Origin of the sequence: Enterobacillus tribolii (genome assembly GCF_003363015.1) — a bacterium.
In the GTDB taxonomy this organism is placed as follows: domain Bacteria; phylum Pseudomonadota; class Gammaproteobacteria; order Enterobacterales; family Enterobacteriaceae; genus Enterobacillus; species Enterobacillus tribolii.
This window is the reverse complement of record NZ_QRAP01000006.1, coordinates 230,687-286,381: the sequence shown is the minus strand read 5'-3', so window position 1 is coordinate 286,381 and position 55,695 is coordinate 230,687. Positions and strand designations below refer to the sequence as shown.

Sequence of the window (55,695 nt, the reverse complement as noted above, 5' to 3'; positions counted from 1 at the left end):
GGCAGACATAGCACCAGCAATCAGAGCAGCAACAATCAGATTCTTTTTCATACAAAAACTTCCTTAAATAAATGCGTAGCTACGCATAAACATTCCATTGGCGACCGAACTGTTCCTCAGTCGGCGATGCCATTCCATTTTGGGTTTGGTCTGGGTACAAAATGAGCGGGAAACCGTTCATAATGTCCCAATATGTCCGGTTTAGTGATTTACTCTACTAAAATGAGTTTTCCATTATGTAAATCTGGCAACTTGTTTTATCCATAAACAAAAATAGGTTGTTTTGACTACCGAACTTTCTGGTTATTGGTTATGAAAAAGAAAGTTGATTGTTATCAAAATGAAAGTTATTGGTAAATATAAAGGGGGTGTTAAAGAAAGGAGAGTTTTTACTACGTTGATTTTGTTAATAAAAAAGAATTTCTTTTTCTGAAAAAAAGGCGCTGTTGACAACGGAAATGGGGGCAAGTAACATCTCGAACAGTTTGGGACAATATGTCCGTAGAGTTACAAGTTTTTACACTCCCGCCAAAGCAGTTTTTCCGTTAATTACCAGGCTCTAAGGAATCGTTGCGGATTTGCAGCGGTATATAGCACCGTATGCTGAATATTGCGGTGCCCCAGGTAGTCCTGAATCAACCGCGTGTCCATTCCTCTGTCAGCCAGCGCAAAACCGCAGGCATGGCGAAGCATATGAGGATGTGCATCAACGGGAAGCCTGGCGCGCTGGCTGCAGTCCCGAAGTATTTCATAGATGCGCTGACGGGAAAGCCGGTTCCCTTTCTGCGATAAGAAAAGCCATTCGCTCGCCGCACACCGGTGTCGGGCACGGACATTCAGCCAGGCCTCCAATGCATTGCGTTCAAGCTCATAGAGAGGGTGAATGGTGGAGAGTCCATTCTTTAAACGCCGGATAAATATTCGGTTATTCAATAAATCAATATCAGAAAGACGCCAGCTGTTGATTTCACTCACCCGGCAACCATGAATGAAACACATCCAGATAAGACAAGTATCCCGCTCCGGAAACGTCCCCTCCCTGGCGGCATTCAGAAGTTGCTCAATTTCAGAGACGGTCAGATATTTTCGGTTGGACATAGGTACCTCTTATTAGTCATGTCATAGGGGGAATAACATCCCTATTTTTCCGTAATCTTTTGTGGTTCATCGAGGTTACGGCAACATTCCATTGATATTAATTATAAACACACATAGAAAAATTTAGAAAACAAATATTACCCTTCCATTGTGCATGGTTTTTATATGCCGAGTATTTTCCTAAGGAAAAATTAACGTCCATATATACCGTCCCATTATGTATATATGTAAACTTCATCCTATTGAATCATCACCTAACCCAATGTATTTAAAGCATAATATGTTTTTTCATAAAATGGTTCTCGTAATCTGAGACTATTCTCAACCAAGACTCTTCTGTACTCTCATTTCATCTTTTCGAGACTTATCTGTGATTATTAATTATGTCAGGGAGACATGCGTTACTACCCGTAACAGACAGCATGTTTTAGCTTTACATAATTATAATAACTTTCCGGAGAACACTGTTCAGTTGGTTGATACACATATGAATAACTTAAATCCCTTTAAATTTACATCGGAAAAACTTCCGGCCAGATTAAACGTTCTCGTTTATGAGCCAAATGTCATTGCGCATATGGGAATAAACCATATGCTGGCATCATTAGATAGCATTACTTTATATCAGCATTCGATAAATGACTTATCTTCTGTCGCCTCTGATAGTTGCCAGTTTTCTGCCGATGTCATCTTTATTTCAACGGGCATTCATAATCATGAAGCGATCGCCGTTTTGCAGTTTTTGACCAGAAAACGAGAAAGCGGCAACGGAACGCCTGTGGTGATATGTTTGGGACAGGAGAACCCTTCCCTGGCGAATATGCTGTTCGCCTTTGGCGCAAATAACGTGCTTTCACCGGATGTCTCTGAACAAAAGTTGCAGCACAGCCTGACCGATATATTCGCCGCAAAGAACACCGATATCCCTGTACCCCGACTGACATACCGGGAGTGCCAGGTAATTCAGCGACTGATGTCAGGTTATACCCTCACACAAATTGCTGCGCAAACACGCAGAAACGTACGTACCGTCAGCGCCCAAAAATGCAAGGCGCTGGCAAAATTAGATATGAACATGACCGGCGAACTGCAAATCCTGGCAGGAGAATTGAACAATGAACCGAGATGACAACATGACACAACCTTTGCAGTTACTGATCATACACCCACGGCCTGTTATGCAACTGGGCTTCCGCCATCTTTTATCATTGCTGCAGCTAAAAATGGAGGTTTATTGCCAGGCGGCATCACCGAAAAATATGCTGGAACATCCTGAGATTGATTATGCTGATGCCATTATTACGGAGCTTGATGGTCAGGACGAATGTATCAGCGCGAATATTAACTTATTGATGTTATTACAGCAGCGCTGGCCGCAACGTCCGCTGATCATATTAACAGATATCACCGATCGTTCTGTCTTACGGCAATTATTGAATGATAGTGCAACGTCCGTCATTTCCCTGCGGGAAACCCGGCAAAACTGCATTCATCTGGTGGCGACAGCATTACAGGGAACACGGGTGATAAGCCCTCTGATAGAGCAGCATCTACACCGGGAAACACGAAAAGTGGCTTCGTTAAACGCCATACTCAGTAAAGCAGAGTTGCATGTGCTGAAAAAACTCCAGGCAGGATACGGCGTTAGCCAGATCGCTGGGCAACTGTGCCGGAGCGTAAAAACAATCAGCACGCATAAGCGGCACATCATGGACAAACTCAGCGTCACATCTGAAGTAGATCTATTTGCTGCGATAAATCGCTGTCTATCTCTGGAACAAAGGAAATAAATTTTCCCGCAGCGCGCGCGTTATGAGCAAGGGAAGTCATATCAACGCTAAAAATGATCGGCATTCTCTGTCACAGCATTGACCAGAGAAAAGAATCTGGCCTTACTGATTAGGCCTGCGTTATAGATCATCGGTTATCTATATTGCGTTTCCCCCATAGTGATAAGTTTCTTTATGCGATGAAACCAATTGAATAAACGAATCAATAATTTTTTTCAGCATCGGATCATTTTTTTTGGAACGATGAACATGTGCACAGAGTTTATGCTCTCCTGAAACGGGAAAATCAGGCTCCAGTATTTGCAGGCCAAATCTGTCGCATATCCATGGCGCAATTGACGATGGCACAAAGGTAATGAGATTTTGCTGTGAGACTAACATAATCATAGTCAGCGCTGCTGAATAGCGATAGTTCCTGGCCAGCAGAAAGTCTTCATTATACGTGAAGGTGGGTATTTCAATACCCAAATTTTCATCGGGAGGAATTAATCCGGCAATTTTTTCTTTTTTATATTGCTCCAGACTGATTTTCCCCTGAAGGCGGGGATGTCCTTTGCGGCAGAGTACTTTTAAACCACAGCTATAAATTGGATAACTGAGATAAGCGCCACTCGTCGGAAGTGCAACGCCAAAGTCTATATCAACCTGTAGCCTTTTGACGCGTTCTATACGCTCTTCTAAATTATCCGGGTGCGTCAGCATATCCCAGTTAATATTGAGATCGTAGACATCTTGCGAAAAAAGGATATTGGATACAATGAGGTCAATAAGCGGTGCTGCAGAAACACGTAATTTTGGTAACTCCTGGGAAGAACCGGATAAAAGTTCGATGTTTTCTGCTTCTTCAAAAAGTTCCAGAGCAGGACGGAATTTTTTATATAGCTCCAGGGCTAACGCCGTCGGCAGCATTCCATTACCCTGCCGGAAAAACAAAGGATTGTTGTAGTGCTTACGCAATTTAGCCAGATTGGTACTGATCGTTGATGCATTGGTTTTAAGCCTGGAGGCGGCAAGGCTAACCGACCTGGTATCAATGACCTCACAGAGAGAACGGGCAAGGTTCAAGTCAATTTTATTATTCATATTAAAGCTATGCCTCATTTATTGCCGTTACTGCAATGCATTGATAATCATAAAATTCCATTTTTATCAAACGCTAACGTCGTAATTAATGCCTTATCAGAAACAAGAATGTCCGTATCATTCATTAACGTTTCTTACATTTAAGTCTTATTAGTGGAGCTTATTAAACTATGACTCAAAGAAAATATCTGACCGCACATGAAGTTGACGCCATGATTAGCGCCGTTCCACAAGGTACAAATTATTATCGCGATCGTTGTTTAATCATGATGTGCTACTACCACGGATTAAGAGCTACTGAATTATGTAGACTGAAAATGACAGATATTCAAGAAGACCACATTTATATAAACCGTATAAAAAGGGGGCTTTCTACAACGCATCCCCTGCAACGCCGTGAAATCGAAGCCATCCAATTATGGCTGGAGCACCGCAAAACCTGGCTTAACAGTGATATGCCCTGGCTTTTTCTTTCACAACATGGAAATCCCTTATCCAGAAAACAGCTTTATGACTTAATCAAAAAGCATGGAGCGGCTGCAAACCTGAGTATTAATGTTCATCCGCATATGCTTCGCCATGCCTGCGGTTTTGCGCTGGCCGATAAAGGAAAGGATACACGACTTATCCAGGATTATCTCGGACACCGCAATATTCAGCACACGGTGCTCTATACCGCAACGAACGTGGCCCGCTTTAAGAGTATTTCTTTCGAAGGTGATTAGTCTGAACCAGAAAAAACCGCACCAGATGCTAAATAAAATTACGCTTAAGCGGAAACACAGATGAATATATCAGAATCTACTGATTTAATATCAGAAAAAGATACCGCTGGTTTAAGGTTTATTTATTATACCAGCGCACGTTTGGGCCGTTCCGGTTTTTATACCACGCCGAATAGCCCCATAATCTTACCGGGCACGCCCGTAAAATTGATACCTTCTTTAAAGGCAACGACACAAAAACGACACAAGAAGAAAATCCGGCTGGGTTGAGAAGCGCATAACGCACAGACATAACACATTGATAATGTAATGGCACGCCCTGTAGGATTCGAACCTACGACCTACGGCTTAGAAGGCCGTTGCTCTATCCAACTGAGCTAAGGGCGCAAAGAGGAAAGTCTTTGGACAGTAAACTGCACAAACGCATGGGATTATACGGTCAGCGCCCACTGAGTCAATGCATTTTCACCCGTGCTGTTCCCTTTGGGCGTCTGTCCGGTCACTCTTTATCCACTCCTTCCTCCGGCGCGCTTTCCGGATGAAAAATCAGTGAAATACGTTGCCTCCGGCGTTGAAAAAACATCGCCGGATGCGGCGCTGGCATCCTCCCTTTCAGGCCCCCATTCCGCCTGATCAGCTGAAAACATCCTCACCAACGTACGAAAAAGACATATAAAGAAGAAGCCGAAAGCATAAAACCGACGGTTAACACATCACGGGGCGTTCCCGCGCCTCAACCGCGCACGCTCCCGCCGGCCCTGGAGGTAATCGTTTGCCTGCCGATATGCGGCGTAAAAATTCTTTGCCTGACAGCGCCGCTCTCATCTGACACAATAGGCACCCTCGCAGGCTAATTCGACGGACCTTCTCACCCATGGTAGCAAAGATTATTGATGGCAAAATGATTGCGCAGCAAGTCAGAAATGAAGTGGCTGCGCGGGTTCAGCAACGTTTGGCGGAAGGTAAGCGCGCCCCCGGCCTGGCGGTGGTGCTGGTGGGTGAAAACCCGGCTTCACAAATTTATGTCGGCAGCAAGCGTCGCGCCTGCGAAGAGGTCGGCTTTATTTCCGAATCCTATGATTTACCCGACTCCACCAGCGAAGCCCAGTTGCTTTCCCTGATTGACGATTTGAATAATAACCCCTCCATTGACGGCATCCTGGTGCAGTTGCCGCTGCCGGCCGGTATTGATAACGTCAAGGTGCTTGAACGCATCAGCCCCGACAAAGACGTTGACGGCTTCCACCCTTACAACGTCGGCCGCCTGTGCCAGCGCGCGCCGAAGCTGCGCCCCTGCACGCCGCGCGGCATCATGACGCTGCTGGAACGCTACGAAATCGAAACCTACGGGCAAAACGCCGTCGTGGTCGGTGCCTCTAACATCGTCGGCCGCCCGATGGCGATGGAATTTTTGCTGGCCGGATGCACCACCACCGTCACCCACCGCTTCACCCAGGATTTACGCCATCACGTGGAAGGTGCCGATCTGCTGGTCGTCGCGGTCGGCAAGCCGGGCTTTATTCCCGGTGAATGGATCAAACCCGGCGCGGTCGTCATTGATGTCGGCATCAACCGTCTGGAAAGCGGCAAAGTGGTCGGCGATGTCGAGTTCGACAGCGCATCACAACGCGCTTCCTGGATTACCCCGGTTCCCGGCGGCGTCGGTCCGATGACCGTTGCCACCCTGATCCAAAACACGCTGCAGGCGTGCGAAGAATATCACGACGCTTAAGGAGTCTTTGTTGGACATCTTTCATTTAGATAAACATCCCCATGTCGAACTGTGCGACCTGCTGAAACTGCAGGGGTGGAGCGAAAGCGGCGCGCAGGCGAAAAACGAAATCGCCGATGGGCACGTCAGCGTCGACGGCCAGGTTGAAACCCGCAAGCGCTGTAAAATCACCGACGGGCAGCGCGTGACGTTTGCCGGGCAAACGGTGCTCGTTAAGGCCTGATGCAGACCGCTTAAGCCAGCGCCAATAAAAAAGCCGGGCATGTAATATGCACCGGCTTTTTTCATCACGAAAGCGTCGTTATTTTCTGCGCCAAATGGTGCCCTGCGCTCCGTCTTCCAGCACGATCCCCATCTCGGTCAGCTTATTGCGCGCGGCATCCGCCTGCGGCCAGTCTTTGGCGGCGCGGGCGTCATTGCGTTGCTTAATCAGCGCCTCAATCGTCGCCACTTCATCCGCGTCCGTCTGCGCCCCGCTCTTCAGGAAGGCTTCCGGGTCCTGCTCCAACAGCCCCAGCACGCCGGCCAGCTTACGCAGCTCCGCCGCCATGGCGTTGGCGGCGCCCATATCTTCCGCCTTCAGCCGGTTCACCTCACGCGCCAGGTCAAACAGCACGGAATACGCCTCCGGCGTATTGAAGTCGTCGTCCATCGCCTCACGGAAACGCGCGTCAAACGCGTCACCGCCCGCCGGCTGAGCAGCCGGATCGGTGCCGCGTAGCGCGGTATATAAACGCTCCATCGCTGCCCTGGCCTGCTTCAGGTTCTCTTCGCTGTAGTTCAGCTGGCTGCGATAGTGACCGGACATCAGAAAATAACGCACGGTTTCTGCGTCGTAATGCGCCAGCACGTCGCGGATGGTGAAGAAGTTGCCCAGTGACTTGGACATCTTCTCTTTATCAATCATCACCATGCCGGAATGCATCCAGTAATTCACATACGGGCCGTCATGCGCGCAGCTGGACTGGGCAATCTCATTCTCATGATGCGGGAACATCAGATCGGAACCGCCGCCGTGAATATCAAAGTGCGTGCCGAGCTGCTTGCAGTTCATCGCGGAGCACTCAATGTGCCAGCCCGGACGCCCTGCGCCCCACGGCGAGGACCAGCTCGGCTCGCCCGGTTTGGACATTTTCCACAGCACGAAGTCCATCGGGTTACGCTTCACGTCGGCAATTTCCACGCGCGCGCCGGCCTGAAGCTGCTCCAGGTCCTGGCGCGACAGCAGGCCGTAATCCGAATCGGTATCAACGGCGAACATCACGTCGCCATTGTCGGCCACATAGGCATGATCGCGCGCCAGCAGTTGCTCCACGATCTCAATAATTTCGGCGATATGGTGCGTGGCGCGCGGTTCTACGTCGGGACGCGCGATGTTCAGCGCATCGAAATCTTTATGCATTTCGGCCAACATGCGCTCGGTCAGGCTGTCGCAGGTTTCGTTGTTTTCCGCCGCACGCTTGATGATTTTGTCATCCACATCGGTAACGTTGCGCACGTATTTCAGGTTATACCCCAGGTAGCGCAGGTAGCGTGACACCACGTCAAAGGCAACGAAGGTGCGTCCATGGCCGATGTGACACAGATCGTAAATGGTTACCCCGCACACGTACATACCGACTTCCCCGGCATGAATAGGTCTGAATTCTTCTTTTTGGCGACTGAGTGTGTTGAAAATCTTTAGCATCGGGCTTTCCGTAATAATGACAGGATCTGTGAGTGTGAAATTACGCGTGGTTATAATATATCGGGATCCGGTGGGAAATGAACCCCGATGCTTCCGGCTTTCTGAAAATACCCCCATTTTTTCCCGGTCAACCCCGTTGCCGCCATAAACAGATGTCAGCCGCCGCGGCTTCGGCTACAATCGCCATTCGTGTTTTTTACCGCAAACAGGATCACAAATATGGTTACTTTTCACACCAACCACGGCGATATCGTCATCAAAACCTTCGATGAAAAGGCTCCGGCCACCGTTGCCAATTTCCTGGACTACTGCCGCGAAGGCTTCTACGACAACACGATTTTTCACCGCGTGATTAACGGCTTTATGATTCAGGGCGGCGGCTTTGAACCGGGTATGAAACAGAAAGACACCAAGTCGCCGATCAAAAACGAAGCCAACAACGGCCTGAAAAACACCCGTGGCACGCTGTCGATGGCTCGCACTAACGATCCGCATTCCGCCACCGCGCAGTTCTTCATCAACGTCGTCGACAACGATTTTCTGAACTTCCGCTCCGAGCGCCCGGACGGCTGGGGCTATGCCGTATTCGCCGAAGTGGTCGAAGGTATGGACGTCGTCGACAAGATTAAAGGTGTCGCCACCGGCAATAAAGGCATGCATCAGGACGTGCCGCGCGAAGACGTGATCATCACAAGCGTAACCGTCAGCGAATAACGGCGCGCATGGCAACGCTGTTTATCGCAGATTTGCATCTCAGCGCTCAGGAACCGGCGATCACCGCCGGTTTTCTGCATTTTTTGCAGCAGGAAGAAACCCGCGGCGCCGATGCCCTGTACATTCTGGGCGACTTCTTCGAATACTGGATCGGCGATGACGACCCAGACCCACTGCACCAACAAATTGCCGACGCCCTGAAAGCGCTCGCCGACCACGACGTGCCCTGCTTTTTCATCCACGGCAACCGTGATTTTTTGCTGGGTAAGCGTTTCGCCGCCCGCTGCGGCATGACCCTGCTGCCGCAGGAGCAGGTTCTGACGCTATACGGCCACAAAGTGTTGATTTTGCACGGCGACACCCTGTGCAGCGACGACACGGAATACCAACGCTACCGGCGCCGGGTGCATAACCCGCTGATCCAACGAATTTTCCTGTGGCTGCCGCTGAAGCTCAGGCTCAAAATCGCCGACAATATGCGCCGGCGCAGCCAGTCGGGCAACGCCGGCAAAGACGAATCCATCATGGACGTAACGCCGAAAACGGTGGAGGCGGAGATGATGAAGCACCGCGTACGCTGGATGATTCACGGCCACACCCACCGCCCGGCGATCCACCACTTCCCGCTGCCGGACGGCGAAACCGGCCACCGCGCGGTACTCGGCGCCTGGCACAGCGAAGGATCGATGATCCGGGTGACGAAAGACGCCGTCGAACTGGTTCGTTTCCCGTTCTGACCTTATGCCGGAATGCCGCTGTGAAAGCGGAACTGCTCATCCGGCGCTAAAATCAGCTCCGCCTCGATACGGCCGATTTCCGTAATTCGATCGTTGATATCCTTTCCGGCATACTGCCGCGCCAGGTTCAGGTAATCTGAATAGTGGCGCGCTTCGGAACGCAGCAGTGAAAGGTAAAAGCGGCGCAGTTCCTCATCCAGGCTGGGCGCGATTTTGGCGAAGCGCTCACAGGAGCGGGCCTCGATATACGCGCCGATAATCAGCTTATCCACCAGCAGTTCCGGCTCGGAATGACGCGCATGCTTGAGCAGCCCGGTGGCATAGCGTGACGCGCTCAGATAGACGTAAGGCACACTGCGTTTTTGCATCAGCTCAACCACCTGCTCGAAGTGGTGCAGCTCCTCACGCGCCAGGCGGGCGCAGCACACCAGCAGTTCGGCACGATCCAGATAGCGCGTCATCAGGCTCATCGCGGTCGCCGCAGCCTTCTTCTCACAGTTGGCGTGATCGATCAGCAAAACGTCCTGATTTTGCAGGGCGATGTTTACCCATTCATCCGGCGTTTCACAGTGAAGAAATTCGTAAATCGGGGCCAACAAAACCTGATGAGCCATGCTTCCGTTCCTTTGTATGGGCAATAACGCCAATTATACAAATCAGCGCCGTTTTTCCTACTCTCCCGGATCATTGACGCGTGATGTACCCGGCACGATCAAATACATAATTCCTTAACGGGTATATGACATTCATAGCTGGTAATTATTAAATTCCTGTAAGTCTTCTCTAGTTGACTTATTAGACCATAACAGAGATATATCCCTATTCTTCTGAACAGGGGGTCTCTGCAATGGAACAAGAAGTGAAAGAAGGTTTTAAACGCCCGCTAACCATTGGTGAAATAGCAATGGCCCGTTCGGTGTATGGTAATTCGATTGATTACAGACGAGTGGTTGTTCATTGTGATTCCTACTTCCCTTTTGGACTACAGGATCCGTTTTATGCCATGGCTCCAAACGGTGAACTATGGTACAGAAAAGACGGTTATCAATCTGATTTTTCAAGAGCAGATGTTAGCGATCAACACAGATTCATTCATGAGATGGGGCATGTCTGGCAACATCAAAAAGGCATGTGGGTAAGGACAAGGGGACTCTTCAGTAAATTTGTCGATTATAAATACAGACTTGATGAGAAGACATTATTAAAAGACTATAGGATGGAACAACAGGCTTCAATCATTGCTGATTACTGGTATTTAAGTAAATATGGCTATCCTGCCTGGCTAAGGGCAATCAACAAAGGTGTGAGATTCCAGGGAGTCACTGATAAAGACATTATCAGGAAATATGAATATACGCTCTCACAGTTTATCAGGCAAAGGAGGTAGCAATGAAAAGGATTTTATTGGTTAGCGCCTTAAGCTTCTGTCTCTGCGGTTGCGGATTCACACAAGACAGCAGGCAAATACCCTACCTAAGGGCATCTGTAACGACGGTTGCTGATAGCATTTGCGTCATGGTTAAACCAGAAGATGACGAGAAATTTGACACATTGCGCATTAGTGAAATAGGAAGTGAAAACAATAAATTAGAGAAATATGACCTTGCTGACGTTCCTGTTTCCCCAGATAAATGCGTTCCCAATTTGGATTACAGGTTTGAAGTTGGTAAATCGTACAATGTTGCTGTGATACTTGTGTCACCCGATAAGTATAAAAAAGGTCTTCAACCATCGGCCAGAATATTCAGAACATCTTTCACCATTATAGAAAAAAATGGAAAGTGGGCAGTTTCATCAGCCAACTGACTGTCCGAAGCAAAACAATTTCGCACCCATTCCACAATTCCTTTACTCAGCGCAATAATCAGAACCAGCCCGGATTTTGCCGGGGTAACTCGCAGAATCTGATGCCTGGGATGACATCCCGGGCCACAACGCCAATGCGCGCAATAAGCCGCATTTTTCCCGTTTTTCCAACCCGCGCAACCGTTTTCCTTGCCGCTGACACGTGATATGCTTGGCGCCCTCGTGTTAAACGCATAATCCCGTCACAGGAGCACACCATCCATGCCAGCCAATGCCGCGGAGGCGAAAGTCGCCATCGTCATGGGTTCCAAAAGCGATTGGGCCACCATGCAGTTCGCCGCCGACGTTCTTACCCAGCTTGAGGTTCCGTTTCATACCGAAGTGGTTTCCGCTCACCGCACGCCCGACAAGCTGTTCAGCTTTGCCGAGCAGGCCACAGATCGCGGCTTTGACGTGATTATTGCCGGCGCCGGCGGCGCGGCCCATCTGCCGGGTATGCTGGCGGCGAAAACCCTGGTGCCGGTGCTGGGTGTTCCGGTGCAAAGCGCAGCGCTGAGCGGCGTGGACAGCCTCTACTCCATCGTCCAGATGCCGCGCGGCATCCCGGTAGGGACGCTGGCAATCGGCAAGGCGGGCGCAGCGAACGCCGCCCTGCTGGCGGCGCAGATTCTCGCCCTGCACGACGGCGAACTGAACGCGCGCCTGGCCGCCTGGCGTCAGGCCCAGACTGATGAAGTGCTGAATCATCCGGACCCGAGGGAAGACGCATGAAGCCGGTTTGCGTGCTGGGTAACGGGCAACTGGGGCGTATGCTGCGTCAGGCAGGCGAACCGCTGGGCATTACGGTGTATCCCGTAGGGCCAGACGCCGATCCGCAGGCGGTGCCGTGGCGTCAGGCGGTTATCACCGCTGAAATAGAGCGCTGGCCGGAAACGGCGCTGACGCGCGAAATCGCCGGCCATAATGGCTTCGTTAACCGGGATATTTTCCCGCGTCTGGCCGACCGCCTGACGCAAAAACAACTGCTCGACGAGCTGGGCCTGGCAACCGCCCCATGGCAATTGCTGGCAAACGCCGGCGAGTGGCCCGGCGTATTCAGCCGCCTGGGCGAACTGGCGATCGTCAAACGCCGCACCGGCGGTTATGACGGCCGCGGTCAGTGGCGCATCCGCCCCGGCGGAGAGGGCGAATTGCCGGCGGACGCCTACGGCGAATGCATCGTGGAGCAAGGCATTAACTTCTCCGGCGAAGTGTCGCTGGTCGGCGCCCGCGCCCACGACGGACACTGCGTCTTCTACCCGCTGACGCATAACCTGCATGAAGAGGGCATCCTGCGCACCAGCGTGGCGTTCCCCCTTGCCGATCCCGGCCTGCAACAGCAGGCCGAAAGCATGCTCAGCGCCATCATGAACGCGCTGGGCTATGTCGGCGTAATGGCGATGGAATGCTTTATCGTCGGCGATCGCCTGTTGATCAACGAGCTGGCCCCGCGCGTACACAACAGCGGGCACTGGACGCAAAACGGCGCGTCCATCAGCCAGTTCGAACTGCACCTGCGCGCAGTGTTGGGCTTGGCGCTGCCCGTACCAGTGGTAAGCACGCCCTCAGTGATGGTAAACCTGATCGGCACCGACGTGAACTACGACTGGCTGAACGATGCGCTGGTGCATCTGCACTGGTACGAAAAGGAAGTCCGCCCGGCGCGTAAGGTCGGTCACCTGAACCTGACGCACCCGGATCGCGCGACGCTGACGCACTCCCTGTCCACCCTTGCCCCGCAGTTGCCGCCGGAGTACCAAAGCGGCATCCGCTGGGCGCAGGAACGGCTCAAAGCCTGCTGACTCTGCCGCGCTTCCCGCCCGCAGCGGCGGGAAGCGTAAAAACGCACTTCATTCTCCCTTCACAGAGCGTGCGTAGACTGCGCTCAGTTTTCACATGAGCCGGGATATTTCATGCCAACCGTTGTTACGCACGCCGCCGTTCCTCTCTGCCTCGGACTGGGCCTGGGGAGCAAAATCATTCCACCGCGCCTGTTACTGGCCGGGATCGCCTTCTCCGTATTGCCCGACGCCGACGTCGTCGCCTTTAAATTTGGCGTTGCTTACGGCAATGCCTTCGGCCATCGCGGCTTTACGCATTCCCTGTTATTCGCCTTTATGTTGCCGACGCTGGCGCTGTTGTTTCATCGTCAGTTAAAGGCCGGAATAGTGAGGATTTGGTCTTTTCTGTTGGTATCGCTGCTCTCGCACAGCCTGCTGGATTCGGTGACCACCGGCGGTAAAGGCGTCGGCTGGCTGTGGCCGTGGCGTGACGAGCGTTTCTTCGCGCCCTGGCAGGTGATTAAGGTCGCGCCGTTCCAGTTAAAGGCTTACCTGACGCCCGCCGGACACGCGGTGATTATTTCAGAGCTGCTGTGGGTCTGGTTGCCGGGCGTGCTCCTGATGCTGTTCCTGATCGCCTGGCGGCGTGCGCGGCGCTGAACCTCATACCACCAGCCGGCCCGTTTTGTCGCTGATGCGAATCTCCGCCACGGTGCCGGCAGTAAAATCGATAAAGTCGCTCTCGATGCCATCGGAAAAAATCACCCCGCGCTCCGCCATGCGTGACTGCAAGCGCAGCGGCGTTTGCGCATCCACCCGCCCGAATACCAGTGACGTGCCCGTCGTTTTGCTGGGAAACGGCTCCCGCACCGAGTAACAGAGAAAGTTGCTGTCCCACGCGAATCCGTCCTTCAGCTCCGGATGCGCTTCCTGCCCCGCCACGGCGGAGGCGCCGGTCAGAATACTGCGCAGCCAGCCGGTGGACCCCAGCCCGGTGCTGACAATCACCCCGCTGCTGCTCTGCTGCTCCTGGCGCGCGCCGGAATGCAGCGCGTAACGGGCGGAAGCGTGCCCCGCTGAACCGATAAACAGATCGTTGACCGCCAGCAACCGCTCCCCCCGGTTAGTACTCACTTGCGCCATAGTAATGGTTTTGGCGCGAAACCGGCTCTGCAACTGCCGGCGCAGCACGCCCGCCAAATCCTTCGGGGCGAATGGCAACAGCAGGCCGTCGAACGCACGCGGCAGCGGATTCACGGCAATTACCGGCTGTGCGTCAAGGTATTTCAGCGTGTTCGCCACCAGGCCGTCCTGCCCCGCCACGATGACGATATCGTCCGGCGCGAAGCGGTACGACGGCAACAGTTCGCGCTCCAGCGGCTGCACCCGCCCGACGGCGCGTGCCGTTTCCAGCACGCTTTCATAGGCGGCGCACAGTTGCAGATGCTCTTGCTCATAGTGCCCGAAGGATTCACCCAGGTGGCGCAGGTAAAACTCTGCCTGCCCGCGGGTGCCGTATTTGTGCAGCAACTCCTGATAGCGGGTACGGCGTGTCACCACCACCAGCTTGCGTTCCGTCAGCATGTTATCGGTCTCCCATCAGGGATTGCAGCAGGTCCGGGCTGATATTCAGGTTACCGATGCGGTTATCGCCGCGCGCCAGATTATCGAACGCCTGAGCGATCAGCTGTTCCGGCGTCATTTTGCCCATCGTCAGCGCTTTCAGCACCTCCGGGTCCACACTCTGGTACGCCTTCAGCTGTTGTTCAATGCCGTACGCCGTCGCGTCCGCCTGCGCCCGCAGATTATCGCTCTCCAGCCGGATCAGCTCGCCGCGTTGTTTCTCCGCCCCGATACTCGCCTGCAAACGTTCCTGATCCATCAGGAACTGCTTCTGCGCCACGCTGCGTTCAGCCTCAATGCGCGCTTCGTCGATCTCCTGTTTTTTGCGCTGAATCGCCACTTCGGTCGCCAGTTCTTTCTCCTTCACCGCTTTCTCCTGCTCAATACCTGACAGGCGGCGGACGTAAATGGCGTCATCGGACTCTTTCAGCAACTGCTCGCGCACCTCGGCCTCCAGCGCCCGCGAGGTTTCCGGCGACGGCGTGATGGCGGTGATCGCCACGTCCAGCACGCTGATCCCCAGCTTGGCGAGGGATTCCGACTCCGCCAGCCGTTCCAGCAAAAAGGCCATCAGCCCTGGTGCAGAAAGGAGCGCCTGACGCAGCCCCAACTGCTGCATATAGTCGCGGATCAACACCTGCGCGGTGCGCAGCACGCGATCTTCCAGCGACTGCGCATCGTCCGTCACGTATTTCCCTTTTTTGTCGATGGTGAAGTTCAGCATCTGCATCGCCTGCTCCGGCGCGCGGATGTGAAACGTCAGTTGCCCCTGCACGTTAATCGGCTGAAAGTCCGCCGATTGCAGGCTGAAAATGAACGGCAGCTCGCGGCTGGATACCGGCACCGCCGCCAGCGTTGAGCTCATGCCGAAGTAGTAGAAGCTGATCCCCACGCCCTCGCGGGTTTTCCGCCCTTTGCGAAACTCCACCAGGTAGGTGGAAGCATCTGCCTTAATGAAATTCAGTCCAAACATAACAACCTCCGGATTATTATTGTCCCTGTGACATTTATAATATTGTCCAAGAGACATTAATAGTCAATCACTGTACGTACAGAAAACCATCATCATGAATTAATAGATTGATTAATCAGTGAATAAAGTTGAAACCCCAACCCCGCTGTTGTTGCTGCGGATAAAGACTGCTACTCTTGTCCCAAAGACATTTACTGACGGCACAGCGATGCAAAACGAAGCGGACTATTTACGCGATTACCGCGCCGGCGACTTCCCCGCGGTGCTGGTAACGGTAGACAGCGTGCTGTTTACCCTGATAGACGAAAAATTGTGCGTACTGATGGTGCAGCGCGCTAACCACCCGCAGTTAGGGTATTGGGGGCTGCCGGGCGGATTTATCGATCAACGCACGGATGCGTCAACGCAGGACACCGCGCTGCGTAAACTGGTGGAAAAATGCGGGGTAAAACCCGCCTGGCTGGAGCAACTGGCGACGTTCTCCGGACGCGATCGCGATCCGCGCGGCTGGAGCCTGACCACCGCGTACTTCGCCCTGATCGGCTGGCAGACGTGTCAGCCGCATATCCGCGACGTCAGCGACGCGCGCTGGATCCCGGTAGAAGAGCTGGCGCATATCGACCCGATCGCGTTCGATCACCGCGAGATCATTGCGGTCGCGCGCGAACGGCTGGAGCAGAAAACGCTGTATTCGATGGTGCCGGTTTACTGCCTGGGGGAAGAGTTCACCCTCACCGAATTGCAGGGCGTGATTGAGGCGATCCTTCAGAAGCCGATTCAGCGCAAAAGCCTGGTAAGGCGTTTTGAGTCCAGCGAGATGTTTGAAGAGACCGGAAAGATGGCGGTAACGGGCGCACGGCAGGCCAAGGTGTACCGCCGGAAAGCGGGCGTCGACGGGCTGAACTTCAGCCGGAATCTGGGGGGATAACGCGCCGCGCTTATCTCCCCCTTTGCCGCCCGTGTTTTACTTTCTGCCCGGCTTCTTCAGCAACCGACGCCCCAATCCGCCGCCGCACAGCGACAGCAGCACGCCGCTGCACACCGGTACGGCCACCCACATCAGGTAATTCGGCTGCCAGGGGAAATCAAACACCTTACGCTGCAACAGCCACAACGCAGCTTCGGCGCCCGCCGCAGCCGCCAGGCCGGACGCCACGCCCAGCAGCGCGAACTCGCCCCACAGCGTACGGCGCAGGAGCTTTATTCCCGCCCCCAGCGTCCGGTAGACCACCAGTTCCTGTTTGCGTTGTTGCAGCCCGACCTGCACCTGCGCCAGCAACAGCAGCACGCCGCAAATCAGCACCAACACCACCATCACCTCCAGCGCCCGGCTGACCTGCTGCAGGATCTGGCCGATCTGCCTGAGCATCGCGCCGATGTCCAGCAGGCTCAGGGTGGGAAACTCGCGGTTGAGCGCGATCAGCAGGCTGTCGTCGCCGTAATAGCGGAAGCTGGTCAGCCAGCTCTGCGGCTGATGGTCCAGCGCGCCGGGCGGGAAAATGAAGTAGAAATTCGGGCGCAGGCTTTCCCAGTCCACTTTGCGCAGGCTGGTGATCGTGGCCTTGAAGGTCTGGGTATCGCCACTGAACGTCAGTTCGTCGCCCAAATGCAGCTTCAGCCGGCCGGCCAGCCCCTCATCCACCGAAACGCCGCCTGCGCCCGGCGGCCAGTTGCCGGCCACCAGCGGATTGTGTTCGGGCAATTGTGCCTGCCAGGTAAGGTTCAGCTCGCGGTTAAGCGCCTCGCCGCCCGGTTCGTCCGGCTTCACCCGATCGACCGCCGTCTGCTTGTTAATTTCCGTCAGCCGTACGCGCACGATGGGGTAGAAGGTGCGCGCCGCCACCTGATGCGCTTCCAGAAACGCTTTTACCTGCGGAACCTGTTGCTCCGTCATGTTCATCAGGAAATAGTTCGGGCTGTCGGGCGGCACCTGCTGCTGCCAGCGCTCCAGCAGATCCCCGCGCAGCACCAGCAATAACGCCAGCAGCATGAAGGACAGCGAAAACGCCGCCAGTTGGCTGACGGTCGCCGCCGGCTGACGCAGCAGCCGGTTCACCGCCAGGCGCAGCGCCAGGCTTTTCAGGGTAACGCGGCGCAGCAGCAGCAGCCCGCCCCACCCCAGCACGCCCAGCAGCAGCGCCAGCGCCGCCACGCCGCCCAGCACCGACCACAGCAGCGGGCTGGCGCCAATCAGCAGGATCAACCCGCCGACCAGCAGCAGGATCACCACCGGCAGGTAGTAGCGCAGCGGCCACACCACGTTTTGTACGTCATCACGCAGCACCCGCAGCGGCTGGGTTGCCAGCAACTGACGGTAAGGACGCAGCCCCACCAGCAGCGAAATCAGCACCATCGCCCCCAGCGACCACACCCACGGCCAGGCGCCGGCGGGCGGCAGCGAGGCGGGCAACACCGGCGCCAGCAGGCGCACCAGCAGCGCTTCAAACGCCACGCCTAATGCTCCGCCGGCCAGCGCCGCGACCATCAGCAACGACAGCCACTGCCCGGCCACCAGGCGCAGCAACGCGCTTCGCCCGGCCCCCAGGGTTTTCAGCACCGCAACCAGGTCATAACGGCTGCGGCAATAATGATTCATCGCTACGGTGACCGCCGCCACCGCCAGCAGCAGCGTCAGCAGGGACGACAGCACCAGAAACTGCTGCGAACGCTGCATCGACTTGCTCACCGAACCGCCGGCGTCCTGCATGCTGACCAGCTTCTGATCCGGTTTCAGGCGCGGGATCACGGCGGCAGAAAAGCGCTCGATGGCGTCGGGCGAACCGGCAAACATATAGCTGTAGTTCAGGCGGCTGCCGGGCTGCACCGCGCCGGTTTTGTCCACGTCAGCCAGGTTGATTAAAATGCGCGGGGCGGTACGGAACGGGTTGAAGCCGCTGTCCGGTTCCTGCAACACTTCGCCCGCCACTTTCAGCGTGGCGTCGCCCACCTCCAGCATGTCGCCGGGCTTCAGGTTAAGCATCGCCAGCAGCCTGGGCGCGACCAACACTTCTCCCGCGTTAACACGCAGCCCGGCCGGGCGGGTTTCCAGCTCGCCGTACAGCGGATAAGCGCCATCGGTCGCTTTCACGTCCGCCAGCTGCGGCTTATCGCCGGCGTAGGTCATGGTGGTGAAAGCGAGCTGACGACTGATGCGCAGCCCCTCCGCCCCCGCCTGCGCCAGGATCGCCTCATCGACCGGACGCGCGGCGCGCAGCACTTTATCGCCCGCCAGCAGATGCCGGCTTTGCTGACTCAGCCCTTTCTCCATCCTATCGCTGATGCTGCCCAGCGCCAGCACGCAGGCCACCGCCAGCGTCAGCGCCAGCCAGACGATCAGCAGCGACGGCGTGCGCCATTCACGCCAAAACCAACGCCAGATCATGCCTCTTCCCTCAGCGTGCCGTCCTGCAAACGCAGGCAGCGCTGGCAGCGCGCCGCCAGCGTCAGGTCATGAGTGACTAAAATCAGGGTGGTGGCGAAGTCGCGGTTCAGCGAGAACAGCAGGTCGGCAATGCGCTCGCCGGTCTGACGATCCAGGTTGCCGGTCGGTTCGTCGGCAAACAGCACCCGCGGACGGCCGCTGAATGCCCGCGCCAGCGCCACGCGCTGCTGCTCGCCGCCGGACAGTTGCGCCGGCAGATGATGCAGGCGTTTGCCCAGCCCCAGTTGCGCCAGCAACTGCTGCGCCTGCTCGCGGCTGTCACGCTCGCTGTCGCCGCGCAACAGAGCCGGAAGCTGCACGTTTTCCAGCGCGGTCAGGGTCGGCACCAGCATGAAGGACTGAAACACGAAGCCCACGTCGCGGGCGCGCAGCGCAGCGCGGCGCTCTTCATCCAGGCGATCCAGCCGCTGCCCCAGCAGGCTTACTTCGCCCTCCGTGCCGTCGTCCAGCCCGGCGAGGATGCCCAGCAGGGTCGATTTGCCCGATCCGGACTCACCGACCAGCGCGATGGTCTGTGCAGGTTTGACAAGCAGGTCAACACCGGTGAGGATGGACAATTCATGTTCCCCCTGACCGACGCGCTTAATCAAATGATGAACTTCAAGAATATTTTCCGTTGGCATCTGCCTTTCCTTCTGATCCTGAGTATGTGCAGCCTGCGCGCCGTGGCTCAGGATACGCTGTTAATTCTCGGCGACAGCCTGAGCGCAGGCTATCAGCTTCCCATTGAAGACGCCTGGGCGACGCGCATGGCCCGCCAGTGGCAGCAGGAAAAACCGCCGGTTACCGTGGTGAACGCCAGCATCAGCGGCGACACCTCCGCTCAGGGGCTGGCGCGCCTGCCGGGGTTGCTCAGCCAGCACAAACCGCGCTGGGTGTTGATTGAACTGGGCGCCAATGACGGCCTGCGCGGTTTCCCGACGACAGACATTCAAAACACGCTCGGAGAAATTATTGCGCAAAGCAAACAGGCAGGCGCCCAACCCTGGCTGATGCAAATCCGTATACCGCCTAACTATGGCCGCCGCTACGGCGATGCATTTATCGCCATTTATCCCGCGCTGGCGGAAAAATATCAAATTCCGCTAATTCCCTTTTATATGGAACAAGTGGCGACGAATCCGCAGTGGATGCAGCAGGATGGCATTCATCCGAACGCAGATGCCCAACCTTTCATCGCCCAGTGGATGAGTGAACGGCTGCGCGCCTTAATCGCCGGACACACAAAAGAGTGACTTCACCCACTGCTTTCGTCCAGAATCAGCGTCCGGAACCCGACATACCGGGACAGTTATATACGCAGCACCCAGCAAGCCGCGCCGGGATATCCTGAAGGCTGCGGATAAGGATGATGTGTATAGCATCATTATGGGTGCGGCAACATATTCATATAGGTAAAGTTATGCAAAAAAACATCCTGATCACCGGCTGCTCCAGCGGCATCGGCTGGACGGCGGCGCAGGATCTGCGCAACCGGGGCTACCGGGTTTTGGCGGCCTGCCGAAAGCCTCAGGATGTCGCCATCATGCAGGAACTGGGCATGACGGGGATCGAACTGGATTTGGATGACGCCGCCAGCGTGGAACGCGCGGCACAAGAGGTATTGCGCCAGACCAACGGCCGTTTATACGCGCTGTTCAACAACGGTGGTTTCGGGCTTTATGGGCCGCTGAACACCATCAGCCGGGCGCAGCTGGAGCAGCAGTTCGCCACCAACCTGTTCGGCACGCACCAGCTCACCCAGCTGCTGCTGCCCGCCATGCTTCCCCACGGCGAAGGCCGCATTATCCAGACCAGTTCCGTCATGGGACTGGTCGCCACGCCGGGCCGCGGCGCTTACGCCGCCAGTAAGTTTGCGCTGGAAGCCTGGTCCGACGCACTGCGCATGGAGCTTCACGGCAGCGGCATCCGCGTTTCCCTGATTGAACCCGGCCCGATCAACACCCGTTTCACCAATAACGTGCACCAGATGGAACAGGATAAGCCCGTCACCAACCCCGGCATCGCCGCACGCTTCACCCTGCCGCCGGACGCGATCCTGCCCAAGTTACACCACGCGCTGGAAAGCAAAAATCCCAGGCAGCGTTATCCGGTAACCCTGGTGGCGCATGCGCTGACGGTGCTGCGCAGGATACTGCCAGGCGTGATGATGGATAAAATCCTGCGCACCCATTAACGCGCGGGCCTTGCAATTCACCACGATAAACCGCATATAGCCTTAATGAACATGATGGAAAACACGCCTTTAGCCCCGCTGGGGCTGCGGCTTCCGCCATACGGAACCCGCGTCTTTCATCATAAAAAACCATAACCTCGCGCACAGGCCCGGAGAGACCAAACATGCTGAATACCACACCCGCCATCATTGACATCACCGAAGCCAACCTCCATCAGGCCCTGGATCAGTCCGCCACCCTCCCGGTCGTGTTTTACTTCTGGTCCGAGCGCAGCCAGCACTGCCAGCAGCTCACCCCGGTGCTGGAAAAACTCGCTGCCGAATACGCGGGGCAGTTCGTTCTGGCGAAGGTTGACTGTGACGCTCAGCAGATGGTCGCCGCTCAGTTCGGCCTGCGCGCCATTCCGACCGTTTATCTGTTCAAAGACGGCCAGCCGATGGACGGTTTCCAGGGGCCGCAGCCTGAAGAGGTGATCCGCGATTTGCTGAGCCGCTTCCTGCCGAAGCCGGAGGAACTGAAAGCCGCAGAAGCCGCTGAGCTGATGGCGGAAGGCAAAATGGCCGAAGCGCTGCCGCTGCTGAAAGAGGCGCTGGCGCTGGACCCGAAACGCAGCGATATCGCGCTGACGCTGGCGGAGGTGCAAATCGCCCTCAACCGCAGCGAAGAAGCGGAAGCCGTGCTCGCCACGATCCCGTTACAGGATCAGGACACCCGCTACCAGGGGCTGATCGCCCAGATTGAGCTGATGAAGCAGGCGGCAGATACGCCGGAAATCCAGCAACTGCAACAGCAGGCCGAAGCCGATCCGGGCAACGCCGCGCTGGCAACCCAGCTGGCGCTGCAACTGCATCAGGTAGGCCGCAACGAAGAGGCGCTGGAGTTGCTGATGGGGCATCTGCGCAAGGATCTCGGTGCGGCGGACGGTAACGCCCGCAAGACCCTGCTGGATATTATGGCCGCCCTCGGCACCGGCGATGCGCTGGCCGCGAAGTACCGTCGCCAACTCTATTCGCTGATGTATTAAGACAACGCATTAACCTGGTGAATTAATCATCTTCCGGCGGGCCCCCTCCGGCCCGCCGGCAATAAAACTGCGATCTTATGCGCTGTTCTGGGTTATTTCTTGTTTATCAATGGGCTGTCTTTGAGTATGGTATCAACCAGCCATTGGTTGCAAGGAGACGCCCGGCCCCATGAATAAAAAACTCGCGCTATTGTCCGCATTCATCGTTTGCTTCACTACGCCAGCCTTCGCCGCCGGTGAAGAATCCGGCGCGATTTTTCTGGGGGAACTCAGCAGCAATAAAAACAAAGCCGAAACGCCGGATGTGCTGAACTACGTGATCACCCGGCAAAAAGAAGGCTCCCTGCCCGGCCTGACCACCGTTCCGCCACAGAAGAAAGCGCCGCCGCCGCCGAGAACCACAACGTCTTCCACCCCGGCGCCGCAAGATACGTCCCACCTTCCCCGCTCTGAATTCTGGCAATGGCCGCTCACGGGAAGGGTCAAAGAGATGTTTTCCGAGATCGGCAACACCAAAGGCATCGGCATCTACGGTGAGAAAGGTCAGAAAGTCGCGGCGTCCAAATCAGGCAACGTGATTTACGTCGGCACCCTTTCCAGCTTTGGGCGACTGGTCATTATTGAGAATGACAACGACGAGCATTACGTCAGCACCTACGCCAATCTCGAAAACATTCTGGTGAGAGCGGGCGATCATATCAGCCAGGGCGATACCCTCGCCACGCTGGGCACCGATCGGGAAAATCAGCCGATCCTGTATTTCGCGATTAACTACTACGGGAAACCGGTGGACCCGCTGCGTTACCTGCCCCCGCACATGAACAATTAAATTAATAAATGAAATCTTAGTCACACTTTTGCCGCGCAAATATTTTTGTTGCTTATTTCCCCATGACGGCGGGTGTGCGTTAGGTCATAGAAATACAAGCCCATAGCCACATCAATAAAATTTATTGATCATGGTCACTTACTTCACATCGGCAAGCTCAATATAATCTCTTCCGTTTTGTAAAATCACAAAATTAACAATCTGAGCACATAAGATAACGCACATATTTTCAACATGATAACGCAACCGTTAGCATGCTGTTTGTTCACAGCAATATCTTACCCGGCTGCTCTCTCCGGGCTTACAGAAGGAATGACCTCCCCATGGACGTCGAGCAATATCTTTGCGAATTACGCAAGCTGGTTAATATCGACAGCGACACGCACAATCCGGCAGGCGTTAACGCCGTTGCGGGTATGGTTGCGGCGTTATTCGATCACGCCGGCTGGTATTGCTCTGACATTGATTTAAGCGCGCAAACCGGGAAAGGACTTCTCATTTCTTCCCATCCCACCGGGCAGGATTTTGATCTGTTGCTGCTCGGTCATTTAGACACCGTTTTCCCCGAAGGCACCGCCAGAGCAAGACCTTTTCACGTCTGTGACGGACGGGCCTACGGCCCCGGCGTCGCCGACATGAAGGGCGGCCTGCTTTCCATGTTTTGGGCGCTGCACACGCTGGACGCCGCGCACCGCAAACGCCTGCGCATTGCCGTGGCGCTCAACCCGGATGAGGAAATCAACTCCGTTTACTCCCGCGACTGGTTAAGCGGGCTGGCGCGCAACAGCGGCTGCGTGTTGGTGGGAGAAGCCGCCCGTCCGGACGGCGCGCTGATTAATGCACGTAAGGGCATGGCGCGTTACCGGCTCAATTTTCAGGGCGTCTCCGCCCATGCCGGCAATGCTCCGCAAAACGGACGTTCCGCCATCAATGCCCTGGCCGGCTGCATCCAGGAAATCAACCAGCTCTGCGACGCCCAAAACGATACCACGCTCAACTTCGGTTCGGTGTGGGGCGGCGGCGCGCCCAACGTTATCGCCGATCAGGCTGGCACTCTGCTGGAAATCCGTTTCTGGCGCAACGAAGAGTACCAGCGGGTAAACCAGGCGCTCGAAGCCCGCTGCCGTCAGCCTTTCGCGCCCGGCGTGACCACCCGCCTGACGCAGGAGGTTTACATGCCTGCCATGACCCCCTCCCCCGACACGCACCGGCTGATGCAGCTTGTCGAGCGTGCCGGCCGTGCGGTCAATCAGGAAATACGCTGGCGCGAAACCGGCGCGGTGTCCGACGCCAACCACAGCGCCGCAACGGGCACCCCGACGCTGGACGGCTTCGGCCCCATCGGGGCCGGTTTCCACAGCCAGGGCGAGTTTCTGGAGATCGCCAGCGTGGAACCGCGCGTCCGCCTGCTGCAAAACGTCATTGCAGGCCTGTAGCCTGGCACTCCGAGACCATCACCGGCGGCAGCCAGCTCTTGTAGCCAAACATCCGGCGTCCGGCGATCACCAGCGTCAGCCCCAGCACCAATGCCCCGGCCAGAATGATCCCGATAATCTGCAATGGGGAAAAACTTCCCGACAGCAGCGTGACCATCAGCCCGCTGGCCGGTACGGAGCACATGTTTAGCAGCCCAATCAGCCCCATCGTTTTTCCCAGATGCGCCTGTGGAATAATCTGGCTGCGCACCGTGCGCAGGTAAACGCTGAACGCGCCGTCAAACGCCATCAGCGCCGCATAGCCTGCCAGATAGACAAGGTAATCCGGCGAGAAGCTCATCACCGCCCCGGCCAGGATCATGGTACAGAACGAAACCGTCCCCAGCGCCGACAGCCCGAAGCGGGCGGTAAAGCGCGGCACGAACAGGAACGCAACGATGGTGGTCAGGGCCGCCGTGGTTTGCAGCACGCCGAAGTAGCTTTCCGGCAGAGAAAATTCCTGCAAAATCACCGCCGCACTGACCACCAGCGCCGCACCATAAACCAGATTCACCACCCAGGTCAGGGCGCACAGGTGCAGCAGGATCTTATTCTGGCGCAGCACCTTCAGCGCCACCCGGTTGTCGTCAATCACCGAACGCAGGCGCAGCTTTTCCTCCACTACCGGATCTTTGGTTTGCAAAAACAGGTAGTTCACGGCGGAAACCGCGAACAGCACCGTTGCGACCAGCAGGATCGACGTCACCCCGCCGTACACCGAAATCGCCACCGCCAGCGCCGGCCCCAGCACCTGGGTGGTCTGATCCACGCCCTGCAGCATGGAGTGCGCCTTCGGCAACTCCGCCGCCGGCAGATGCCGCGGCAGCATGGCGTCGGTCGCGACGAAGTTCAGCACATAAGCCACAGAGAGCAGCGCCATCATCACCGCCAGCGTGGCGAAGGTCGCTCCGGGGTGCCATGTCAGCAGCAGAAACGCGCTCAGCAGCAGCAAGCAACGGCCGGTGTCGACATTAAAGAAGATAAAACGCGGCTTAAGCCGGTCGGCCAGAAAGCCGGATATGGGGAAAAAGATAATGCGCGGCAGCCACTCAATCACGAAGGCCAGTGAAGAAAACGTCAGCGACCCTGTGGCGTTCAGGATCGCCAGCGGCACGGCGAACAGCAAGAACTGATCGCACAGTGACCCGACAAAGCGGGAAAAAACGAAGCGTTTTAAACCAAACTTAACGCCATCCATAGAAACTCCTTAACCGGCCCGCGGGCGGGCCGGCGGCATATGTCATTCCCGGAAAAGTCGTTATTCCGGCCGGAGGGTAAACAGGGTTTCAGCGTAGGCATCCGCATGATCCAAATGCTCGCGGAAACCGGCCTGTGGCGCGCGGCCGGGCCAGAAATACTCCACCGACCCTTCGCGGGTTTTCCAGGACTCCAGAGGGCGCGAGCGATCCAACGGACGGGCGGTGACCTGCATATTGGTTACGTAGCCGGGCAGCGTGGACGGCAGGGAAACTTTTTCGATCACGCCGGGACGGGCCTTGATGAACGCGACCGCGCTCAGCCCGCGCGATGGCAGGGTTTCCGGCAGCGGTTCCAGCCGGTTGAGGTGTGAGCGAACGTGCAGTTCGTATGGATTAATGCCGTAGGTACGTTCAATCAGATCCATGATGGTGTCGCCGCCGGTGCGCGCGCCAACCTCAATGATCTTGATCGTGCCGTCCGCCATGATGCGCGCCTCGAAGTGCGCCATGCCCTGACGGATACCCAGCGCTGCGCAGGACTGTTCCGCAATACGGCGCAGATCCTGATTGTCGCTGTGCAGCGAAGGCATACTGTGCCCGGTTTCCACGAAGTGCGGCTCGTCGCCGAGGTATTTGTCGGTTACCGCTACCGCGCGGTGGTAGCTGCCCTGGTTGATCACTTCCACGCTGACTTCGCGCTGTGCCGCAATATATTCTTCCACCTGGAACAGATCCTCCGGCGCGTGCGCTTCACCGTTCAGCCCGATGACGTCCGCCACGCTGCGGCGGAAAGCCGGTTCAATCTCTTCCGGGGATGTGATTTTCAGCACCCCGAGGCTGCCCGCCATTTCGCGCGGTTTGATCACCACCGGCAGGCCGATGCGCCCGATGTGCATCTTCAGTTCCTCCAGCGTGGAAAATGCCGCGAAGCGGGGCACAGGCAGGCCGGCGCGCTGCAACAGCTGCTTCATGACGAACTTATCGCGGCAGTTATTGATGGTTTCCACACCGTTACCGTGCAGCCCGTAATGCTCGGTTAACAATGCGGCGGCGCGCACGGTAAAGTCATTCATCGGGATCGCCGCGACGGGCACGCTGTTGTGCTCGCGCTCATATGCCTGCACCGCGCTCAGCACGGCGTCGGCATCCGCGACGTCGCCGGGAATATAGTCGTCGAAAAATTTAATCGCCGGCGAGAGGCGGTTCTTCGCCATAGTAAGCACTTTCATACCGTTGCCCGCACGCAGCGCGCCGGCCAGCACGCGCTCACGCAGGGCGAACTCCCCGCCGAGGATCAGGATGTACGTTTGTTTCATGCTGCTATTCTCCGTAGTCCGGCCAAAGATCAGAGGTCTTTGCCGATGGTCCAGCCGCCATCCATCACCAGCGTCGAACCGGTAATGAAGCGGGCCTTGGGTGATGAGAGATACAACGCGGCTTCGGCCACGTCCTCCGGTTCTCCCAGTTGCGGAATGAACTGCCCGCGTTTGATTTTGTTCAGCTGGTTTGGGTCGTGGTAATAGGGTTCGGTCAATGGCGTGCGGATAACGCCGGGCGCAATGGCGTTCACCCGGATTTCCTGCGCGCCGAACTCAATGGCCAGTTGTTTGGTCAGCCCGAGTACCGCGTGTTTGGAAGCGACGTACGCCGTGCGGTTCGGTTCGCCCATCATGCCCGACACCGACGCGATGTTGATGACGTTGCCGGGCACCCCGTGGCGCACCAACTGCTGGCAAAACGCCCGGCCGGCGATGAAGCTGGCCGTCACGTTCACGGCGAATACCCGCTCCCACAGCGAAAGTGATAACTCACTCACCGGGCAAATCTCGCGGGTTCCCGCACAGTTAATCAGCAGATTATTTTCGCTGCCGTACTCCGCCTGTTCGAAAATGGCGTCCAGCGCGGTGAACTCGGTAACGTCCGCCTGATGGTGGCGATAGCGCGTTTCCGCCATAAACGCCGAAGGCGCGCAGTCAATTCCGTCAACCTGGTATCCGGTCGCCAGGAACGCACTGACCAGCGCCTTGCCGATACCGCTGGACGCTCCGGTAATAAAGGCCTGACGGCCGGTAAACGTTGTGGTCATGCTGCCTCCCGGCGTTGAAACGTCACCAGAATGATGTCGCGTGTACTGACGTCGCTTTCCCCTTCCTGCCGGCACCCTACCGGCGTCACGGCATGGTATTTGTCATGGTTCACCACCAGGGTGTCGAACAGGGACTCCAGCTTCAGCACCCGCTCAATGCATTTGGGATTCCCGGCGATCAGGCTGTCGCCGCCCAGCATATTGGGCGAATGATCGATCAGATGAACGAACACTACGTCCTCATCATCTTTATGCAGCCATACCGGCGAACTGTATGCCGGCATGTCCGGCGTCGCCTGATAACGGAAAAAATGGATGCCTATCGTCAGCGCATCGGGTGAACCTACTTTTTGGTAGGACTCAATAAACCGGATGTCATCATGAAGTAATGCATGAAGAATCGGATTATTAATTAATGCATCGCTCAACATCGGATAGCTGCGGATAATACCGCCGGTATCCGGATTATATTTCGCCGTTTGCAGATACGGCGTAAAATGGCCGAAACAGAGGCGCTGATGTTCATCCCGGCGGCATTGCGCATAGGCGCGAAAGCGGCGGCCGGGAGAATAAGGGTCCAGCGTCAGCCCGTAATAGGCTAATTTCATATTTTCCAGGTCAGCCAGAAATTGTTCTTGCCGTGTGTAATTAATATCAGGTAATGACTTATAATAGGAACCCGGAATAAATGCATAACCTTGTTCCGCTAAATGATGTGCATATTCCATAATAATTTCCGCCACTAAAAAAAAGAGGTGACCCGTGATGCTTATGTTGAATAAGCACCCGTTTTACCCAAGAGGTATTTATTGCCTTGCTGCGTAACGCGGTAAATTAAGTCCAGTAAACGACTTTGCGATCGTCCAGCTTGCCGATAAAGCGCCCGGCCGTCAGGCGCGCGCCGGCGCTGACGCTGTGTACGCCGTGCAGATGGCAGGCATTCATGAAATAGACATCGCCGGAGTTCAGCCGCACGGAGAAACTTTCCATATCCCCCAGCAATTCAGGCGGGTAAGGATAACCGGTTTGGGTCACGCCCAGCGCGGCGCGGCAGTGCCCGTCCGGAATGAAGTTCCACACCCGCAGCTCGCCGCCTTCTCCCGCCGCATCCAGGCAGACGTTATAGGCCGTAACCGTTTGCGCAGCAGCGATTTCAAAATCATCCTGCGCGGCAAAGCTGAGCTGGGCCAGATCTTCATGCGGCATCAGCGCCATGGCGCCGTTGTCCAGCCAGCGGCGGAACGTAGCGAAGCAGGCATAGCCATTTTTGAAACGTGCCGGGCCGAAATGAATATTTTCATCCAGAAACTCACGTTCCAGACGGCGGTTCATAAATAAGGACTCCGTGGCGTAACCGTCCGCAGAGGCGAACAGTTCGGTAACGGTGTGATTTGTCCGGTTCACTTCTTCAATATATTGTTGTCCGTTGCGGGAAAACTGCGTAGCGCCTATTTGGTTGGTCAGCACAAAGCCATCATCGCCACGATTACCGCCGCCCATCTGGCTGACTTTCTGGTAAAACTGGTCGGCGATATCCCGGCAAACTAATGGATTCGCATGGTTACGGATAATATAAACCACGTTGCCATGATGATGCCCGTGTAAAATCAGGTTACGGATAGCGGAGAAATTAATATCATCCGACGTTGACTCCAAATAGCCAAAGTCTTCAATAATTTTTCCGCTCAGTTTAACCGGTGTCTGCGTGATCATTTCGCTCATGATAGTTGTGAACCTCTTTTTAAATAAAAGGCGTCAGATAAAAAGCGGTGAATAAAGCATTCCGCCGCTTGCCCAGGGGTAGTTGTCCCGACGCTCCAGCTTGAGCGCGGATTTGTCACCTAAATTGCGGTTAAATATTTCGCCGTAGTTTCCAACCTGGCTAATCACCTCGCGGGTGAATTCCGGCAACAGCCCCAGGCGGCGGCACAGCCCTTCGCCCGGCTGCAGAAAAGTTTTCGTATAACCATCAGCCTCCCGATAGACCTCATCAACGACCTTGCTGCAAATATTGAGCGACTCCGCCTCAATCAGCGACTTCATCACCCAACCCACTGCGCTGATCCACGCCGGATCGTGTGAGCAAACCGCCGGGGACATCGCCTCCAGCGAAATACGATCGTGCAGGATGATGTGCATCTCTTTATTCGGCAACTGCGCCCGCTCGCCGGCCAGCAGGTAGTAGTCGAGGCAATAGAGGTCGCACAGGCCGTTTTGGTAAGCCTGCCGCGCCTGCAACGGGCTGTCGAACAGCATGATGTCGCAGTCCAGCCCCAGACGGTCAAAATAGTTGCGCAGATTTTCCTGGGTCGTGGAACCACGCAGGGCGGCAACGCGGCGCTTACGCGTCATTCTCGCCTCGCAAACCGGCTCCGACAGATTGGTGACCGGCGTCATCAACACTTCGCCGTCAAACAGCATCGGATGCACAAACGTGATGCCGTAATCCGCTTCGCGCTGGAAGGTAATGCTGGCGTTGAAGGTTCCCAGATCGATCACGCCGTCGCGCAGCGCGGTAAAGCGGTCGCTGGTTTGTAACGGAATAAAGTTGATCTTCCGGCTGTCGCCCAGCACCGCCGCGGCAACCGCGCGGGCCAAATCAATGTCGAAACCTTCCCAGCGGTTATGGATGGGATCCCTCACGGACAGCCCTTTAAAACCCAGGCTGACCCCCACATTGAGCACGTTGCGTTGGCGTACCCGCTCACTGACTGAATGGTATGTCATGATCTAAGCCTTTAAATTGATAAAAGAAATTGATTATCACTACGCTAGCCCCGGTTGAACATGATAATTCATGATGTTAGTTTGGCTAGACGACTCCGATGCAAAAGAGCTATGCGTGAAGAACATAAATGAGCTGGCCGAGCTGTTTCCCAGCCTGGCCGTTTTTATTCAGGTAGTTGAAAAAGGGAGTTTTTCTTCGGCCGGGCGCGCGCTGTCAATGGCGCCCTCCTCTGTCAGCCGCATGATCGACCGGTTGGAAAAGCGGCTTTCGGTGATTTTATTTACCCGCACCACCCGCGCGGTGCAGGTCACGGAAGCCGGGCAGGAAATCTATCAACAGGCCTTATCGGTCATTTCCGTTACCAGCGCCCTGCTTTCCCAGGCAGGCAGCTACAGCGATAAACCGCAGGGCCTGCTGCGCATTACGGCGCCCAATACGCTGGGTAAAATTCTGCTGACGCCTTTTATGTCCGACTTCTTACTGCGTTACCCCGACATCAACGTGGAGCTGTTGCTGACCGACCGGGTGATCAACATGACGCACGATCCGTTTGATCTGGCGGTACGCGTTACGGAAAGCCCGCCGGAGAACATGGTGGCCCGCGCGCTGATGCCGATCGAATATATTCTGGTCTGCGCGTCGGACTACCGCGCCGACCCGCCGCTGGAACCGGATGAACTGCACCGCCACAATATTTTTTTCCCCGATGAACGCCAGTTCCGCGGAGAGTGGTTATTTATGCGGGGTGAGGATGAAGAACGCGTTTTGCTGACGCCGCGCCTGATGATCAACAACAGCGACGCCATGCTCGACGCCATTCTGCAGGGCATCGGCATCGCCCTGATCCCGACGTTCATCGCCGATATCTATTTACACAACGGCAAAGTTCGCCGCGTGCTGCCGGAGTGGAGAATCAATAACCCGCTGCCGCGCACCGCTTATGCCATTACGCTGCCGAACCGCCTGCTGCCGTTAAAAACACGGGTGTTTATCGACGACTTTATGGCCTGGCTGAAAGCGCGCGATATCTGAGCAAAAATGCAAATCAGAAGGTTCCCAACCATAAGATCGGCATGATGAGAGGTTGATTACAAAATCAGCAACGAAGCTATGGCATGCTCACTGTGAGTTTTGACAAAAAGGAGTGCATATGTTTCCTGAGTACCGCGACCTCATCTCCCGCCTGAAAACAGAAGACGCACGTTTTGCTACGCTTTTTCATGAGCATAATCAGTTGGATCATGAGATCCGCCGCGCAGAAAACCAACCGAGTCACGCATTTAACGACCAAATTGCGGCCCTGAAGAAGGAAAAACTCAGACTAAAAGACGAACTGTATAAAATCCTGCGTTCTTATGAAGATCAAACCGCCACCTGATGGCGTACTGAGCTAAAGCTCAACCGAAAAAAAACCCGCCGTCGGCGGGTTTTATGTTTTCAGCGCTGTTATTTCAGCACTACTATTTCAGCACAACGCCGTTATTACTGACCTTTAACTTCTTTCAGGCCGTGGAACGGTGCGCGGTCGCCCAGCGCTTCTTCGATACGGATCAGCTGGTTGTACTTGGCAACACGGTCAGAACGGCTCATAGAACCGGTTTTGATCTGGCCGGCAGCGGTACCTACCGCCAGGTCGGCGATGGTCGCATCTTCGGTTTCACCGGAACGGTGAGAGATAACTGCGGTGTAGCCAGCGTCTTTCGCCATCTTGATAGCAGCCAGCGTTTCGGTCAGAGAACCAATCTGGTTGAATTTGATCAGGATGGAGTTAGCGATGCCTTTCTCGATGCCTTCTTTCAGGATCTTGGTGTTGGTTACGAACAGGTCGTCACCAACCAGCTGGATTTTGTCGCCCAGAACTTTGGTCTGGTAAGCGAAGCCGTCCCAGTCAGATTCGTTCAGGCCATCTTCGATGGACACGATCGGATACTGCTTGGTCAGGTCTTCCAGGTAGTGGGTGAATTCCTGAGAAGTGAAGGTTTTGCCTTCGCCTTTCAGTTCGTAGTTGCCGGTTTCCGCGTTGAAGAACTCGGAAGCAGCGCAGTCCATCGCCAGGGTAACGTCTTTACCCAGTACGTAGCCGGCTTTCTCAACGGCTTCTTTGATTGCAGCCAGCGCAGCAGCGTTAGACTCCAGGTTCGGCGCGTAGCCGCCTTCGTCGCCCACAGCGGTGTTCATGCCTTTGGCTTTCAGAACCTTAGCCAGGTTGTGGAACACTTCAGAACCGATGCGAACGGCTTCTTTCAGGGTTTTAGCGCCAACCGGTTGGATCATAAATTCCTGAATGTCGACGTTGTTGTCGGCGTGCTCACCACCGTTGATGATGTTCATCATCGGCAGCGGCATGGAGAATTTACCCGGGGTGCCGTTCAGCTCAGCGATGTGCTCATACAGCGGCATGCCTTTGGCAGCAGCGGCAGCTTTGGCAGCAGCCAGAGAAACGGCCAGGATAGCGTTAGCGCCGAACTTGGACTTGTTCTCGGTACCGTCCAGGTCGATCATGATCTTATCGATGTTCGCCTGATCTTTAGCGTCTTTGCCCAATACGGCCTGAGCGATCGGACCGTTCACCGCGGCAACGGCTTTCAGTACGCCTTTGCCCATGAAACGGGATTTGTCACCATCACGCAGTTCCAGCGCTTCACGGGAACCGGTGGAAGCCCCTGATGGCGCGGCAGCCAGGCCAACGAAACCGCCTTCCAGGTGAACTTCTGCTTCTACCGTCGGGTTTCCGCGGGAGTCGATGATTTCGCGACCGATGACTTTAACAATTTTGGACATTAGATTTTCCTCGATACAAGTTAAGCTAAAACTCCAGACGAAAGACGCGGAACTCAGTCCCGCGTCTTCCACAATCTCTAACTTACCTGGCGCTTCTGGTATTCGCTGGCTGCTTTCACAAAGCCGGCAAACAGCGGATGCCCGTCACGCGGCGTTGAGGTGAACTCAGGGTGGAACTGCGACGCCACGAACCACGGATGATTCGGATTTTCGACGATCTCCACCAGCTTGTTGTCCGCTGACCAACCGGCGACGCGCAGTCCGGCCGCTTCGATCTGCTTCAACAGCATATTGTTCACTTCATAACGGTGGCGGTGCCGCTCGACAATCGTCGGCGCGCCGTACATCTGGCGAGCCAGCGTGTCTTCCACCAGGTTGCACTGCTGGCCGCCCAGGCGCATCGTGCCGCCCAAATCGCTCTCTTCAGTGCGTACTTCCACATTACCTTCTTCGTCACGCCACTCGGTGATCAACGCCACGACCGGGTACTTACAGTCTGGCACAAATTCCGTCGAGTTGGCGCCTTCCATTCCCGCAACGTTGCGGGCGAACTCGATCAGGGCGACCTGCATACCCAGGCAGATGCCCAGATACGGAATCTTGTTCTCGCGCGCATAGCGCGCCGTGGCGATTTTGCCTTCGATACCGCGGTAGCCGAAGCCGCCCGGTATCAGGATCGCATCCAGACCCTTGAGGACTTCCACCCCTTTGGTCTCTACGTCCTGCGAGTCGATCAGCTTGATGGTCACCGCCACGCGGTTTTTCAGCCCGCCGTGCTTGAGCGCTTCGATAACCGACTTATAAGCATCCGGCAGCTCGACGTATTTACCCACCATACCGATGGTGACATCGCTCACCGGATTGGCTTCTTCGTAAATCACCTGCTCCCATTCTGACAGATTTGCTTCCGGACAGTTCAAGCTGAATCGTTTACAAATATAATCGTCAAGGCCCTGTGATTTCAAGAGGCCTGGTATTTTATAAATAGAATCAACATCTTTCAGTGAGATAACCGCTTTTTCCGGCACATTGCAGAATAATGCGATTTTTGCACGCTCATTGGCCGGCACCGCGCGATCGGAACGACAGATCAACACATCGGGCTGAATGCCGATGGAAAGCAGCTCTTTAACCGAATGCTGGGTCGGTTTGGTCTTCACCTCACCCGCCGCCGCCATGTAGGGAACCAGCGTCAGGTGCATGTAGATGGTGTGCTCACGGCCGACTTCCACCGCCATCTGACGGATAGCTTCCAGGAACGGCAGGGATTCGATGTCGCCGACGGTGCCGCCGATTTCCACCAGCACCACGTCATGCCCTTCAGCGCCTTCGATGATGCGCTCTTTGATGGCGTTGGTAATGTGCGGAATCACCTGCACGGTAGCGCCCAGATAGTCGCCGCGGCGCTCTTTGCGCAGCACGTCAGAATAGATACGGCCGGTGGTGAAGTTATTGCGGCGTGACATTTTGGTACGGATGAAGCGCTCGTAGTGGCCCAGATCCAGGTCAGTTTCCGCGCCGTCTTCGGTGACGAAGACTTCGCCGTGCTGAATCGGACTCATGGTCCCCGGATCCACGTTGATATACGGGTCCAGTTTCATGATGGTTACGTTAAGGCCACGGGCTTCGAGAATAGCCGCCAGGGAGGCTGCGGCAATGCCTTTACCCAGAGAGGATACGACCCCGCCGGTCACAAAAATATAATTCGTTGTCATGCTGAACCTGAGAGTTAGGTTTAAAGACGATGGAAGAACCAGGACGGGACAGTAGTATACCTTAAGGCTTTCGTTGTCACAAACGATCAAATCGGGTTTGCGGGCCGCCGGACGCGGAGATATGCGATTTTCAGCAGGTTTGTTGTTTTTAAACAGCGGGTTAAATTTTTTACGACAACAAATAGAGGCGGGTTGATTTTGCGTGACGCTCCTGGCGCCGGCGGGTTTCGCGCATTTTAGTCAGGAAAAGACTTATAACTCAGAATTTGCCCTATTTTGCGATTTGTGCGGAAAAAGAAAGTGATAACTGCGCCTTGCAAACCGCATCTTTCCCCGGCGGGGCGGCCCCGCTTCCCTGCGGGAAAGAGTACCGGCGCTCCCTTCCGGCCGGTAGATGATTTACCCGGCAGAACGCCAGGCTGAATGGATTCAACCAGTAACGAGCGCCTTAAACAAGCTGCACACTATGTTCCATGTCCGGCAGCTCAACGTCGCCGCCATTTTTCTCCCGGCCGTCCATTCGCCCAAGCCGTTCCAGTTGGCCATCCGGCAACCATCTTACGCGTTCGCCGGTTCGGAACAGGCGTTCACCCAAAGCGTCATGCCAGATAAAACGCGCATCGGACAGCGCCGGATTATTGAGATAACAGCGCGCCACGCCTTCCCCGCCGATATAAAGCTCCCCCGGCAAGCCCGCAGGCAGCGGACGCTGGCAGCGGTCTAGCACATAAAGGCGCTGATGGCACATCGGTATGCCGTAGGGCACGCCCGGCCGGTCGATCGGCGCGTCAGGTATCTCATAATAGATCGACCAGGCCGCTCCTTCCGGCGCTCCGCCGACGCTGGCGACCCGGCAGCCCGGCGCCCAGTCACGGATGCGCGCCGGCAACCCCGCCGCCACCGCTTCCCCCGCCAGCATCACTTTACTCAACGCACATGCGGGCTGAACCGGCTGAGACTCGATATGTTCTGTCAGTTGGGTCATCGCCGTCGGCGACGAACTCCAGAAGCTGACCCGGTGACGGATGATCAGATGCAGCCAGGCATCCGGCTGGTAACCTGTTTTCTCGCCGGGCATAATCAGCGTGCCGCCTGCGGAAAGCAGTCCGAAAATAGCGAAAATGGAAATGCCGCTGCTCAGCGCGCTGACCGCAAACCCACGCTCTCCGGCCTTAACGGACATTTTCCCCAGTACATCGATAATGCTGTTCACGGCACTGCGGTGTTCGACGGCAACACCCGTGATCACGCCGGTCGCATCCGTGGAAAAAATCATGTAGGCCGGATCATCCGGCGCACACTTCACCGGGCCGGGAATATGTTCCGGTTCCGGCAGCGCAGCAACCTGGCCCTGCGGAGAAATCATCACCAGCGTATTTTCCGCACCGACGGACCACGGATGGCTGCTGATAACCAGGCGGGCATTTACCTGACGCATTGCGTCACGCCGCCGGATTTCAGACCAGGTATTGTCCATCGGCAGAAAAGCCATACCGGCCAGCGAGCAACCCAGTATGGCGATCACCTGCGCCCGCCCTTTATCTACCAGCACCGCGATCGCTTCCCCGTCCATGGCGGCAGAGGTTCGCAGCTGAGCGGCCAGCGTCAGGGCCGCGCGGTATAAATCGCCGTAGCTTAACTCCCCCAGTTCATCGATAACGGCGATGGCCTGCGGAGCATGCTGCGCCTGGGTGACGAAGTCGCACCAGATCGGACGTTCGAACTCATACGCATACGGACGGTCCTGCCACGACGTGCGCATGTCCGCAATCGCCTGCGCAGGTATCAGCGTGATATCCCCGATACGGCGCGTTTTTTCGTCGAGCAGCTGGTGCATGATGCGCAGATAATAGTCGGCCAGGCAGGCGATAGTGTCAGGCGCAAATAACGCCGTCGCGTAATTAATCACCGCGCACGGGTAAGCGTCATCGGGCATCACGCTGAACGTCAGATCGCGCTCCGCAACCTGATGGTATTCCAGCAGGCATTCCGCATTCATCCACTCCGGCATTTTCACATCCTGGGCGGAAGTCAGGGTAAACATCACCTGAAACAGCGGATGCACCGACGGATCGCGCGGCACGCTCAGCATTTCAAGCAATTGCTCCAGCGGCAGTTGCTGATGCCGCCGCGCCTGCAACAGCGATTTGAATACCGTACGTAAATAAACCGACGGCGAGACATCGTCGTCAATGCGGCTGCGCAGCGGCAGCGTATTGGCGAAAAAGCCGATGAGCTGACGCGTCTGCGGCGAGGGGCGGTTGGCCGCCGGCGTGCCGACCAGAATGTCCCGCTGTCCGCTGAAAGCGGCAAGCAGCAGGTTAAAGCCAGCCAGATAAAGTGCAAACGGCGTGATGCATTCCCGTCGGGCAACCTGAACCACGCGTGCCGTCAGTTCAGGCGGCAGTGAGAAAGCATAATTAACGCCACGGTGCTCGAAACGCGCCGGGCGCCTGAAATCCAAAGGCAATGTCAGCGGTTGCCAGCCCTTCAGCCGCTCCCACCACCAGGCTCTGCGCGCCTGCATGGACGCCGACCCCAGCAGGCCGCGCTGCCACACGGCATAGTCGCCGTATTGCAGCGACAGCGGCGCCAAAGCGGGTTCTTCTCCGCGGCGGTAGGCCTGATAGCAATGCTCCAGCTCATTCAGCAGGATGGCCCGCGAAGCGTCATCGAACACCAGATGATGAAACACCAGCAGCAAATAGTAGCGCACGCCGTCAACGCCCGAACGACGGTAAATAACGGCTCGCACCGGCGGCGTGGTGGCGGGATCAAACGGCGCGTTAACGTCCTGACACAGGCATGCATCCCATTCCTCATCAGACAAGACGCGCTCGGTAACCTCCAGCGCCACACCGGTGGAACGGGTACGAACCTGCCCTCTTTCCGCCGTTTCAAACACGCTGTTCAGGCAACTGTGACGGGCAACGACGGCTTGCATGCCACGACACAGCGCGGTAATGTTCGTCCGCTCGTCCAGACGAAACAACATCGGTACGTGATTCAGCGCATCATCGCAATCAGGGTGTCCGCTGTACCAAAGCCGCATCTGCGGCCAGGAAAGTGGGTAATCACGCCGGCCCAACGCCACGATCGGTTGAGCGCCCTCGGCAGGATCCAAAGCAAGGCGATAATCGGTGCTACGGCGATTCAGTAATTTTTCGTTATTCCAGAATAGCCCTGCATGAGATGAAACCATAATTTCTTTCATTCTGGATCCTCAGACAATTTCACTTCAGGCGATCTGCCACAGAAAAACTTTAGCGAAATAGATTCAGCTACCAGGAGAAGGTCATCAATTCTGCAATAATAATATTTATATAAAATACGAAATCAACGACAAGATATAAGTTTTTTTTATGATGTTGCTGATTTATTGTCAGACCTGTCTGAATAATCAACATATTACCTCTAATGACTCTCCTCAGCACGATCGGCAAAAAATTTAGTTCCCGATCGTTTCACAGCCCAAAAATCCTTACGCAACATCGCATTAGTCAAGGATATTTCCGAGAAAAAGGAGACTGACACCCTGCATTACGGGCTGACAAGGAAAGATGCAGGGCGTGCGCGGCTTCCAGCCGCATTGGCATTATATTAGTTAGTATTATTGATAAACTTAATAAGGCAGATATCTCCCGGAAGCAAGAGACGGAAGGGAGATGAAAACGTCGGAATAAACATTCACGACTATATATTCTGAAATAATACAAAAATACATGAGTATCATTTTCTTCCACTGCGAAATATCGTCTGATGTAATAAATCAAGCCCGCACGTTAAGCAGGCTAAATGATTCAGACGATAAATCAGTAGAACGTCATTAAATGAGATAGGATGAATCTGCTCTTGTTATGCCGGAATAGTTTTTTCTATTCCGGCACAGCGCTCATTCGCGTTAGTTTTCCGACTTTTTCACCTGCTGCCAGAATGCCTCCATCTCCTCAAGGGAAGACTCTTCCAGCGTTTTTCCGCTGGCCCGCACCGCCTCTTCTACGGCGCGGAAGCGACGTTCAAATTTACGGTTGGCGGCCTGTAACGCATTTTCTGCCTTATGGCCCAGATGGCGCGACAGATTGACGGTCGCAAACAACAAGTCGCCAATCTCCTCGCCCAGCTTCTCCTCATCCACGACGGCCTGCCGGGCTTCATCCATCACCTCGTCGATTTCCTCATACACTTTGCCCAGCACCGGCCCGAGGGTGTCCCAGTCAAAGCCCACCGCGGCGCAGCGTTTTTGGATTTTGTAAGCGCGCATCAGGGCAGGCAACGCAGCGGGAATATCATCCAGTGCGGAATGCATGGATTTTTCGGCGCGCTCTTCAGCTTTACGCTGCTCCCAGCGTGCCAGCGAAGCCTCGGCGGTTTCATGATGTTCGGCGGCAAAAACGTGCGGGTGACGGCGCTCCAGCTTATCGCTGATGGCGTTACAGATATCATCAAAGGTAAACCGCCCTTGCTCCTGCGCCATTTGGGCGTAAAACACCACCTGAAACAGCAGGTCGCCCAGCTCATCGCGCAGATCGCCGAAATCCTCGCGCGCAATCGCATCAAGCACCTCGTAGGTTTCCTCCAGCGTGTAAGGCGCGATGGTGGCAAACGTCTGTTTAACGTCCCAGGGGCAACCGCGCTCAGGATCGCGCAGGGTTTGCATAATGGTAAGAAGGCGCTGCATCGGGGGGATAGTCATGATTTTTCCGTTAAAACGTAGGGGTAACAATGTGAATCATGACAACGTATCAAAAAAGCGGGTGGGGAAGAAGGTTTAGCAGGCTGGAGCAGGTCTAAACGCAGGAGCTGCCGTTACCTGAACCTGTCTGAACACAATTCAGCAATCGCTGGTTGCCAATTAACAATTGATGTGGTTTTATCCGGAATTCCGCTGATGGAAATCGGGGGTAAGGCAGGTTTCCGCTATGCAAATGGCAATGTATTTGATTGCATCAAATATCGAGAAAAAATATGACTGTGAAAAAATGGCATTCAGACACAGTTGACGCCTAAACCACAAACAGGCGGTCGATACTAATTAATGTGGCGGATAGAACAATGCACTCAACGATACCTAAGGAAATATGGTCAGAACATTGTGATGGATATTCATTTACGGACTGTGCCATTCGTAATAAAGACATGATTTATTTACTTGCTACTGAGGATAAAACTCAGGATGAGCAAAAATCGAAAATGCAGCTATTACTCTTAGTACAAGAAGGAGATAATATTGAGCATGGTTACAGCTCCTTTGACGAATCGTTCTGGGCGGTAGTTTGTACATCCGAAAAACCTGTGGAGCAAGGATTGATTATCCAGGTTTTAGGCGGTTCAGTTATTCCAACGGGCGGACCTCAGAGGGATTGGCCTGTTGAAGACATTAAACAAAATGAGCTGCTCCCTGTCAGAAAAGCAAAAAAAATTGATGGCTTTCCGTGGGTTGTCGGAAGTCACAGAGCCGTATTCCGTAGGGTTGATATTGGGACGTGGATTGCTGTTGATAACGGGTTAAAAGAGCCTGAAGATTTATCTGACACTGACTTTTTGGATATCGATGGTTTTACGTCTAACGATATTTATGCCGTGGGAGGTAAGGGCGATATTTGGCATTACGATGGGCAGATATGGAAGCAATGCGGTTTCCCGACAAATGATAAACTAACGGCCGTCTGTTGTGCAGGTGATGGTAATGTCTATGTTGCTGCCAAACATAAATTATGGAAGGGCCGTTTAAATCGCTGGGAAGCCATTTGCGAACTAGAATTAACAGATAAAATAAGCGATTTGCATTGGTTTAATAATAAAATTTGGGGCTGCGGGAAATATGATTTCTTATGTTGGAATGGCATCACGTTAGAAACTGAAGTGCTGTATCAGGGCAGCCCTCTTGCACTCATGGGAACAATGGATTGTTGCGAACACTTTTTGTTAGTCGCCCGGCGTAAAAGTGTCTGGGTTTATAACGGTCAGCAATGGGTAAATATCGTTCCTGAAAGTATGTAACTGCGCGCGTTTTCCCTGCAAAACGGGCGACCTTCCGGTCGCCCGCGGTTCCGTCAACGGGATACGGCATCTTGCCCGCGGCTTCAGAAGTCGCCTTCTTTCCTCTCCACCAGCGTCAGAATGTTATACAACGCCACGGCATTTCCTTCCTGATTGAAGACCTGCACATCCCACACCACCACGCCATGCGGTTTGTCCTCTGCGCTTTTCTGCGCTTTTTTGATCTTCTTGCGGCAGGTCAGGCGTACCTGAATGGTATCCCCGATCTTAACCGGCTCAATAAACCGCAGCCCTTCCATACCGTAGTTGGCGATGACCGGCCCGACCGCCGGGTCCACGAACAGCCCCGCCGCCGCCGATACCACGAAATAGCCGTGCGCCACGCGTTCGCCGAACAACGACTGCGCCGCGCCGATCTTATCCATGTGCGCGTAGAAGTGGTCGCCGCTCAGGCAGCCGAAGTTGACGATGTCCGCTTCGGTCACGGTACGCCGCGCGGTCAGCAGGCTTTCGCCAATGCGCAGTTCCTCAAAGTATTTCCGGAACGGATGAACCGGATCTTCCGCCACCGGCGCGCCACGTACCCACTCACGGCCGATGGCCGCCAGCATCGCCGGGCTGCCCTGAATCGCGGTACGTTGCATGTAGTGTTTCACCGCACGCAGTCCGCCCAGTTCTTCCCCGCCGCCCGCACGTCCCGGGCCACCGTGCACCAGCATCGGCAGCGGTGAACCGTGACCGGTCGACTCCGCAGCCGCAGCAGCGTCAAGAACCAGCATGCGCCCGTGCGCGCAGGCGCTGGCGCGGATCACCTGCGACGCCACCTCGCCGTCCGCCGTCACCAGCGACCCCGCCAGGCTGCCGCCGCCCAACTGCGCCAGAGTTACCGCCTGCGCCAAATCCTGATACGGCATCAGCGTCGCCACCGGCCCGAACGCCTCGGTGGCATGTACCGCCTGATGCGTCAACGGATCGGCGCAATAAAGCAACGTGGGCGGATAGAACGCCCCCTTGCCCAGATTGTCGCCCGTCAGCGTCAGCCCTTCCGTCGTCGCGCCACACAGCGGCTCGCAGCCGTTACGCAGCAGGAAGTCGACTTTCTCCTGCACGTCGTCGCGCTGCTCCAGGCTGACCAGCGCCCCCATTTTCACGCCTTCCACGCGCGGATCGCCCATCACCACGCCGGAAAGACGTTTCAGCAAGGCATCACACACCGCGTCAACCTGCGCCGCGGGAACGATAATCCGGCGGATCGCGGTACATTTCTGCCCGGCTTTCACCGTCATCTCACGGCAAACCTCTTTGATAAACAGCGCAAACTCCGGCATGTCCGGCGTGACGTCGCTGCCTAAAACAGCGCAGTTGAGCGAATCAGCCTCCATGGTGAAGGGCACCGATTTCGCCATCAGATGCGGGTGAGAACGCAGCTTCTGCCCGGTTTGCGCCGAGCCGGTGAACGTCACCACATCCTGAAAATCCAGATGTTCAAACATGTCGCCGATGCCGCCGCAGATCAGCTGAATCGCGCCTTCCGGCACCAGACCGCTCTCGACCATCAATTTCACCATCGCCTGCGTCACCTGCGCAGAAGCCGTAGCCGGCTTGATGATCGCCGGCATCCCGGCCATCCAGGTCGGCGCCAGTTTTTCCAGCATGCCCCAGCACGGAAAGTTGAAGGCGTTAATGTGCAGCGCCACGCCGGGGCGGGAAGTCAGCACATGACGCGCAGCAAACTGCCCCTGCTTCGACAGCGGGATAAGTTCATCTTCCGCCCACAGGGTGTCATCCGGCAGCTCGCGTCCCGCCAGCCCGGCATAAGAAAACAGGGTGGCGATCCCGCCCTCGATATCCACCCAGCTGTCGGCGCGGGTTGCGCCGGTCTGGAATGAAATCTCGTACAGGCTCTCTTTATGCGCCAGCAGGTATTTCGCCAGCGCCTTCATCATCTGCGCCCGTTGCTGGAACGTCATGGCCGCCAGCGCCGCGCCGCCGTGGTTACGGGCATAGCTCAGGCTTTCCGCCAGCGGCAGGCCGTCGGTACATACCTGGTACAGCGCCTCGCCGCTCACCGCATGATGAATTTCGCGCGGACGCCCCTCTCCGTATACCCAGCGGCCTGAAAGATAACTGGTTAACTGCTGCATCCACTCCTCCAATAAGAATCAAATTTTCTAAAAAAACGCATAAATACGTATCACATAAATCCGAACTTATCCAAGTTAAAAATTAACAAAATGAAAACAAAACATTTAACACATCTTACTGACCGCCTGATGGGTCACTCTCCATCAAAATCATTATATTGATATATATAGATTAAATTTTATTTAATGTGAATCCCATCGCAAAACAGCATTAACCATGTTTGATCTTTTTGTTATCACTTTGTAGTTTTGTGGTTATGAAAGTGATTCACTTTTTAATTAAAAACACCAAAAACACGAATCATTTAATGAGGAATCAGCAATGACCGATGAGCAACATCAGGCGCATTTCGACGCCACAATCGCGGCTGACACGCCGATAGAAGCCAAGGACTGGATGCCTGATGCCTACCGTCAGACCCTGATCCGGCAGATCGGGCAGCACGCCCACTCTGAAGTGATCGGCATGCTGCCGGAGGCAAACTGGCTGACCCGCGCGCCGAGCCTGCGTCGCAAAGCGATTCTGCTGGCGAAAATCCAGGACGAAGCCGGCCACGGCCTGTACCTGTACAGCGCAGCGGAAACCCTGGGTTGTTCGCGTCAGGATATCTACGAAAAGATGCTGGATGGCAAGATGAAATACTCCTCCATCTTCAACTATCCCACCCTCAACTGGGCAGATGTCGGCGTGATCGGCTGGCTGGTCGATGGCGCCGCCATCGTCAACCAGGTGGCGCTGTGCCGCACTTCCTATGCGCCTTACGCCCGCGCCATGGTGAAAATCTGTAAAGAAGAGAGCTTCCACCAACGCCAGGGCTATGAAGCCGCGATGGCGATGGCGAACGGCAGCGCCGCGCAGCGCGCGATGTTGCAGGATTCCATCAACCGCTTCTGGTGGCCGGCCCTGATGATGTTCGGACCGACCGACACCGACTCCCCGAACAGCGCCCAAAGCATGGCCTGGAAGATCAAACGTCACAGCAACGACGAACTGCGTCAGAAATTCGTCGACAACACCGTTCCCCAACTGGAAGCCCTGGGCATGACCGCGCCCGATCCGGATCTGAAATGGGATGAAGCCAGCGGCCACTACCGCTTCGGCACCATCAACTGGGACGAGTTTTACCAGGTGATCAAAGGCTACGGATTGTGCAACCACGAACGCGTCGGCGACAAACGCCGGGCATGGGAATCCGGCCGTTGGGTACGCGAAGCCGCCATGGCGCACGCAGAAAAAAATGCGGCCAAAGCCGCCTGATTAAAACGATAAGGAATCCAAACAATGACGCAATCACATTGGCCGCTTTACGAAGTATTCATTCGCAGCAAGCAGGGTTTGGCCCACCGTCACGTTGGCAGCGTTCACGCGGCGGACGATCAGATGGCGCTGGAAAACGCGCGTGACGCCTACACCCGCCGCGGTGAAGGCAGCTCAATCTGGGTCGTGAAATCCGAGAACCTGGTCGCCACCCAGCCGGAAGACCGCGAAGCGTTTTTCGATCCGTCCGACGACAAAATCTATCGTCACCCGACTTTCTACACCATCCCCGATGGCATCAAGAACATGTAAGGAGCGGTAATGACGACCACGAATGCTTCCCTGCGTACCTACGCGCTGCGCCTCGGCGACACCCCGCTGATCCTCTCCCACCGTCTGGGCGAATGGTGCGGCCACGCGCCCGAACTGGAAATCGATATGGCGCTGGCCAACATCGGCCTGGATCTGCTCGGTCAGGCACGTAACTTCCTCACCTACGCCGCGCAGCTTTCCGGCGACGGCGTTGACGAAGATAGCCTGGCCTACACCCGTGACGAGCTGGATTTCAACAACCTGCTGCTGGCCGAACAGCCTAACGGCGGTTTCAACGACACGCTGGTACGCCAGTTTCTGCTGGATAACTACCACCAGCTGCTGTACCGCGCCCTGAGCGAAAGCCGCGATCCGCAACTGGCCGCCATCGCCGCCAAGTCGCTGAAGGAAGCGGACTACCACGTGCGTTACAGCAGCGGCTGGATGATCCGCCTGGGCGACGGCACCGACCTCAGCCACGACAAAGTCCAGCAGTCGCTTAACGCGCTGTGGCGCTTCACCGATGAGCTGTTCAACGCCGATGGCGTGGAGCTTGAGCTGGCGGCACAGGGGATCGCCGTCGACCCGGAAAGCCTGCGTCAGCCCTGGCTGGCCCAGGTGGGGAACACCCTGAAACAGGCCACGCTGCAACTGCCGCAGGAAGTTCCGTACCGCCGCGGCGGTAAGCAGGGTCAACACACGGAGCATCTGGGATTCATTCTGGCGGAGATGCAGTTCCTGCAACGCGCCTACCCCAACTGCAACTGGTAACACGAAACATCAACAGGCAGGTCAGTTATGGAGCAACAAATACCGTCAGATACGCTGCTGGCGCCAGAGATTCACCGGATCTGGCAATGTCTGCATCAGATCAGCGATCCGGAGCTTCCGGTGTTGTCAATCACCGATCTCGGCATGGTACGCCATGTGGAGAATAACGGCGGGGGCTGGCGTATCACCTTTACCCCGACGTACTCCGGCTGCCCTGCCACCGAATTTTTGATCGGCGAGATCAAACACACCCTGAGCGACGCCGGCTTCAGCCCGGTCACCGTGGACATCAGCCTCAGCCCGGCCTGGACCACCGACTGGATGAACGCCGACGCCAAAGAACGCCTGCGCGTCTTCGGCGTGGCGCCGCCTCAGGGAAATGCCTGCGAGAAACCGCTGGCGTCCGGACCGGTCCAGTGCCCCCGCTGCGGCAGCACCCATACCCAAAGAATCAGCGAATTCGGCTCTACCGCTTGTAAGGCGCTCTATCGCTGTACGCAGTGTCTGGAACCGTTCGATTACTTCAAATGCATTTAGAGGAGCGCAGAAAACCCATGACGGTCTTTCATCGCCTGAACATCGCAGCCATTACGCGCGAAACACCGGACGCGGTGGCGATTACCCTGCACGTGCCGGAACAACTACGGTCACACTATCACTACACCCCCGGCCAGCACCTGACGCTGAAAGCCCTGATTGACGGCCAGGAGTTACGCCGTTGCTACTCCATTTGCAGCTCGCCGCAGGACGGCGTGTTGCAAATCGGCGTGAAAGCCATTCCCGAAGGACGTTTCTCCGGCTTCGCCAATACCCACCTGAAAAGCGGCGACAGCATCGACGTTATGGTGCCGCAGGGGCAGTTCGGCTATCTGCCGCGTCCCGGCACGCGCGGCAACTATCTGGCCGTGGCCGCCGGTTCCGGCATCACGCCGCTGCTGTCGATCATCACCACCACGTTGCAGCAGGAGCCGGAAAGCCGCTTCACCCTGATTTACGGCAACCGCACCAGCCGTACCGTGATGTTCCGTGAAGCGCTGACCGATCTGAAAAACCGCTATGCCCAGCGTTTTCAGGTGTTGTACCTGTTCAGCCAGGAAAACGGCGACAGCCCGCTGCTGAACGGCCGTATCGACAGCGAACATCTGGTCAACATCGGCCGCACGCTGCTCGACTATTCCGCCTTCGACCGCGCCTTTGTCTGCGGCCCGGAAAGCATGATGGACGACGTTCACACCGCGCTGGAACAGGCAGGCATGACAGCAGACCGCATCTTCACCGAACGCTTCAACACCAGCGCCGGCGGCATCACGGCCAGCGCTACCGAACGCGTCGCGACCCGCTTTGTCCTCGTGCAGGACGGTGCCGAGCAGGAAATTGAGATGAGCGCCGAGGATGACAGCATCCTCGACGCCGCGCTGCGCCAGGGCGCCGACCTGCCCTACGCCTGCAAGGGCGGCGTGTGCGCCACCTGCAAGTGCAGGGTGCTGGCCGGTGAAGTGGAGATGGGCATCAACTACAGCCTGGAACCGGATCAGATCGAGGCCGGTTTCATTCTCAGTTGCCAGTCGCGTCCGAAAGGCGACGGCGTGGTGCTGGACTTCGACGTATAGGGGCCGGTGATGAGCTGTGACTGGATTTTAAGCGCGCAGGCCGGACGGGTTCTGACCCTGACGCTGAACCGCCCCGACGCACGCAACGCCCTCAGCACCGACTGCCTGGAGCAATTGGTGCTGCGGCTTGAGCAGGCCGACGGCGATGAAAGCGTCGGCTGCGTGGTGATTACCGGTTCGGCGCGCTTCTTTGCCGCCGGGGCCGATTTGCGTGAACTGCAACAGCAGGACGTCGCCGCCACCCTGACCGACCGCCGCCCGCAGGTTTGGCAACGTTTCAGCGCCTTCAGCAAGCCAATCGTCGCCGCCGTTAACGGTTATGCGCTGGGCGCCGGCTGCGAGCTGGCGCTGGCCAGCGACGTGGTGATCTGCGGCGAAAGCGCCCGTTTCGGGCTGCCGGAAATCACGCTGGGCCTGATGCCCGGCGCGGGCGGCACTCAGCGGCTGATCCGCAGCGTGGGCAAATCGCTGGCGTACCAGATGGTGCTCAGCGGCGAAGCGATCGATGCCCGCCGTGCCTTGCAGGCCGGGCTGGTCAGCGAGGTTTGCGTTGATGCCCTGACGCTGGAAACCGCACAACGCCTCGCCGCACGCATCGGCGCACAGGCGCCGCTGGCGCTGCGCGCAGCCAAAGCCGCCCTGAAGCAGGCGCAGGAAAGCGCGCTGGCGCCCGGCCTGATCGCCGAACGCCAGCTGTTTACCGTCCTGGCCGGTACTGAAGACCGCCGGGAAGGTATCGCCGCCTTCTTCGATAAACGTTCACCTGAATTTAAAGGCCGTTGATGACATGGAAACTCCGATGATTTTAACCCACGTTGAAGCCGGCGTACTGACGCTGACCCTGAACCGCCCCGACCGGCTGAACAGCTTCAACGATGAAATGCACCGCCAGCTCGCTGAAGCGCTGAAGATCGCCGAGCGCGACGACAGCGTGCGCTGCCTGCTTATCACCGGCGCGGGCCGCGGCTTTTGCGCCGGGCAGGATTTGAATGACCGCAATGTCAGCGTCGATCAGGAAACGCCGGATCTCGGCCTGTCCGTTGAACGTTTTTACAACCCGCTGATCCGCCGTATTACCTCACTGCCGAAGCCGGTGATCTGCGCCGTTAACGGCGTCGCTGCCGGCGCGGGCGCCGCGCTGGCCTTCGCCTGCGATATCGTGATCGCCTCGTCTTCCGCCAGCTTCATTCAGTCGTTCTGCCGCCTCGGCCTGGTGCCGGACTCCGGCGGCAGCTGGTTTCTGCCCCGCCTCGCCGGACGCGCCCGCGCGATGGGTATGGCGCTGCTGGGCGATAAGGTCAGCGCAGAGCAGGCGCTGGCATGGGGGTTGATCTGGCAGGTCGTGGAGCCGGAGCAACTGGCCGACAAAACCCAGACGCTGGCGCAGCATCTGGCGACGCAGCCAACTTACGGGCTGGGGCTGATCAAGAAAGCCATCAACGCATCGGCAACCAACACGCTGGATCAGCAGCTCGATCTGGAGCGCGATCTGCAACGCCTCGGCGGGCGCAGCGATGATTACCGCGAGGGCGTCAGCGCCTTCTTCGCCAAGCGTCAGCCTGAGTTTCGCGGGAAATAATGATGATTAACTCTCTCTCAAATGCCGATGTCGCCGTTATCGGCGCCGGTACGATGGGGATCGGCATCGCCCAGGTGGCGGCACAGGCCGGTCACCGCGTTTTTTTGTATGACATCGCCGCCGAAGCCGGGCAAAAAGCGCTGGCCGCGCTGCGTTCCCGGCTGATGAAACGGGTGGAAGCCGGCAAAGCCGACGCGGCCGCCACTGACGCCCTGCTGGCGCGCATCGCTCCGGCGGCGGCGCTACCGGATCTGGCGGGTTGCGGTCTGGTGATTGAGGCCGTGGCGGAGCGCCTGGAGATCAAGCAAAGCCTGTTCCGCGACCTGGAAGCGATTTGCTCTGCGGACACCCTGTTCGCCAGCAATACCTCTTCCCTGTCGATCACCGCCATCGCCAGCGCCCTGCAACACCCGCAGCGCATGGCCGGCCTGCACTTTTTCAACCCGGCGCCGCTGATGAAGCTGGTGGAAATCGTCCGCGGGCTGGAAACCTCCGCCGACGTGCTTACCGCCCTGCAAGCGCTGGCGCGCCGCTGGGGTAAACAGCCGGTGCTGTGCCGCTCCACGCCGGGCTTTATCGTCAACCGCGTCGCCCGCCCGTTTTACGCGGAAACCCTGCGCGCGCTGGAGGAACAGATCGCGTCTCCGGCCACGCTGGACGCCGTGGTGCGCGACGCCGGCGGTTTCGCCATGGGGCCGCTGCAACTGACCGATCTGATCGGCCAGGACGTCAACTACGCCGTGACGGAATCCGTGTTTAGCGCCTTCTGTTTCGATCCGCGCTTCCAGCCCTCGCTGGCCCAGCAGGAACTGGTGCTCGCCGGGCATTTGGGCCGTAAAAGCGGCCGCGGTTTTTACCGTTACGACAACGCCGGTACTCAGGAAGAAGCCGCTTTCGCCGCGCCGGTAAGCGCGCCGGCAGCACAGATAACCCTGCACGGCGACTGGTCTTCCCTGCCGGGACTGGCCGGAGCGTTACAGACAAATGCGAACGCGATCATAGAAGCCGGTCAGACCAGTCCATTCGCCTGTATAAACGAAGTTACATTTATGTTAACGAATGGTAAAACAGCTACGCAGACTGCTGCTGAAACCGGCAAACCCGTGGTGCTGTTCGACCTCTCCGTTGATTACGCCAATGCGTCCGTCATCGCCATCAGCCCCGCCCTGCAAAACGGGGAGCAGCACAACGCCACGATTATCGCGTTGCTACAGTCACTGGGTAAACGGGTGATCGTCCTGCCCGACTACCCCGGCCTGCTCACCCTGCGCACCGTCGCCATGTTGTGCAACGAAGCGCTCGACGTGGTGAACAAACGCATCGCCAGCGCCGCCGATACCGATACGGCGATGCGTTACGGCGTGAACTACCCTCTCGGGCCGCTGGCCTGGGGAGCGCGTCTGGGATGGAAAACCCTGCTGCAGGTCATGGATAACCTTCACGAATTTTATGGCGAACCCCGCTATCGCCCGACGCCGTTGTTGCGTCAACTGGCCGCCGGTTACCCGCCTGCGGATTTCTCACTTACGACCGGAGATCGGGCCGCATGAATGCCAAGAATCCACGGTTGTTGGCGCAGGAGTGCGCCACACACATGTTCGCGCACGACACCTGCGCACAAGCAATGGGAATGCAAATCGACGAAGTGGACAACGGTCTCGCCAGGGTCAGCATGACCGTGGCGCCGCAGATGCTCAACGGCCACCAGACTTGCCACGGCGGTCAGTTGTTCAGCCTGGCGGATACCGCATTCGCTTACGCCTGCAACAGCCAGGGGCTGGCGGCGGTCGCATCGGGGTGCTCCATCGACTTCATCCGCCCCTCCTTCGCCGGCGACCGCCTCACGGCCATCGCCAACGTGCGCTACCAGGGGAAAACCACGGGGCTGTACGACGTGGAAATCATTAATCAAACCGGCAAAACCGTCGCTTGCTTCCGCGGGCGCGCCCACCGCCTGGGACATTCCGTATTAGGAGAACCGTCATGACTCACGCTTTTATCTGCGACGGCGTTCGCACCCCCATCGGTCGTTATGCGGGCGCGCTGGCCGGCCTGCGGGCGGACGATCTGGCGGCCGTTCCGCTGCGGGCGCTGATGGCGCGCTATCCGTCGCTGGACTGGGAGCGGGTGGACGACGTGATCCTGGGCTGCGCCAACCAGGCCGGCGAAGACAACCGTAACGTCGCGCGCATGGCGGCGTTGCTGGCCGGCCTGCCGCTCACGGTATCCGGCACCACCATCAACCGCCTGTGCGGTTCCGGCCTCGACGCGCTGGGCATGGCGGCCCGCGCCATCCGCGCCGGCGACGCCGCGCTGATGCTGGCCGGCGGCGCGGAGTCGATGAGCCGCGCGCCGTTCGTGATGGGCAAAGCCGAAAGCGCGTTCAGCCGTCAGGCCGAAATCTTCGACACCACCATCGGCTGGCGCTTCGTTAACCCGCTGATGCACGGCGCGTTCGGCACCGACTCCATGCCGGAAACCGCAGAGAACGTCGCCAGCCAGTTCGCCATCAGCCGTGACGATCAGGACGCCTTCGCCCTGCGCAGCCAGCAACGCACCGCGCGCGCTCAGGCCAACGGCGTGCTGGCGCAGGAAATTACCCCGGTGGTCATCAAAGGGAAAAAAGGCGCGGAAACGCACGTGATCGAGGATGAACACCCGCGCCCTGAAACGACGCTGGAACAGTTACAGAAACTGAAAACGCCGTTCCGCATGCCGGGCAGCGTCACCGCCGGCAACGCGTCCGGCGTCAACGACGGCGCGGCCGCGCTGATCGTGGCCTCCGAAGCCATGGCGTTGCAGCAGGGGCTGACGCCCAAAGCGCGCATCGTCGCCACCGCCACCTGCGGCGTGGAACCGCGCATCATGGGCATCGGCCCGCTGCCGGCCACCCGCAAAGTGCTGGAACTGGCAGGGCTGAACCTGGCGCAGATGGACGTAATTGAACTCAACGAAGCGTTTGCCGCCCAGTCGCTGGCGGTGATGCGTCAGCTCGGACTGCCGGACGATGCCGAACACGTTAATCCCAACGGGGGCGCCATCGCACTCGGTCACCCGCTGGGAATGAGCGGCGCGCGTCTGGCGCTGGCGGCAACGCTGGAGCTGGAACGTCGCTCAGGCCGCTACGCGCTGTGCACCATGTGCATCGGCGTCGGCCAGGGCATCGCCATGATTATCGAACGTGTCTGATCCATTGCCTTCCTCCGGGAAGGCAGTAAGCCCGAATAATTATTAAATATCAGGAACGGCAATTATGAGCACAAACCTGCAGCATTTAGATCCGATTGAGTTCGCTTCACGCGACGAAATTCAGGCTCTCCAGCTTGAGCGCATGAAGTGGACGTTAAACCACGCCTACAACAACGTCCCGATGTACCGCCGCAAGTTCGATAACGCCGGCGTGCATCCCCATGATTTTAAGGTTATGAGCGACCTCGCCAAGTTCCCGTACACCACCAAACAGGATCTGCGCGACAACTACCCGTTCGATACCTTCGCGGTGCCGATGGAACAGGTAGTACGTATTCATGCCTCATCGGGCACCACCGGCCGCCCGACCGTGGTGGGTTATACCCAGCGCGACATCGATAACTGGGCCAACATCGTCGCCCGCTGCCTGCGTGCTGCCGGCGCGACGCCGAAAGACAAGATTCACGTGGCTTACGGCTACGGCCTGTTCACCGGCGGCCTCGGCGCGCACTACGGCGCGGAGCGCCTGGGCGCCGCGGTAATCCCGATGTCCGGCGGCCAGACGGAGAAACAGGCACAGTTGATCCTCGACTTCAAGCCCGACGTCATCATGGTAACGCCGTCTTACTGCCTGACGCTAATCGATGAACTGGAGCGCAGAATGGGCGGCGACGCCCGTGGTTGCTCCCTGCGCATCGGGGTATTCGGCGCGGAGCCGTGGAGCGAGTCGCTGCGTACCGAGATTGAAGAACGCATGGGCATCAAAGCGATGGATATCTACGGTCTGTCGGAAGTGATGGGGCCGGGGGTGGCGATGGAATGCATGGAGCATCAGGACGGCCCGACGGTGTGGGAAGATCATTTCTTCCCGGAAATCATCGATCCGGACAGCGGCCTGTCCCTGAGCGACGGCGAAAGCGGCGAACTGGTCTTTACCACCCTGACCAAAGAAGCCCTGCCGGTGATCCGCTACCGCACCCGCGATCTTACCCGCCTGCTGCCGGGCACCGCCCGCAACATGCGCCGGCTGGGCAAGATCACCGGACGTTCGGATGACATGCTGATCATCCGCGGCGTTAACGTATTCCCGTCGCAGATCGAAGAACAAATCATGAAGTTCGAGCAGCTTTCACCGCATTATCAGCTGGAGGTTAACCGCAAGGGCCACCTGGATACGCTGGCGGTGCGGGTAGAGCTGAAGGAGCACAGCGTCGGGATCAGCAACGATCTGCGTTGCGATATTTGTAATGACCTGCGCCATCGGATCAAGTCGATGGTCGGCGTGACCACCAAGGTGAGCATCGCCAACTGCGGGGATATTCCGCGCTCAGAAGGAAAAGCGCAGCGGGTCGTGGACCTGAGGCCGCATGACTAAGCGCGCGGCCCCTTGAGTATGCAGGGTTCAGGCAGTAAACGTTCCGGAGCCGGCGACGGCTCCGGAACCACCGGCGTACGGAACGCCGTCACAAGCGCATATTCTTTAACCTATTCACCGGGTTATACTCCCTATCAATGACACAGAATTATCACTCCCGGTGAAAAATAATGACTCAAAAACTCGATGACTTCATCAGCCACGCCCTTCAGGCACAGCCCATCAGCGGGACGTCCCTGATTATTTCTCTCTACGGCGATGCCCTGAGCCACCGCGGCGGGGAGGTCTGGCTCGGCAGCCTGACCGCGCTGCTGGAATCGCTCGGCTTCAGCGATCGTTTCGTGCGCACTTCGGTATTCCGCCTGCAAAAAGAGGGCTGGCTGAGCGTGGAGAAAATCGGCCGCCGCAGTTATTACCGGCTGACCGAGCAGGGTATGCGTCAGTTCCGCCATGCGGAGTCGAAAATTTATCTCGCCGAGCAGCCGACCTGGGACGGCCAGTGGGATCTGCTGCTGCTGGAAGCCGTCGAAAAAGACGAGCGTAACCGGCTGAAAAAGGAGCTGGGCTGGCTGGGGTTCGGCCAACTCGCCACGCATCTGATGGCGGCCCCCACCCACGCGCAAACCGATATTCCGGCCCTGCTCAACGAGCTGAATGCCGGGGAGCGGGTGATTTATTTCCGCGCAGCCTATCCGTACAACCGTTCCGAGCCGTGCCTGAAAGAACTGGTGTCGAACTGTTGGTCGCTTGATGCGGTCGCGGGCTATTACCACGAATTTATCAATTCGTTCCGCCCGTTGATGACGCTGCTGCGCGAAACCGACGCTGCCGATCTGACCCCGCAGCGCTGTTTCCAGCTCAAGCTGTTGCTCATTCACTTCTTCCGCCGTGTGGTGCTCAGAGATCCCCTGCTGCCGGAAGCTTTACTGCCCGCACAGTGGGAAGGTCAGATCGCCCGCCACCTGTGCATTAACATTTATCAGTGTATCGACCAGGCGGCCACCGAGTACGTGACCTCGCTGGCGGAAACCACCATCGGCACCCTGCCCGCGCCGTCGTCGCTCTATTACCGGCGCTTCGGCGGCATGCCGCGCCCCCCTGTTACAAGCTGAGGATTTTTCATCATGCCCGTGTATCAAATTGACGGCCTGACGCCGGTCGTCGACAGCAGCAGTTTCGTTCACCCGACCGCGGTGCTGATCGGCGACGTGATTGTCGGCCGTAATGTTTATATCGGCCCCAACGCCAGCCTGCGCGGCGACTTCGGCCGCATCGTGGTGCAGGACGGCGCCAACATTCAGGACAACTGCGTGATGCACGGATTTCCGCAGCAGGACACCGTGGTGGAGCAGGATGGTCACATCGGCCACGGCGCCATCCTGCACGGCTGCCGCATTTGCCGCAACGCGCTGGTCGGCATGAACGCAGTGGTGATGGATGGCGCCGAGGTGGGCGAAAACACCATCATCGGCGCAGCCGCCTTTATCAAAGCCGCCGCCATTATTCCTGCTAACAAGTTAGTGGTCGGCAGCCCGGCGCGCGTGGTGCGTGAGTTAAGCGAGCAAGAACGCGAATGGAAAAAAGTCGGCACCCGCGAATATCAGGAGCTGGTGCTGCGCTGCAAAAACACGCTGAAAGAAGTGGAGCCGCTGCGCGCAGAAGAACCGGGAAGGAAGCGCCTGGAATTTGGTGAAGGCGTGAAGGTAAAAAAAGACTTCGGTAGATAATCCGCCCGCTCCCGCCACCATCAAGGAACGCGGGAGCGAAAAAGATCGCGGAAAACTCACCCTTCGATAATCACCGTCGCACAGGCATAACGCCTTTCGTCCGACAGTGAAACATGCACTCCGCTGACGCCCATCTGCTCCGCCAGCTCCGCCGCACGACCGTTAAAGCGCAACAGGGGTTTGCCCAGCGCATCGTTGCAGACTTCAAAGTTTTCGAAGGAAAGCCCGTTGCGAATCCCGGTGCCGAACGCCTTCGCGGCGGCTTCCTTCACCGCAAAGCGTTTCGCCAGGTAGCGTACCTGCTGCTTGTGCTGCAGATACACCTCCCACTCCGCCGGCGTCAGAATCCGTTGGGCAAACTGATCGCCGCTGCGCGCCATCACGGCTTCGATACGCGCGATTTCAACGATGTCGGTTCCCAGCCCCAGAATAGCCATCAGCGGCGGGCCTCCTGCATCAGTTGCTTCATGGCGCTGACGGCCTCCG

At 56.8% G+C, this 55,695-nt stretch carries 57 protein-coding genes and 1 tRNA gene (2 of these 58 only partly in view); 35 read left to right on the top strand and 23 right to left on the bottom strand.

Features of this window, described 5'->3' with window-relative positions:
* Together C8D90_RS14570 and C8D90_RS14565 are read right to left on the bottom strand one after the other, a co-directional pair.
* On the bottom strand, window positions 1-51 hold the beginning of the coding sequence (locus C8D90_RS14570) for a fimbrial protein (protein ID WP_115459178.1). Its footprint begins 483 nt before the window's first position; 51 of the gene's 534 nt are visible here — the first part of the coding sequence; the start codon lies at window positions 49-51; the stop codon falls past the left edge of the window.
* A gap of 498 nt (window positions 52-549) precedes the next feature.
* Window positions 550-1,098 (bottom strand): tyrosine-type DNA invertase, encoded by a 549-nt coding sequence (locus C8D90_RS14565; RefSeq protein ID WP_115459177.1) that lies wholly within the window; start codon window positions 1,096-1,098, stop codon window positions 550-552.
* A 487-nt stretch (window positions 1,099-1,585) separates the two neighbouring features.
* On the opposite strand from C8D90_RS14565, the gene C8D90_RS14560 reads away from it, so the two are divergent.
* The gene (locus C8D90_RS14560; protein ID WP_115459176.1) at window positions 1,586-2,227 is read left to right on the top strand and encodes a LuxR C-terminal-related transcriptional regulator; all 642 of its coding nucleotides are present in this window, start codon (window positions 1,586-1,588) and stop codon (window positions 2,225-2,227) included.
* Window positions 2,214-2,888: a response regulator transcription factor gene (locus tag C8D90_RS14555; protein ID WP_115459175.1), complete on the top strand. Its 675-nt coding sequence runs from the start codon at window positions 2,214-2,216 to the stop codon at window positions 2,886-2,888. Before C8D90_RS14560 ends, C8D90_RS14555 begins: the two co-directional genes overlap by 14 nt.
* 138 nt (window positions 2,889-3,026) lie before the next feature.
* On the opposite strand, the gene C8D90_RS14550 is transcribed toward C8D90_RS14555, so the two are convergent.
* On the bottom strand, window positions 3,027-3,971 hold the full coding sequence (locus C8D90_RS14550; RefSeq protein ID WP_162844407.1) for a LysR family transcriptional regulator: 945 nt from the start codon (window positions 3,969-3,971) through the stop codon (window positions 3,027-3,029).
* Between the two features lie 170 nt (window positions 3,972-4,141).
* Here C8D90_RS14550 and C8D90_RS14545 point away from each other — a divergent pair, with 170 nt between their 5' ends.
* Complete coding sequence (locus tag C8D90_RS14545; RefSeq protein ID WP_115459173.1) at window positions 4,142-4,696, top strand: tyrosine-type DNA invertase; 555 nt, start codon at window positions 4,142-4,144, stop codon at window positions 4,694-4,696.
* Window positions 4,697-4,756: 60 nt separating this feature from the next.
* Window positions 4,757-4,966 (top strand): hypothetical protein, encoded by a 210-nt coding sequence (locus tag C8D90_RS21995; protein ID WP_147291370.1) that lies wholly within the window; start codon window positions 4,757-4,759, stop codon window positions 4,964-4,966.
* A 40-nt stretch (window positions 4,967-5,006) separates the two neighbouring features.
* Here C8D90_RS21995 and C8D90_RS14540 read toward each other — a convergent pair.
* A tRNA-Arg gene (locus tag C8D90_RS14540) sits at window positions 5,007-5,083 on the bottom strand.
* A 487-nt stretch (window positions 5,084-5,570) separates the two neighbouring features.
* Between C8D90_RS14540 and folD the strand changes: the two genes are divergently transcribed.
* Together folD and ybcJ are read left to right on the top strand one after the other, a co-directional pair.
* A complete protein-coding gene (gene folD / locus C8D90_RS14535; protein ID WP_115459172.1) occupies window positions 5,571-6,428 on the top strand; it encodes a bifunctional methylenetetrahydrofolate dehydrogenase/methenyltetrahydrofolate cyclohydrolase FolD in 858 nt (285 codons plus the stop codon).
* 10 nt (window positions 6,429-6,438) lie between these two features.
* Window positions 6,439-6,651, top strand: a complete 213-nt coding sequence (gene ybcJ / locus C8D90_RS14530) for a ribosome-associated protein YbcJ (RefSeq protein ID WP_115459171.1) — start codon at window positions 6,439-6,441, stop codon at window positions 6,649-6,651.
* A gap of 78 nt (window positions 6,652-6,729) precedes the next feature.
* On the opposite strand, the gene cysS is transcribed toward ybcJ, so the two are convergent.
* Window positions 6,730-8,115, bottom strand: coding sequence for a cysteine--tRNA ligase (gene cysS / locus C8D90_RS14525; RefSeq protein WP_115459170.1), 1,386 nt, complete (start codon window positions 8,113-8,115; stop codon window positions 6,730-6,732).
* A gap of 219 nt (window positions 8,116-8,334) precedes the next feature.
* On the opposite strand from cysS, the gene ppiB reads away from it, so the two are divergent.
* Together ppiB and C8D90_RS14515 are read left to right on the top strand one after the other, a co-directional pair.
* Window positions 8,335-8,829: a peptidylprolyl isomerase B gene (gene ppiB / locus C8D90_RS14520; RefSeq protein WP_115459169.1), complete on the top strand. Its 495-nt coding sequence runs from the start codon at window positions 8,335-8,337 to the stop codon at window positions 8,827-8,829.
* Window positions 8,830-8,837: 8 nt separating this feature from the next.
* The gene (locus C8D90_RS14515) at window positions 8,838-9,566 is read left to right on the top strand and encodes a UDP-2,3-diacylglucosamine diphosphatase (protein WP_115459168.1); all 729 of its coding nucleotides are present in this window, start codon (window positions 8,838-8,840) and stop codon (window positions 9,564-9,566) included.
* 2 nt (window positions 9,567-9,568) lie between these two features.
* On the opposite strand, the gene miaE is transcribed toward C8D90_RS14515, so the two are convergent.
* Complete coding sequence (gene miaE / locus C8D90_RS14510) at window positions 9,569-10,180, bottom strand: tRNA-(ms[2]io[6]A)-hydroxylase (protein ID WP_115459167.1); 612 nt, start codon at window positions 10,178-10,180, stop codon at window positions 9,569-9,571.
* Between the two features lie 233 nt (window positions 10,181-10,413).
* Between miaE and C8D90_RS14505 the strand changes: the two genes are divergently transcribed.
* From C8D90_RS14505 to C8D90_RS14485, 5 genes are all read left to right on the top strand, one after another.
* A complete protein-coding gene (locus C8D90_RS14505) occupies window positions 10,414-10,953 on the top strand; it encodes a type IV secretion protein Rhs (protein ID WP_115459166.1) in 540 nt (179 codons plus the stop codon).
* Between the two features lie 2 nt (window positions 10,954-10,955).
* A complete protein-coding gene (locus C8D90_RS14500; RefSeq protein WP_115459165.1) occupies window positions 10,956-11,372 on the top strand; it encodes a putative T6SS immunity periplasmic lipoprotein in 417 nt (138 codons plus the stop codon).
* Between the two features lie 261 nt (window positions 11,373-11,633).
* Window positions 11,634-12,143 carry a 5-(carboxyamino)imidazole ribonucleotide mutase gene (gene purE / locus C8D90_RS14495; protein WP_115459164.1) on the top strand — a complete coding sequence of 170 codons (510 nt, stop codon included), beginning with the start codon at window positions 11,634-11,636 and terminating at the stop codon, window positions 12,141-12,143.
* Window positions 12,140-13,213 carry a 5-(carboxyamino)imidazole ribonucleotide synthase gene (gene purK / locus C8D90_RS14490; RefSeq protein ID WP_115459163.1) on the top strand — a complete coding sequence of 358 codons (1,074 nt, stop codon included), beginning with the start codon at window positions 12,140-12,142 and terminating at the stop codon, window positions 13,211-13,213. The genes purE and purK overlap by 4 nt, the downstream gene beginning before the upstream one ends.
* 111 nt (window positions 13,214-13,324) lie before the next feature.
* The gene (locus C8D90_RS14485) at window positions 13,325-13,852 is read left to right on the top strand and encodes a metal-dependent hydrolase (RefSeq protein ID WP_115459162.1); all 528 of its coding nucleotides are present in this window, start codon (window positions 13,325-13,327) and stop codon (window positions 13,850-13,852) included.
* Between the two features lie 3 nt (window positions 13,853-13,855).
* On the opposite strand, the gene C8D90_RS14480 is transcribed toward C8D90_RS14485, so the two are convergent.
* Complete coding sequence (locus tag C8D90_RS14480; protein WP_115459161.1) at window positions 13,856-14,776, bottom strand: NAD(+)/NADH kinase; 921 nt, start codon at window positions 14,774-14,776, stop codon at window positions 13,856-13,858.
* A 1-nt stretch (window position 14,777) separates the two neighbouring features.
* Complete coding sequence (locus tag C8D90_RS14475; protein WP_162844406.1) at window positions 14,778-15,788, bottom strand: SPFH domain-containing protein; 1,011 nt, start codon at window positions 15,786-15,788, stop codon at window positions 14,778-14,780.
* A 208-nt stretch (window positions 15,789-15,996) separates the two neighbouring features.
* On the opposite strand from C8D90_RS14475, the gene C8D90_RS14470 reads away from it, so the two are divergent.
* A complete protein-coding gene (locus C8D90_RS14470) occupies window positions 15,997-16,716 on the top strand; it encodes an NUDIX hydrolase (protein WP_115459159.1) in 720 nt (239 codons plus the stop codon).
* Window positions 16,717-16,752: 36 nt separating this feature from the next.
* On the opposite strand, the gene ybbP is transcribed toward C8D90_RS14470, so the two are convergent.
* Both ybbP and ybbA read right to left on the bottom strand, forming a co-directional pair.
* Window positions 16,753-19,170, bottom strand: a complete 2,418-nt coding sequence (gene ybbP, locus C8D90_RS14465) for a putative ABC transporter permease subunit YbbP (RefSeq protein WP_115459158.1) — start codon at window positions 19,168-19,170, stop codon at window positions 16,753-16,755.
* Window positions 19,167-19,853 carry a putative ABC transporter ATP-binding protein YbbA gene (gene ybbA, locus C8D90_RS21990; protein WP_147291369.1) on the bottom strand — a complete coding sequence of 229 codons (687 nt, stop codon included), beginning with the start codon at window positions 19,851-19,853 and terminating at the stop codon, window positions 19,167-19,169. The genes ybbP and ybbA overlap by 4 nt, the downstream gene beginning before the upstream one ends.
* Between ybbA and tesA the strand changes: the two genes are divergently transcribed.
* The 5 genes from tesA (at window position 19,824) to C8D90_RS14435 (ending at window position 24,696) form a co-directional block, all read left to right on the top strand.
* Entirely contained in the window at window positions 19,824-20,465 is a 642-nt protein-coding gene (gene tesA, locus C8D90_RS21985; RefSeq protein WP_196238516.1) for a multifunctional acyl-CoA thioesterase I/protease I/lysophospholipase L1, read from the top strand. The two genes, ybbA and tesA, sit on opposite strands and share 30 nt — an antisense overlap.
* A gap of 167 nt (window positions 20,466-20,632) precedes the next feature.
* A complete protein-coding gene (locus tag C8D90_RS14450; RefSeq protein WP_115459155.1) occupies window positions 20,633-21,406 on the top strand; it encodes an SDR family oxidoreductase in 774 nt (257 codons plus the stop codon).
* 164 nt (window positions 21,407-21,570) lie between these two features.
* Window positions 21,571-22,431: a thioredoxin family protein gene (locus tag C8D90_RS14445; RefSeq protein ID WP_115459154.1), complete on the top strand. Its 861-nt coding sequence runs from the start codon at window positions 21,571-21,573 to the stop codon at window positions 22,429-22,431.
* Window positions 22,432-22,600: 169 nt separating this feature from the next.
* Window positions 22,601-23,260, top strand: coding sequence for a murein hydrolase activator EnvC family protein (locus C8D90_RS14440; RefSeq protein ID WP_115459153.1), 660 nt, complete (start codon window positions 22,601-22,603; stop codon window positions 23,258-23,260).
* A gap of 323 nt (window positions 23,261-23,583) precedes the next feature.
* On the top strand, window positions 23,584-24,696 hold the full coding sequence (locus C8D90_RS14435) for a M20 family metallopeptidase (protein WP_115459152.1): 1,113 nt from the start codon (window positions 23,584-23,586) through the stop codon (window positions 24,694-24,696).
* Here C8D90_RS14435 and C8D90_RS14430 read toward each other — a convergent pair.
* The 6 genes from C8D90_RS14430 to C8D90_RS14405 all read right to left on the bottom strand — a co-directional run bounded on the left by C8D90_RS14430 (window position 24,680) and on the right by C8D90_RS14405 (window position 30,747).
* A complete protein-coding gene (locus tag C8D90_RS14430; RefSeq protein ID WP_115459151.1) occupies window positions 24,680-25,933 on the bottom strand; it encodes an MFS transporter in 1,254 nt (417 codons plus the stop codon). The two genes, C8D90_RS14435 and C8D90_RS14430, sit on opposite strands and share 17 nt — an antisense overlap.
* A 60-nt stretch (window positions 25,934-25,993) precedes the next feature.
* The gene (locus C8D90_RS14425) at window positions 25,994-27,250 is read right to left on the bottom strand and encodes an ATP-grasp domain-containing protein (protein ID WP_115459150.1); all 1,257 of its coding nucleotides are present in this window, start codon (window positions 27,248-27,250) and stop codon (window positions 25,994-25,996) included.
* 29 nt (window positions 27,251-27,279) lie between these two features.
* Window positions 27,280-28,020, bottom strand: coding sequence for an SDR family NAD(P)-dependent oxidoreductase (locus C8D90_RS14420; RefSeq protein ID WP_115459149.1), 741 nt, complete (start codon window positions 28,018-28,020; stop codon window positions 27,280-27,282).
* Window positions 28,017-28,748: a 3(1)-hydroxy-L-isoleucine 4-dioxygenase HilB gene (gene hilB, locus C8D90_RS14415; RefSeq protein WP_312026875.1), complete on the bottom strand. Its 732-nt coding sequence runs from the start codon at window positions 28,746-28,748 to the stop codon at window positions 28,017-28,019. Before hilB ends, C8D90_RS14420 begins: the two co-directional genes overlap by 4 nt.
* A gap of 106 nt (window positions 28,749-28,854) precedes the next feature.
* Window positions 28,855-29,742: an L-isoleucine 3(1)-dioxygenase gene (hilA, locus tag C8D90_RS14410; protein ID WP_115459148.1), complete on the bottom strand. Its 888-nt coding sequence runs from the start codon at window positions 29,740-29,742 to the stop codon at window positions 28,855-28,857.
* 33 nt (window positions 29,743-29,775) lie between these two features.
* Window positions 29,776-30,747: a transporter substrate-binding domain-containing protein gene (locus tag C8D90_RS14405; protein WP_115459147.1), complete on the bottom strand. Its 972-nt coding sequence runs from the start codon at window positions 30,745-30,747 to the stop codon at window positions 29,776-29,778.
* 115 nt (window positions 30,748-30,862) lie between these two features.
* On the opposite strand from C8D90_RS14405, the gene C8D90_RS14400 reads away from it, so the two are divergent.
* Both C8D90_RS14400 and C8D90_RS14395 read left to right on the top strand, forming a co-directional pair.
* Complete coding sequence (locus C8D90_RS14400) at window positions 30,863-31,780, top strand: LysR family transcriptional regulator (protein WP_115459146.1); 918 nt, start codon at window positions 30,863-30,865, stop codon at window positions 31,778-31,780.
* 118 nt (window positions 31,781-31,898) lie between these two features.
* On the top strand, window positions 31,899-32,126 hold the full coding sequence (locus C8D90_RS14395) for a YdcH family protein (protein ID WP_115459145.1): 228 nt from the start codon (window positions 31,899-31,901) through the stop codon (window positions 32,124-32,126).
* Window positions 32,127-32,230: 104 nt separating this feature from the next.
* Here C8D90_RS14395 and eno read toward each other — a convergent pair whose 3' ends face one another.
* From eno to mazG, 4 genes are all read right to left on the bottom strand, one after another.
* Window positions 32,231-33,529, bottom strand: coding sequence for a phosphopyruvate hydratase (gene eno, locus C8D90_RS14390; RefSeq protein WP_115459144.1), 1,299 nt, complete (start codon window positions 33,527-33,529; stop codon window positions 32,231-32,233).
* A gap of 77 nt (window positions 33,530-33,606) precedes the next feature.
* The gene (gene pyrG, locus C8D90_RS14385) at window positions 33,607-35,244 is read right to left on the bottom strand and encodes a glutamine hydrolyzing CTP synthase (protein WP_115459143.1); all 1,638 of its coding nucleotides are present in this window, start codon (window positions 35,242-35,244) and stop codon (window positions 33,607-33,609) included.
* 448 nt (window positions 35,245-35,692) lie between these two features.
* Window positions 35,693-38,458 (bottom strand): non-ribosomal peptide synthetase, encoded by a 2,766-nt coding sequence (locus C8D90_RS14380; RefSeq protein WP_115459142.1) that lies wholly within the window; start codon window positions 38,456-38,458, stop codon window positions 35,693-35,695.
* A 687-nt stretch (window positions 38,459-39,145) separates the two neighbouring features.
* A complete protein-coding gene (mazG, locus tag C8D90_RS14375) occupies window positions 39,146-39,937 on the bottom strand; it encodes a nucleoside triphosphate pyrophosphohydrolase (RefSeq protein WP_115459141.1) in 792 nt (263 codons plus the stop codon).
* Window positions 39,938-40,296: 359 nt separating this feature from the next.
* Here mazG and C8D90_RS14370 point away from each other — a divergent pair, with 359 nt between their 5' ends.
* Entirely contained in the window at window positions 40,297-41,244 is a 948-nt protein-coding gene (locus C8D90_RS14370) for a beta propeller repeat protein (protein ID WP_147291367.1), read from the top strand.
* A gap of 83 nt (window positions 41,245-41,327) precedes the next feature.
* On the opposite strand, the gene paaZ is transcribed toward C8D90_RS14370, so the two are convergent.
* Window positions 41,328-43,388 (bottom strand): phenylacetic acid degradation bifunctional protein PaaZ, encoded by a 2,061-nt coding sequence (paaZ, locus tag C8D90_RS14365; protein WP_115459139.1) that lies wholly within the window; start codon window positions 43,386-43,388, stop codon window positions 41,328-41,330.
* Window positions 43,389-43,710: 322 nt separating this feature from the next.
* Between paaZ and paaA the strand changes: the two genes are divergently transcribed.
* From paaA to paaY, 13 genes are all read left to right on the top strand, one after another.
* Window positions 43,711-44,646: a 1,2-phenylacetyl-CoA epoxidase subunit PaaA gene (paaA, locus tag C8D90_RS14360; protein WP_115459138.1), complete on the top strand. Its 936-nt coding sequence runs from the start codon at window positions 43,711-43,713 to the stop codon at window positions 44,644-44,646.
* A gap of 24 nt (window positions 44,647-44,670) precedes the next feature.
* Window positions 44,671-44,958 carry a 1,2-phenylacetyl-CoA epoxidase subunit PaaB gene (gene paaB, locus C8D90_RS14355; protein WP_115459137.1) on the top strand — a complete coding sequence of 96 codons (288 nt, stop codon included), beginning with the start codon at window positions 44,671-44,673 and terminating at the stop codon, window positions 44,956-44,958.
* 9 nt (window positions 44,959-44,967) lie between these two features.
* Complete coding sequence (gene paaC / locus C8D90_RS14350; protein WP_115459136.1) at window positions 44,968-45,729, top strand: 1,2-phenylacetyl-CoA epoxidase subunit PaaC; 762 nt, start codon at window positions 44,968-44,970, stop codon at window positions 45,727-45,729.
* Window positions 45,730-45,756: 27 nt separating this feature from the next.
* Entirely contained in the window at window positions 45,757-46,266 is a 510-nt protein-coding gene (gene paaD, locus C8D90_RS14345; RefSeq protein WP_115459135.1) for a 1,2-phenylacetyl-CoA epoxidase subunit PaaD, read from the top strand.
* A gap of 17 nt (window positions 46,267-46,283) precedes the next feature.
* Window positions 46,284-47,339 (top strand): 1,2-phenylacetyl-CoA epoxidase subunit PaaE, encoded by a 1,056-nt coding sequence (gene paaE / locus C8D90_RS14340; protein WP_115459134.1) that lies wholly within the window; start codon window positions 46,284-46,286, stop codon window positions 47,337-47,339.
* Between the two features lie 9 nt (window positions 47,340-47,348).
* Complete coding sequence (gene paaF / locus C8D90_RS14335) at window positions 47,349-48,122, top strand: 2,3-dehydroadipyl-CoA hydratase PaaF (protein ID WP_115459133.1); 774 nt, start codon at window positions 47,349-47,351, stop codon at window positions 48,120-48,122.
* A gap of 4 nt (window positions 48,123-48,126) precedes the next feature.
* Window positions 48,127-48,918: a 2-(1,2-epoxy-1,2-dihydrophenyl)acetyl-CoA isomerase PaaG gene (gene paaG, locus C8D90_RS14330; RefSeq protein WP_115459132.1), complete on the top strand. Its 792-nt coding sequence runs from the start codon at window positions 48,127-48,129 to the stop codon at window positions 48,916-48,918.
* A 2-nt stretch (window positions 48,919-48,920) separates the two neighbouring features.
* Complete coding sequence (locus tag C8D90_RS14325) at window positions 48,921-50,468, top strand: 3-hydroxyacyl-CoA dehydrogenase (RefSeq protein WP_115459131.1); 1,548 nt, start codon at window positions 48,921-48,923, stop codon at window positions 50,466-50,468.
* Window positions 50,465-50,905: a hydroxyphenylacetyl-CoA thioesterase PaaI gene (gene paaI, locus C8D90_RS14320; RefSeq protein ID WP_115459130.1), complete on the top strand. Its 441-nt coding sequence runs from the start codon at window positions 50,465-50,467 to the stop codon at window positions 50,903-50,905. Before C8D90_RS14325 ends, paaI begins: the two co-directional genes overlap by 4 nt.
* Window positions 50,902-52,107 (top strand): 3-oxoadipyl-CoA thiolase, encoded by a 1,206-nt coding sequence (pcaF, locus tag C8D90_RS14315; RefSeq protein ID WP_115459129.1) that lies wholly within the window; start codon window positions 50,902-50,904, stop codon window positions 52,105-52,107. The genes paaI and pcaF overlap by 4 nt, the downstream gene beginning before the upstream one ends.
* 64 nt (window positions 52,108-52,171) lie before the next feature.
* Complete coding sequence (gene paaK / locus C8D90_RS14310) at window positions 52,172-53,482, top strand: phenylacetate--CoA ligase PaaK (protein ID WP_115459128.1); 1,311 nt, start codon at window positions 52,172-52,174, stop codon at window positions 53,480-53,482.
* 170 nt (window positions 53,483-53,652) lie between these two features.
* Entirely contained in the window at window positions 53,653-54,594 is a 942-nt protein-coding gene (gene paaX, locus C8D90_RS14305; RefSeq protein ID WP_115459127.1) for a phenylacetic acid degradation operon negative regulatory protein PaaX, read from the top strand.
* A gap of 12 nt (window positions 54,595-54,606) precedes the next feature.
* Window positions 54,607-55,209 carry a phenylacetic acid degradation protein PaaY gene (gene paaY, locus C8D90_RS14300; protein ID WP_115459126.1) on the top strand — a complete coding sequence of 201 codons (603 nt, stop codon included), beginning with the start codon at window positions 54,607-54,609 and terminating at the stop codon, window positions 55,207-55,209.
* 56 nt (window positions 55,210-55,265) lie between these two features.
* Here paaY and acpS read toward each other — a convergent pair whose 3' ends face one another.
* Together acpS and pdxJ are read right to left on the bottom strand one after the other, a co-directional pair.
* On the bottom strand, window positions 55,266-55,646 hold the full coding sequence (gene acpS / locus C8D90_RS14295) for a holo-ACP synthase (RefSeq protein ID WP_115459125.1): 381 nt from the start codon (window positions 55,644-55,646) through the stop codon (window positions 55,266-55,268).
* On the bottom strand, window positions 55,646-55,695 hold the end of the coding sequence (pdxJ, locus tag C8D90_RS14290; RefSeq protein WP_115459124.1) for a pyridoxine 5'-phosphate synthase. It continues 682 nt past the right edge of the window; only the last 50 of its 732 coding nucleotides appear in the window; the start codon falls outside the window, past its right edge — the gene reads right to left on this strand; the stop codon is at window positions 55,646-55,648. The genes acpS and pdxJ overlap by 1 nt, the downstream gene beginning before the upstream one ends.

Excerpts from the sequence above, each read along its gene's own strand:
- C8D90_RS14450 (WP_115459155.1), top strand. The coding sequence starts at position 20,633 with ATGCAAAAAAACATCCTGATCACCGGCTGCTCCAGCGGCATCGGCTGG.
- mazG (WP_115459141.1), bottom strand. The coding sequence starts at position 39,937 with ATGACTATCCCCCCGATGCAGCGCCTTCTTACCATTATGCAAACCCTG.
- pyrG (WP_115459143.1), bottom strand. The coding sequence starts at position 35,244 with ATGACAACGAATTATATTTTTGTGACCGGCGGGGTCGTATCCTCTCTG.
- C8D90_RS14380 (WP_115459142.1), bottom strand. The coding sequence starts at position 38,458 with ATGAAAGAAATTATGGTTTCATCTCATGCAGGGCTATTCTGGAATAAC.
- C8D90_RS14475 (WP_162844406.1), bottom strand. The coding sequence starts at position 15,788 with ATGTTTGGACTGAATTTCATTAAGGCAGATGCTTCCACCTACCTGGTG.
- paaZ (WP_115459139.1), bottom strand. The coding sequence starts at position 43,388 with ATGCAGCAGTTAACCAGTTATCTTTCAGGCCGCTGGGTATACGGAGAG.
- paaG (WP_115459132.1), top strand. The coding sequence starts at position 48,127 with ATGGAAACTCCGATGATTTTAACCCACGTTGAAGCCGGCGTACTGACG.
- C8D90_RS14565 (WP_115459177.1), bottom strand. The coding sequence starts at position 1,098 with ATGTCCAACCGAAAATATCTGACCGTCTCTGAAATTGAGCAACTTCTG.
- paaI (WP_115459130.1), top strand. The coding sequence starts at position 50,465 with ATGAATGCCAAGAATCCACGGTTGTTGGCGCAGGAGTGCGCCACACAC.
- C8D90_RS14485 (WP_115459162.1), top strand. The coding sequence starts at position 13,325 with ATGCCAACCGTTGTTACGCACGCCGCCGTTCCTCTCTGCCTCGGACTG.
- tesA (WP_196238516.1), top strand. The coding sequence starts at position 19,824 with ATGAACTTCAAGAATATTTTCCGTTGGCATCTGCCTTTCCTTCTGATC.
- C8D90_RS14550 (WP_162844407.1), bottom strand. The coding sequence starts at position 3,971 with ATGAATAATAAAATTGACTTGAACCTTGCCCGTTCTCTCTGTGAGGTC.
- C8D90_RS14395 (WP_115459145.1), top strand. The coding sequence starts at position 31,899 with ATGTTTCCTGAGTACCGCGACCTCATCTCCCGCCTGAAAACAGAAGAC.
- C8D90_RS14515 (WP_115459168.1), top strand. The coding sequence starts at position 8,838 with ATGGCAACGCTGTTTATCGCAGATTTGCATCTCAGCGCTCAGGAACCG.
- hilB (WP_312026875.1), bottom strand. The coding sequence starts at position 28,748 with ATGGAATATGCACATCATTTAGCGGAACAAGGTTATGCATTTATTCCG.
- acpS (WP_115459125.1), bottom strand. The coding sequence starts at position 55,646 with ATGGCTATTCTGGGGCTGGGAACCGACATCGTTGAAATCGCGCGTATC.
- miaE (WP_115459167.1), bottom strand. The coding sequence starts at position 10,180 with ATGGCTCATCAGGTTTTGTTGGCCCCGATTTACGAATTTCTTCACTGT.
- ppiB (WP_115459169.1), top strand. The coding sequence starts at position 8,335 with ATGGTTACTTTTCACACCAACCACGGCGATATCGTCATCAAAACCTTC.
- C8D90_RS14555 (WP_115459175.1), top strand. The coding sequence starts at position 2,214 with ATGAACCGAGATGACAACATGACACAACCTTTGCAGTTACTGATCATA.
- C8D90_RS14480 (WP_115459161.1), bottom strand. The coding sequence starts at position 14,776 with ATGCTGACGGAACGCAAGCTGGTGGTGGTGACACGCCGTACCCGCTAT.
- C8D90_RS14405 (WP_115459147.1), bottom strand. The coding sequence starts at position 30,747 with ATGACATACCATTCAGTCAGTGAGCGGGTACGCCAACGCAACGTGCTC.
- C8D90_RS14440 (WP_115459153.1), top strand. The coding sequence starts at position 22,601 with ATGAATAAAAAACTCGCGCTATTGTCCGCATTCATCGTTTGCTTCACT.
- purK (WP_115459163.1), top strand. The coding sequence starts at position 12,140 with ATGAAGCCGGTTTGCGTGCTGGGTAACGGGCAACTGGGGCGTATGCTG.
- C8D90_RS14435 (WP_115459152.1), top strand. The coding sequence starts at position 23,584 with ATGGACGTCGAGCAATATCTTTGCGAATTACGCAAGCTGGTTAATATC.
- C8D90_RS14325 (WP_115459131.1), top strand. The coding sequence starts at position 48,921 with ATGATTAACTCTCTCTCAAATGCCGATGTCGCCGTTATCGGCGCCGGT.
- C8D90_RS14545 (WP_115459173.1), top strand. The coding sequence starts at position 4,142 with ATGACTCAAAGAAAATATCTGACCGCACATGAAGTTGACGCCATGATT.
- paaF (WP_115459133.1), top strand. The coding sequence starts at position 47,349 with ATGAGCTGTGACTGGATTTTAAGCGCGCAGGCCGGACGGGTTCTGACC.
- paaE (WP_115459134.1), top strand. The coding sequence starts at position 46,284 with ATGACGGTCTTTCATCGCCTGAACATCGCAGCCATTACGCGCGAAACA.
- paaC (WP_115459136.1), top strand. The coding sequence starts at position 44,968 with ATGACGACCACGAATGCTTCCCTGCGTACCTACGCGCTGCGCCTCGGC.
- C8D90_RS14505 (WP_115459166.1), top strand. The coding sequence starts at position 10,414 with ATGGAACAAGAAGTGAAAGAAGGTTTTAAACGCCCGCTAACCATTGGT.
- ybbA (WP_147291369.1), bottom strand. The coding sequence starts at position 19,853 with ATGCCAACGGAAAATATTCTTGAAGTTCATCATTTGATTAAGCGCGTC.
- cysS (WP_115459170.1), bottom strand. The coding sequence starts at position 8,115 with ATGCTAAAGATTTTCAACACACTCAGTCGCCAAAAAGAAGAATTCAGA.
- C8D90_RS14425 (WP_115459150.1), bottom strand. The coding sequence starts at position 27,250 with ATGAAACAAACGTACATCCTGATCCTCGGCGGGGAGTTCGCCCTGCGT.
- paaX (WP_115459127.1), top strand. The coding sequence starts at position 53,653 with ATGACTCAAAAACTCGATGACTTCATCAGCCACGCCCTTCAGGCACAG.
- C8D90_RS14370 (WP_147291367.1), top strand. The coding sequence starts at position 40,297 with ATGCACTCAACGATACCTAAGGAAATATGGTCAGAACATTGTGATGGA.
- C8D90_RS14430 (WP_115459151.1), bottom strand. The coding sequence starts at position 25,933 with ATGGATGGCGTTAAGTTTGGTTTAAAACGCTTCGTTTTTTCCCGCTTT.
- paaD (WP_115459135.1), top strand. The coding sequence starts at position 45,757 with ATGGAGCAACAAATACCGTCAGATACGCTGCTGGCGCCAGAGATTCAC.
- hilA (WP_115459148.1), bottom strand. The coding sequence starts at position 29,742 with ATGAGCGAAATGATCACGCAGACACCGGTTAAACTGAGCGGAAAAATT.
- C8D90_RS14470 (WP_115459159.1), top strand. The coding sequence starts at position 15,997 with ATGCAAAACGAAGCGGACTATTTACGCGATTACCGCGCCGGCGACTTC.
- paaK (WP_115459128.1), top strand. The coding sequence starts at position 52,172 with ATGAGCACAAACCTGCAGCATTTAGATCCGATTGAGTTCGCTTCACGC.
- eno (WP_115459144.1), bottom strand. The coding sequence starts at position 33,529 with ATGTCCAAAATTGTTAAAGTCATCGGTCGCGAAATCATCGACTCCCGC.
- paaA (WP_115459138.1), top strand. The coding sequence starts at position 43,711 with ATGACCGATGAGCAACATCAGGCGCATTTCGACGCCACAATCGCGGCT.
- C8D90_RS14420 (WP_115459149.1), bottom strand. The coding sequence starts at position 28,020 with ATGACCACAACGTTTACCGGCCGTCAGGCCTTTATTACCGGAGCGTCC.
- C8D90_RS14445 (WP_115459154.1), top strand. The coding sequence starts at position 21,571 with ATGCTGAATACCACACCCGCCATCATTGACATCACCGAAGCCAACCTC.
- pcaF (WP_115459129.1), top strand. The coding sequence starts at position 50,902 with ATGACTCACGCTTTTATCTGCGACGGCGTTCGCACCCCCATCGGTCGT.
- paaB (WP_115459137.1), top strand. The coding sequence starts at position 44,671 with ATGACGCAATCACATTGGCCGCTTTACGAAGTATTCATTCGCAGCAAG.
- C8D90_RS21995 (WP_147291370.1), top strand. The coding sequence starts at position 4,757 with ATGAATATATCAGAATCTACTGATTTAATATCAGAAAAAGATACCGCT.
- folD (WP_115459172.1), top strand. The coding sequence starts at position 5,571 with ATGGTAGCAAAGATTATTGATGGCAAAATGATTGCGCAGCAAGTCAGA.
- ybbP (WP_115459158.1), bottom strand. The coding sequence starts at position 19,170 with ATGATCTGGCGTTGGTTTTGGCGTGAATGGCGCACGCCGTCGCTGCTG.
- paaY (WP_115459126.1), top strand. The coding sequence starts at position 54,607 with ATGCCCGTGTATCAAATTGACGGCCTGACGCCGGTCGTCGACAGCAGC.
- purE (WP_115459164.1), top strand. The coding sequence starts at position 11,634 with ATGCCAGCCAATGCCGCGGAGGCGAAAGTCGCCATCGTCATGGGTTCC.
- C8D90_RS14500 (WP_115459165.1), top strand. The coding sequence starts at position 10,956 with ATGAAAAGGATTTTATTGGTTAGCGCCTTAAGCTTCTGTCTCTGCGGT.
- C8D90_RS14560 (WP_115459176.1), top strand. The coding sequence starts at position 1,586 with ATGAATAACTTAAATCCCTTTAAATTTACATCGGAAAAACTTCCGGCC.